This is a genomic window from Pseudobdellovibrionaceae bacterium, assembly GCA_015163855.1.
Classification (GTDB): Bacteria; Bdellovibrionota; Bdellovibrionia; order Bdellovibrionales; family UBA1609; genus JAAOIH01.
The window spans coordinates 1-57,671 of sequence record JAAOIK010000043.1 but is presented as its reverse complement, the minus strand read 5'-3'; the positions used below and the strand labels follow the sequence as shown (position 1 = coordinate 57,671).

The 57,671-nt window shown below is 34.8% G+C and carries 53 protein-coding genes and 2 tRNA genes (1 of these 55 running past the window's edge); 42 read left to right on the top strand and 13 right to left on the bottom strand.

Features of this window, described 5'->3' with window-relative positions; genetic code table 11:
- The 3 genes in view from eno to polA are tightly spaced (at most 8 nt apart) and all read left to right on the top strand, a layout consistent with a single transcriptional unit that may run on beyond the window.
- On the top strand, positions 1-668 hold the 3' portion of the coding sequence (eno, locus tag HAW63_05525; GenBank protein MBE8163428.1) for a phosphopyruvate hydratase. Its footprint begins 601 nt before the window's first position; the window shows 668 of its 1,269 coding nt (coding positions 602-1,269); its start codon lies beyond the left edge, outside the window; the stop codon is at positions 666-668.
- Between the two features lie 8 nt (positions 669-676).
- Positions 677-1,036: a hypothetical protein gene (locus HAW63_05520; GenBank protein MBE8163427.1), complete on the top strand. Its 360-nt coding sequence runs from the start codon at positions 677-679 to the stop codon at positions 1,034-1,036.
- A 3-nt stretch (positions 1,037-1,039) separates the two neighbouring features.
- The gene (gene polA, locus HAW63_05515) at positions 1,040-3,790 is read left to right on the top strand and encodes a DNA polymerase I (protein ID MBE8163426.1); all 2,751 of its coding nucleotides are present in this window, start codon (positions 1,040-1,042) and stop codon (positions 3,788-3,790) included.
- Between the two features lie 176 nt (positions 3,791-3,966).
- Here the strand turns inward: polA and HAW63_05510 are convergent, their stop codons facing one another.
- The 3 genes from HAW63_05510 to HAW63_05500 all read right to left on the bottom strand — a co-directional run bounded on the left by HAW63_05510 (position 3,967) and on the right by HAW63_05500 (position 7,101).
- Positions 3,967-4,869: a hypothetical protein gene (locus HAW63_05510; GenBank protein MBE8163425.1), complete on the bottom strand. Its 903-nt coding sequence runs from the start codon at positions 4,867-4,869 to the stop codon at positions 3,967-3,969.
- An 85-nt stretch (positions 4,870-4,954) separates the two neighbouring features.
- Entirely contained in the window at positions 4,955-6,124 is a 1,170-nt protein-coding gene (locus HAW63_05505) for a 2Fe-2S iron-sulfur cluster binding domain-containing protein (protein MBE8163424.1), read from the bottom strand.
- An 11-nt stretch (positions 6,125-6,135) separates the two neighbouring features.
- Positions 6,136-7,101, bottom strand: coding sequence for a hypothetical protein (locus HAW63_05500; GenBank protein MBE8163423.1), 966 nt, complete (start codon positions 7,099-7,101; stop codon positions 6,136-6,138).
- A 216-nt stretch (positions 7,102-7,317) separates the two neighbouring features.
- On the opposite strand from HAW63_05500, the gene ung reads away from it, so the two are divergent.
- The 4 genes from ung to HAW63_05480 all read left to right on the top strand — a co-directional run bounded on the left by ung (position 7,318) and on the right by HAW63_05480 (position 11,208).
- Positions 7,318-8,013, top strand: a complete 696-nt coding sequence (ung, locus tag HAW63_05495) for a uracil-DNA glycosylase (GenBank protein ID MBE8163422.1) — start codon at positions 7,318-7,320, stop codon at positions 8,011-8,013.
- Positions 8,014-8,034: 21 nt separating this feature from the next.
- Positions 8,035-9,096 (top strand): 3-dehydroquinate synthase, encoded by a 1,062-nt coding sequence (locus HAW63_05490; GenBank protein ID MBE8163421.1) that lies wholly within the window; start codon positions 8,035-8,037, stop codon positions 9,094-9,096.
- A gap of 3 nt (positions 9,097-9,099) precedes the next feature.
- Positions 9,100-10,362 (top strand): hypothetical protein, encoded by a 1,263-nt coding sequence (locus HAW63_05485; protein ID MBE8163420.1) that lies wholly within the window; start codon positions 9,100-9,102, stop codon positions 10,360-10,362.
- Between the two features lie 111 nt (positions 10,363-10,473).
- Positions 10,474-11,208 (top strand): hypothetical protein, encoded by a 735-nt coding sequence (locus HAW63_05480; protein ID MBE8163419.1) that lies wholly within the window; start codon positions 10,474-10,476, stop codon positions 11,206-11,208.
- Here the strand turns inward: HAW63_05480 and HAW63_05475 are convergent, their stop codons facing one another.
- From HAW63_05475 to HAW63_05440, 8 genes are all read right to left on the bottom strand, one after another.
- Positions 11,209-12,060 carry a hypothetical protein gene (locus HAW63_05475; protein MBE8163418.1) on the bottom strand — a complete coding sequence of 284 codons (852 nt, stop codon included), beginning with the start codon at positions 12,058-12,060 and terminating at the stop codon, positions 11,209-11,211.
- 62 nt (positions 12,061-12,122) lie between these two features.
- Positions 12,123-12,602, bottom strand: coding sequence for a signal peptidase II (lspA, locus tag HAW63_05470; protein ID MBE8163417.1), 480 nt, complete (start codon positions 12,600-12,602; stop codon positions 12,123-12,125).
- Positions 12,603-12,608: 6 nt separating this feature from the next.
- Entirely contained in the window at positions 12,609-15,422 is a 2,814-nt protein-coding gene (gene ileS, locus HAW63_05465; GenBank protein MBE8163416.1) for an isoleucine--tRNA ligase, read from the bottom strand.
- Positions 15,423-15,436: 14 nt separating this feature from the next.
- Positions 15,437-15,940, bottom strand: a complete 504-nt coding sequence (locus HAW63_05460; protein MBE8163415.1) for a dihydrofolate reductase — start codon at positions 15,938-15,940, stop codon at positions 15,437-15,439.
- A 20-nt stretch (positions 15,941-15,960) separates the two neighbouring features.
- A tRNA-Glu gene (locus HAW63_05455) sits at positions 15,961-16,036 on the bottom strand.
- Between the two features lie 50 nt (positions 16,037-16,086).
- Positions 16,087-16,162, bottom strand: a tRNA-Lys gene (locus HAW63_05450).
- Between the two features lie 74 nt (positions 16,163-16,236).
- Entirely contained in the window at positions 16,237-17,529 is a 1,293-nt protein-coding gene (locus tag HAW63_05445; protein ID MBE8163414.1) for an adenylosuccinate synthase, read from the bottom strand.
- A 2-nt stretch (positions 17,530-17,531) separates the two neighbouring features.
- Positions 17,532-18,695: an alanine--glyoxylate aminotransferase family protein gene (locus HAW63_05440; GenBank protein MBE8163413.1), complete on the bottom strand. Its 1,164-nt coding sequence runs from the start codon at positions 18,693-18,695 to the stop codon at positions 17,532-17,534.
- A 78-nt stretch (positions 18,696-18,773) separates the two neighbouring features.
- Between HAW63_05440 and HAW63_05435 the strand changes: the two genes are divergently transcribed.
- Both HAW63_05435 and holA read left to right on the top strand, forming a co-directional pair.
- Entirely contained in the window at positions 18,774-19,250 is a 477-nt protein-coding gene (locus HAW63_05435) for a hypothetical protein (protein MBE8163412.1), read from the top strand.
- 2 nt (positions 19,251-19,252) lie between these two features.
- Positions 19,253-20,239, top strand: a complete 987-nt coding sequence (gene holA, locus HAW63_05430) for a DNA polymerase III subunit delta (GenBank protein MBE8163411.1) — start codon at positions 19,253-19,255, stop codon at positions 20,237-20,239.
- 65 nt (positions 20,240-20,304) lie between these two features.
- Here holA and rpsT read toward each other — a convergent pair whose 3' ends face one another.
- Positions 20,305-20,568, bottom strand: coding sequence for a 30S ribosomal protein S20 (gene rpsT / locus HAW63_05425; GenBank protein ID MBE8163410.1), 264 nt, complete (start codon positions 20,566-20,568; stop codon positions 20,305-20,307).
- 60 nt (positions 20,569-20,628) lie between these two features.
- Between rpsT and murJ the strand changes: the two genes are divergently transcribed.
- Positions 20,629-22,179 carry a murein biosynthesis integral membrane protein MurJ gene (gene murJ, locus HAW63_05420; protein MBE8163409.1) on the top strand — a complete coding sequence of 517 codons (1,551 nt, stop codon included), beginning with the start codon at positions 20,629-20,631 and terminating at the stop codon, positions 22,177-22,179.
- A 3-nt stretch (positions 22,180-22,182) separates the two neighbouring features.
- Here the strand turns inward: murJ and mazG are convergent, their stop codons facing one another.
- Positions 22,183-22,974 (bottom strand): nucleoside triphosphate pyrophosphohydrolase, encoded by a 792-nt coding sequence (gene mazG, locus HAW63_05415; protein MBE8163408.1) that lies wholly within the window; start codon positions 22,972-22,974, stop codon positions 22,183-22,185.
- A 61-nt stretch (positions 22,975-23,035) separates the two neighbouring features.
- Between mazG and ybeY the strand changes: the two genes are divergently transcribed.
- The 32 genes from ybeY to HAW63_05255 form a co-directional block, all read left to right on the top strand.
- Complete coding sequence (ybeY, locus tag HAW63_05410; GenBank protein MBE8163407.1) at positions 23,036-23,473, top strand: rRNA maturation RNase YbeY; 438 nt, start codon at positions 23,036-23,038, stop codon at positions 23,471-23,473.
- Positions 23,474-23,547: 74 nt separating this feature from the next.
- The gene (locus tag HAW63_05405; GenBank protein MBE8163406.1) at positions 23,548-24,630 is read left to right on the top strand and encodes a peptide chain release factor 2; all 1,083 of its coding nucleotides are present in this window, start codon (positions 23,548-23,550) and stop codon (positions 24,628-24,630) included.
- Positions 24,631-25,845 carry an ABC transporter permease gene (locus HAW63_05400; protein MBE8163405.1) on the top strand — a complete coding sequence of 405 codons (1,215 nt, stop codon included), beginning with the start codon at positions 24,631-24,633 and terminating at the stop codon, positions 25,843-25,845.
- Positions 25,835-26,575, top strand: a complete 741-nt coding sequence (locus tag HAW63_05395) for an ABC transporter ATP-binding protein (protein ID MBE8163404.1) — start codon at positions 25,835-25,837, stop codon at positions 26,573-26,575. The genes HAW63_05400 and HAW63_05395 overlap by 11 nt, the downstream gene beginning before the upstream one ends.
- Positions 26,576-26,645: 70 nt before the next feature.
- Positions 26,646-28,934: an outer membrane protein assembly factor BamA gene (gene bamA, locus HAW63_05390; GenBank protein ID MBE8163403.1), complete on the top strand. Its 2,289-nt coding sequence runs from the start codon at positions 26,646-26,648 to the stop codon at positions 28,932-28,934.
- 72 nt (positions 28,935-29,006) lie between these two features.
- On the top strand, positions 29,007-29,513 hold the full coding sequence (locus HAW63_05385; GenBank protein ID MBE8163402.1) for an OmpH family outer membrane protein: 507 nt from the start codon (positions 29,007-29,009) through the stop codon (positions 29,511-29,513).
- A 15-nt stretch (positions 29,514-29,528) separates the two neighbouring features.
- Positions 29,529-29,972 carry a 3-hydroxyacyl-ACP dehydratase FabZ gene (fabZ, locus tag HAW63_05380; GenBank protein ID MBE8163401.1) on the top strand — a complete coding sequence of 148 codons (444 nt, stop codon included), beginning with the start codon at positions 29,529-29,531 and terminating at the stop codon, positions 29,970-29,972.
- 28 nt (positions 29,973-30,000) lie between these two features.
- On the top strand, positions 30,001-30,789 hold the full coding sequence (lpxA, locus tag HAW63_05375) for an acyl-ACP--UDP-N-acetylglucosamine O-acyltransferase (GenBank protein ID MBE8163400.1): 789 nt from the start codon (positions 30,001-30,003) through the stop codon (positions 30,787-30,789).
- The gene (lpxB, locus tag HAW63_05370) at positions 30,786-31,934 is read left to right on the top strand and encodes a lipid-A-disaccharide synthase (protein MBE8163399.1); all 1,149 of its coding nucleotides are present in this window, start codon (positions 30,786-30,788) and stop codon (positions 31,932-31,934) included. Before lpxA ends, lpxB begins: the two co-directional genes overlap by 4 nt.
- A gap of 3 nt (positions 31,935-31,937) precedes the next feature.
- Positions 31,938-32,939 carry a tetraacyldisaccharide 4'-kinase gene (gene lpxK / locus HAW63_05365; protein MBE8163398.1) on the top strand — a complete coding sequence of 334 codons (1,002 nt, stop codon included), beginning with the start codon at positions 31,938-31,940 and terminating at the stop codon, positions 32,937-32,939.
- Positions 32,936-33,691 carry a DUF3108 domain-containing protein gene (locus HAW63_05360; protein MBE8163397.1) on the top strand — a complete coding sequence of 252 codons (756 nt, stop codon included), beginning with the start codon at positions 32,936-32,938 and terminating at the stop codon, positions 33,689-33,691. Before lpxK ends, HAW63_05360 begins: the two co-directional genes overlap by 4 nt.
- Positions 33,691-34,311, top strand: a complete 621-nt coding sequence (locus tag HAW63_05355; GenBank protein ID MBE8163396.1) for an L-threonylcarbamoyladenylate synthase — start codon at positions 33,691-33,693, stop codon at positions 34,309-34,311. Before HAW63_05360 ends, HAW63_05355 begins: the two co-directional genes overlap by 1 nt.
- A gap of 4 nt (positions 34,312-34,315) precedes the next feature.
- On the top strand, positions 34,316-34,873 hold the full coding sequence (locus HAW63_05350) for a hypothetical protein (GenBank protein ID MBE8163395.1): 558 nt from the start codon (positions 34,316-34,318) through the stop codon (positions 34,871-34,873).
- A gap of 81 nt (positions 34,874-34,954) precedes the next feature.
- Entirely contained in the window at positions 34,955-36,703 is a 1,749-nt protein-coding gene (gene tadA, locus HAW63_05345) for a Flp pilus assembly complex ATPase component TadA (GenBank protein ID MBE8163394.1), read from the top strand.
- Positions 36,703-37,782, top strand: a complete 1,080-nt coding sequence (locus HAW63_05340) for a PilT/PilU family type 4a pilus ATPase (protein MBE8163393.1) — start codon at positions 36,703-36,705, stop codon at positions 37,780-37,782. Before tadA ends, HAW63_05340 begins: the two co-directional genes overlap by 1 nt.
- Positions 37,783-37,823: 41 nt before the next feature.
- Positions 37,824-38,960 (top strand): type II secretion system F family protein, encoded by a 1,137-nt coding sequence (locus HAW63_05335; protein MBE8163392.1) that lies wholly within the window; start codon positions 37,824-37,826, stop codon positions 38,958-38,960.
- Between the two features lie 5 nt (positions 38,961-38,965).
- Positions 38,966-40,603: a hypothetical protein gene (locus tag HAW63_05330; protein MBE8163391.1), complete on the top strand. Its 1,638-nt coding sequence runs from the start codon at positions 38,966-38,968 to the stop codon at positions 40,601-40,603.
- 32 nt (positions 40,604-40,635) lie between these two features.
- Positions 40,636-42,057: a sigma-54-dependent Fis family transcriptional regulator gene (locus HAW63_05325; protein ID MBE8163390.1), complete on the top strand. Its 1,422-nt coding sequence runs from the start codon at positions 40,636-40,638 to the stop codon at positions 42,055-42,057.
- Positions 42,058-42,073: 16 nt separating this feature from the next.
- Positions 42,074-43,471 (top strand): hypothetical protein, encoded by a 1,398-nt coding sequence (locus HAW63_05320; protein ID MBE8163389.1) that lies wholly within the window; start codon positions 42,074-42,076, stop codon positions 43,469-43,471.
- A gap of 82 nt (positions 43,472-43,553) precedes the next feature.
- Entirely contained in the window at positions 43,554-44,462 is a 909-nt protein-coding gene (locus HAW63_05315; GenBank protein MBE8163388.1) for an ABC transporter ATP-binding protein, read from the top strand.
- Between the two features lie 9 nt (positions 44,463-44,471).
- Positions 44,472-45,248, top strand: coding sequence for an ABC transporter permease subunit (locus tag HAW63_05310; GenBank protein MBE8163387.1), 777 nt, complete (start codon positions 44,472-44,474; stop codon positions 45,246-45,248).
- Between the two features lie 2 nt (positions 45,249-45,250).
- Entirely contained in the window at positions 45,251-46,807 is a 1,557-nt protein-coding gene (locus HAW63_05305) for a hypothetical protein (GenBank protein MBE8163386.1), read from the top strand.
- A gap of 12 nt (positions 46,808-46,819) precedes the next feature.
- Positions 46,820-48,199: a DUF4340 domain-containing protein gene (locus HAW63_05300; GenBank protein MBE8163385.1), complete on the top strand. Its 1,380-nt coding sequence runs from the start codon at positions 46,820-46,822 to the stop codon at positions 48,197-48,199.
- A 108-nt stretch (positions 48,200-48,307) separates the two neighbouring features.
- The gene (locus HAW63_05295; protein MBE8163384.1) at positions 48,308-49,300 is read left to right on the top strand and encodes a hypothetical protein; all 993 of its coding nucleotides are present in this window, start codon (positions 48,308-48,310) and stop codon (positions 49,298-49,300) included.
- Between the two features lie 10 nt (positions 49,301-49,310).
- Entirely contained in the window at positions 49,311-50,624 is a 1,314-nt protein-coding gene (gene rmuC, locus HAW63_05290) for a DNA recombination protein RmuC (GenBank protein ID MBE8163383.1), read from the top strand.
- A gap of 36 nt (positions 50,625-50,660) precedes the next feature.
- Positions 50,661-51,653, top strand: coding sequence for an amino acid ABC transporter substrate-binding protein (locus HAW63_05285; GenBank protein MBE8163382.1), 993 nt, complete (start codon positions 50,661-50,663; stop codon positions 51,651-51,653).
- A gap of 96 nt (positions 51,654-51,749) precedes the next feature.
- The gene (locus tag HAW63_05280; GenBank protein ID MBE8163381.1) at positions 51,750-52,700 is read left to right on the top strand and encodes an ABC transporter permease subunit; all 951 of its coding nucleotides are present in this window, start codon (positions 51,750-51,752) and stop codon (positions 52,698-52,700) included.
- A gap of 1 nt (position 52,701) precedes the next feature.
- On the top strand, positions 52,702-53,742 hold the full coding sequence (locus HAW63_05275) for an amino acid ABC transporter permease (protein ID MBE8163380.1): 1,041 nt from the start codon (positions 52,702-52,704) through the stop codon (positions 53,740-53,742).
- A gap of 112 nt (positions 53,743-53,854) precedes the next feature.
- Positions 53,855-54,589, top strand: coding sequence for an amino acid ABC transporter ATP-binding protein (locus HAW63_05270; protein MBE8163379.1), 735 nt, complete (start codon positions 53,855-53,857; stop codon positions 54,587-54,589).
- Positions 54,590-54,738: 149 nt separating this feature from the next.
- A complete protein-coding gene (locus HAW63_05265) occupies positions 54,739-55,347 on the top strand; it encodes an ATP-dependent Clp protease proteolytic subunit (GenBank protein ID MBE8163378.1) in 609 nt (202 codons plus the stop codon).
- A gap of 81 nt (positions 55,348-55,428) precedes the next feature.
- A complete protein-coding gene (clpX, locus tag HAW63_05260; GenBank protein ID MBE8163377.1) occupies positions 55,429-56,706 on the top strand; it encodes an ATP-dependent Clp protease ATP-binding subunit ClpX in 1,278 nt (425 codons plus the stop codon).
- Positions 56,707-56,889: 183 nt separating this feature from the next.
- On the top strand, positions 56,890-57,671 hold a 782-nt coding region (locus HAW63_05255), incomplete at its 3' end, for an endopeptidase La (protein ID MBE8163376.1).

Genomic DNA, 57,671 nt, shown 5'->3' with positions numbered 1-57,671 from the left:
TGGGTGACGAAGGCGGTTTTGCCCCAGCCCTTCAAAGCAACACAGAAGCTTTAGATTTATTATGCCAGGCAGTGGATCAGTCGGCGTATACATTGGGAGAAGATATTTTTTTAGCCTTAGATGTAGCGGCCAGTGAATTTTATAATAAAAATTCTTTATACAAATGGGAAAATAAAACTTTATGCTCAGAAGAATTAAGCGAAATTTATAAAAGCTGGCTAAAGAAGTACCCTATTATTAGTTTTGAAGACCCTTTTGAAGAAGAAGATTGGTCAGCTTGGTCTGCATTTACTAAAAGCACAGATGTGCAAGTGGTAGGCGATGATTTATTTGTTACTAATTGTCAGCGACTAGAAAGAGGTTTGCAAGAAAACTCGGCCAATGCTTTGTTAGTAAAAATGAACCAAATTGGAAGTATTTCTGAAACCCAAGCCGCTATTTTATTAGCTAAAAAGGGAGGCATGAAAAGTGTTATTTCTCACAGAAGTGGCGAAACAGAAGACAGTAGTATTGCCGACTTATCCATAGCCTTTTCTTGCGAACAAATTAAAACCGGTAGCGTTTGCAGAGGCGAAAGAACGCTTAAATATAACCAACTGTTTAGAATTGAAGAAGAGCTGGCGGAAAGAGCGGAGTTTTTAGGCAAACAAGCATTTGCAAAAAAATAAATAAAAAAATGAAATCTTTTTTCAAAACCATTATTTCTTTTTTTGATCAAGCAATGATGAACCCAAGAAAGGTTTTTATTTTTTTATTTTTATTTTTATTTTTCAGTTTACTTTTTGACGAAAGCTTCTTTAAATTTAGCAGTTTGTATTATCGGCTAAGTTCTTTAAAAAAAGAAGTTAAAGAATTAAAAGTAAGAATTAAAAGCATAGACACTGCAAAGGCTAATTTAAAAGACCCTCAGTATGTAGATTTTTTAGTTAAGGATAAGTTAAATTGGTCTCGAAAAAACGAATTGCTTTTTTTGTTTATTGACCAAAAAACACAAAAAGTGCAAAAAACTCAAAAATATAAAAAGCGCAAGAAATAGCCTATGAAAAATAAAAAAATTCTTTATTTAGTAGATGTTAGCGCTATTGTTTTTAGAGCTTTTTACGCTTTACCTCCTATGCAAAACAAAGAGGGACAGTCGACTAATGCTTTGTTTGGTTTTTTAAAAGTGGTTTTAAAACTATTAAAAACCAAAGCGCCCAGCACGGTGGTTTTTTGCTTAGACACCCCTCACCCCAGCTTTAGAAAAAAAATATATTCAGAGTATAAGGCTAATCGAAAAGATTTAGACCCCGATTTAGCAGAGCAGCTACCTTTTGTTGAGGGCCTAATAAAATCTCTTGGCATATGCGTGGCTAGCAAAAAAGGTTTTGAGGCCGATGATGTTATAGGGTCTCTTGCAAAAGACGGCGAAAAAAAAGGTTACTCTGTGGCTATAGTTAGCGGAGATAAAGACTTTGCTCAATTAATTAATAAAGACATTTGTATGTACGACATCCACCGCGAAATAATTTATGACAACAAGCAAGTGTTAGAAAAGTGGAATGTAAAGCCAGAGCAGATGATTGATTACTTAGCCTTAGTGGGAGACAGCAGTGACAATATTCCAGGAGTAAGGGGGATTGGCCCAAAAGGGGCATCAAAATTATTATTAGAGTTTAAAACCTTAAAAAACATTTATGACAATGTAGAAAAAATAGCCTCAGATACAGTTAAAAAAAAGTTATTAGAAGCAAAAAAAATCGCATTTTTATCGCAAACTTTAGTTAAAATTGACACAAAAGTAAGCCTTCCTATTTCTGAAAGCGACTGGAAGTTAAACCCCATCAACGAAAAAGCTTTTAAAGCCTATACCGAGCAATTTGCTTTTAAAAATACCTATACAGGCTTTATGGAGTGGCAATCAGGGGGCAGCGAACTTAACTTTGAAGAAAAAAATGTTTTAGCCCCAGGGGGCGAGCAAGGCTTTAAGTTAATAAAAGAAAAAAACCATTTGTCAAAAGCCAGTCTTAAAACTTCTGTTAAGACAAAAGTAGATAAATCGTTTTTAGCTTTTACTAAATCTTCTATTACAGACACTATTGTTAAAAAAAAAATAAAAGATATTTTTATTCCTAAAAAGATAAAAAGTATTTCTGTTAAAGAGCTAAAGGAAGTGTTGCCTCCCTACGAAAAGGCATGGGTGTTTTGTTACGAGTCTAGCGTCTTTCTTTTTTTTGGAAAACATTTTTTAAAAATTCCGTTTGCTGATAACTTAAATGAGCAGTTAAACCTTTCTTCTGAAGCCACAGACAGCTTGCGGGATATTGGAGAGGTGTTAGAGAGCAAAAAGATTGGTTTTAAATCCTACGATATTAAAAACCTGTGGACGCAAATGGGTTTTAAAAAAGCAGGTATTACAATATGGGACAATCAATTAGCTGCCCATGTGGGAACATCTAACAATATTAAATCGTGGGAAGGTTTGTGCTTTAAATATTTAGAAAAAGATATTGAAATAAAAAAAGATTTTAAAAATACAATTTCGGCTTTTGATATTTTAAGGCTACACCTTGAGTGTGAAATTGTATTTTCGCATTTTTTAAAACTTTCTGACACAGAATACATTTTTTCTCAAGTAGAACTTCCTTTAATTTCTGTATTGTACGATATGGAAAATAGAGGCATGTTAATGGATAAAAAATTTTTATTAACACAAGAAAAACAACTAAGCGAAGATATTAATAAGTTAACTAAAAGTATTTATGAAGAGGCGGGTGAAGAGTTTAATATTGCAAGCCCTAAGCAGTTGGGCGTTATTTTATTTGAAAAACTAGGTTTTCCTGTGGGGAAAAAAACAAAAACGGCCTATAGCACAGCGTCTTCAGTTTTAGAGCCTTTAAAAAAGCATAAAATAGTAAAATTTATTTTAGAATTTAGAGAGTTAAGTAAGTTGCAATCCACTTATGTGACGGGTTTGTTAAAGCGATTAAATAAGCAGGTTTATTTGCACACGCAGTTTAACCAGTCGGTAACTAGCACGGGGCGGTTATCTAGCTCTAATCCTAATTTGCAAAACATTCCCATTAAAACGGCTCGTGGAAAACTATTAAGAAAGGCTTTTGTTGCGCGCCCCAGTTATGAATTTATTGCAGCAGATTATAGCCAAATAGAATTACGAATATTGGCCCACCTATCAGGAGATAAAAATTTATGCAAAGCATTTATTAACAAAGAAGATGTTCATGCTTTTACTGCTTCTCAAATTTTTAAAACGCCTTTAAAAAAAGTGACCAAAGAACAAAGGGGTAGGGCTAAGGCGGTAAACTTTGGTATTTCTTATGGGCAGGGCGTTTTTGGTTTATCAGAAAGTTTAGGAATTTCTCGGGCCGAGGCCAGCAGTATTATTAAAAACTATCACAGTCGATTTCCTTTAGTGCAAGAGTATATGGAAAGTGTTAAAGAGCAGGCCCATGAGGACATTTATGTTAAAACCCTTTTAGGAAGACGGCGTTACTTGCCAGACTTATTATCTAGCCGTGTAAATGTGCAAAAGTTTGGAGAAAGAGCAGCCACTAATGCCCCCATGCAAGGCACGGCTAGTGACTTGATTAAATTAGCTATGGTAAAAGTGGCCAGCAGTTTAGATGCTTTTTTATTGTTACAAGTACATGACGAATTAATTATAGAAAGTTTAATAGAAAATCGCGAAGATAATATTTTAGAGTTAAAAAATATTATGGAATCGGTAGTTCCATTAAAAGTTCCTTTAGAAGTGAATATTTCTTGCGGGGCTAATTGGTTGGAGTGTTGAGGTAAAAAAGCACAGCTGGCTAAAAACGCCACGTCAAAATGCCACGCCAAAACGCCACGTCAAAATGCAAGAGGCCTTAAAATAATAAGCCCTCTATGACTCTGGCACCCTTTGGGTGAGTCGTCATAGAGGGCTTATTATTTTAAGGCCTCTTGCGTTTTGGCAGATGTGCTCTTTTAGCTTTTAGTTTTTTTTGGTAATAAAAATAGAGCGGTTATCATTAGTAAAATTAACCCGCAAAGAACTCCCCATATTAAGAAGGGTTGATTTTTTATTTTGCTTATAAGTGAAGCTAATTGTCTTTTGTTTGCGGTTTTGTTTTGGTTATAGTAGCTTTGGTCATCAAACACTAAAGTGCCTGTTCCTACGGTGCGGCCACCCTGCTCAATTTTAATTTCAATATCTCTGTCGTAAGTAGAGGTTGAGTCTGTGCGCCAAGTAGTAATTTTTAATTTTCTATTAATAGAGCTAAGACGGAGGTCTCCTTGCGTGTTACCTCTTGCATCTACATCTTGGTTCCATAAAAACGCACTCACACTAGCAGAAGTGGCTGTAGTGTCTTTGCTTTTTTTCTTTAAAATTAGGGGAGGAGTAGAGCCAGAACGAGTTCGTCCTGCTTGGATAAAGCTATTCAGTTTTTCGTAGTAAATATTATTTTGTGGGCCATAACTATAATGCCATGCTGCTTGTGCCACAGGTTCTAGATATAATACCGAATCGCCCTCGGGCAAATAAGGTTGATAAGAATACATAGTTACCAACATTTTTTTCATTCGACCACAGTTTTGAATAAGTCCGCGATTAAATGCGATACCTAAGCCGTCGGAAAGCGTATTTCTCCAGCTTAAGCTGCCCGTTAATAATCGGGCGATGCCTGTACCGATTAGATCTTGCTTCACACGAGCGTTTGTATTTCCACACAAATTATAGCTGGATAAAAAGCTTGTGCTTTGTACTCTTAAATCTCCTGTCCAAGCATTATCATCGCCGCCTTGCCCGCCGTTACTGCCATTGCCCCAGCCGCCGCTACCGCAAGCCATTAAGGTAGTTGTTAATAATCCTAGTATTAATTTTTGCATATTTCTGCTCCTTTACTTCTGATAAGTATTGATGCACAAATTATCGACTTTTTAGTGTAAAAAATAAACAGGCGCAAAGGCTAGTTTAATCAAACCGAACACTAACGCTTTTGGATAAAGGAAAGGCTTGGCACAATAAGCTTTCTTTTTTGTTAATGTTCGAAGCATCTAAAATTCCTAAATCCTGTTGTTTTACACACCCCTCGGTCACGGTAGCCAGGCAAGATAGGCAAGCACCACTAAGACAAGAATAGGGGGCATCGATGCCAGCGTCCAAAATAGTTTCTAAAATACTTTTTTCTTCTTTATAGTCTAAAGTATGGATTTGTTCGTCTATGTCCACCAAAATAGTTTTGGTTTTCTCTTGTTTGGCGCTATTGTCTCCAATTAAAAAACCTGCGTCAGCCGTTTCTTTTTTTTCTGTTATATTTTCGGAGGAAGAATTTAATAAACGCTTAAAGGGATTGTCTTCATCATTAGCTTTACGAATTTTTGATACGAAAGATTCGATATGTAAATGTTTTGTTGGCACACCTAAAAATAATAAATTTTCTATATGTTCGGTCATGTACTCTGTGGGCCCACAGATATAAAATTCTTTTTCCCATAAAGGGGTTAAGTGTTGGCTAAAAACATTTTGCATTAATTTGCGGCTTAAACGACCAGAGTACAAAGCAATATTAGGTTGAGGGCAGGTAGTTTCTTGTTCTCCACTTTGGCTTAAAGTATAAATCAGTTGAAGTCGCTGAGAGTACTTTTCTGCTAATTGGCTTAACAAAGTTTTAAATAAAATTTCTTCTTTATTTTTGTGAGAACAAACAAAAATAACTTTATCCTTTTGATTATTGTGTAATAGAAATTTTACTATAGAAAATAAAGGCGCAACACCACTGCCAGCACCAAATAATATATATTGTTTAGGTGTACTTTGTGGCCAAGCAAAAAAACGACCTTTTGGGGGGCTAATTTTTACCACAGTTCCTTCTGCAATCTGGTCTACTAAAAAAATAGACAAACAGCCTTTGTCCACTTTTTTAATACTCACTTGAATAGAGTCTTCATAAGGGGCAGAAGACAAAGAATAGCTTCTTTTAATTTCCTTACCATTTATGTTTACATAAAGAGAAATAAATTGGCCGGCAACATAGTGAAATTTTTGTTTAGGGTCAGTTAATTTTAACACTAAAGAAACTGTAGTAGGGCTTTCTATAATTTTGCTTTTCACTGTTGCAGAGATTAATACATTGTCACTCATAACACTTAGCCTTATTTTTTATGTTCAAAACACTTTTCTATGGAATTTACACTGAGTATCTGGCATTTTCCACCTAACAGGTACTCTTTTTTTTCTACATTAATTAATAAACTTCCTCCAGGCATGGAAATACTTACTTCTGTTGCACTTTTATATAAAGGCACGAAAGTTTTTAAATAATATGCCAAAGCCGAGGCTCCGGTGCCGCAAGACAAAGTAAAGTTTTCCACCCCTCGTTCAAAACTAATAGCGTGTAAAGTGTTTGGGTTAAACAAAGTAACATTAAAGCCTTTGTCATTTTGGCAGCGAATAGTTTGTATTATTTTTTGCAAATCAGTATTAAGCTGCTGTATTTTATATTGCATTAAGTGCAAAGAGTGTTGCTTTAAATCAGCACCAGCATTAAAAAAACGGATAAATTCCACAGGAAGAGAAAGTTGGTCTGGATAAATGGGCAATAGGGCATGGGGGACACCAAGGTCTATATAAGTAACTGCACTATAAGCTTCAGAAAGAGATTTTAAAAAAGTGGTTGAGTATAACTCTTGCAAGTAAGGTTCGTTAGAAGAAGGTAATTTTTTTCCCTGCGGCATAGAAAGAAAAGGAAGGCTATTTTTAATACAACCGGTTTGCACAGTATTGTTGGGCCCCAACAAAGAAAAGGCGGTTTTTTCGTGAGGAAATTTTTTAGATAAATAGTAAATTAAACCTCGCGCGAGGTTTCCGCACATATTTGCAGGCTTTCCATCGGCATTAAAAAATTGCCATTGCAAATGGTGTTTGTTATTTGCAAACAGTATGGCTAAGCCATCCACTTTGTGCTTATGGCAAGCTTGCTGTATTTTTTCTTCTTCTTTCCAAAAGCTTACCTCTGCTGGAGAAAGTTTTTTTAACAAAGGGGTTTCGTCTACAACAAAAGTATTACCAGTGCTGTTAATATGAAAAAGAGAAGTGGGGGTGTAAGGAAAGTTTGACAAAGGAATTGCTGCCTTGCCTTATTAAGACTTGTTTTTTTCCATACAAACAACCTTATAATCAGCTGTAAACAGAGCGTTTTGTAAATTATTAAGCATAAAAGAGAATTTAAAAGTTTTTTTGTAGATTTTCAAATTAGAAAAGAAAAAATAACGCAAAGCAACAGCGTGTAATAACTGCTTTTCCTTTGCTTTTAATTAGTGGAAAAAGAGAGAGTTATGTTTTTATCCTCTAATTTTCCTTCCAGCTGGCATAAACTTATGAGAGAAGAGCTTTCTAAGGATTATTTTTTACAATTAGAGACTTTTTTATCTCAACAAAGTCAAAAGCCCGAGCCTTTTTACCCCGCAGTGCCACTAATCTTTCGGGCACTATCAGCAGTTTCTCCCCATAAGGTAAAGGTCGTTATTTTAGGGCAAGACCCTTATCACGGGCCCGAGCAAGCAGAAGGTTTAAGTTTTTCTGTGCCCAACAATATACAGCGACCACCGTCTTTAAAAAATATTTTTAAAGAACTGTCCACAGATTTAAACACTTCTTTGCAAAACTTAGAAAAAAATTCTTTATTACCGTGGGCTCATCAAGGAGTGCTTTTATTAAATTCGGTATTAACGGTAAAGAAAGGTTGCCCGGCCTCTCATGCAGATAAAGGGTGGGAGACTTTTACCACGGCTATTATTAATAAACTAAATGATCAATATGATAATCTAGTTTTTATTTTATGGGGTGCTTATGCACAAAAAAAAGCACAATGCATTGATAAAAAAAAGCATTTAGTTTTATGTTCTGCGCACCCATCACCCCTTTCTGCGTATCGCGGTTTTTTTGGTTCAAAAGTATTTTCTAAAACCAGCACCTATTTAGTGCAAAAAAATAAAACTCCTGTTAACTGGTTAAGTGTGAAGGGTGACTAATTTTACAAAAGCTTAAGAACAATGACTAATTCAATTTACACTATCAAACACAAGCAGAAACAAACTAAGGTTTATTATGCGGAGTTGGCCAAAGCGGTTAATTTATCTAAAATCATTAAAACAGATAAAAAAAATATTTTACTAATTTATGATAAACAGTTAGAAGGCTTACGGCCTTTTAAAAAACTAAAGCAACAAGCTGCGCTTAGCTATTGTTTAGAGGCGGGGGAACCTTTAAAAAAATTGTCTCAATTTGTGCATCACTTTTCGGCGTTAAATAAAAAGTATTCTAATCAAGTTACTCGCCAAACGCATATTGTTTCTGTGGGAGGGGGTTCTGTTGGAGACTTTGTTGGATTTTTAGCCAGCGTGTGGAAGCGAGGGTTGGGGCTAACCCATATTCCCAGCACATGGCTGGCCGCTGTGGATTCGGCTCACGGAGGAAAAACGGCATTAAATATAGATTTTGGAAAAAACCAATTAGGAAGTTTTTATTGTGCTAGCCAAATAGTTATTATTAAAAACATATTACAAAGTTCTTCTTTGGAATCGGCCTATGGTGAAATTTTTAAAATGGCTTTTTTACGAAAAGCACTATTTTCTAAATTAAAAAACACACCTTACCCCTCGGCTTCTTTAATTTGGAGGTTATTACCAAAGCTAATACAAGGTAAATATTTTTATATTCAAAAAGACCCTTTAGAAACAACGGGACAAAGAATGTACTTAAACCTAGGGCATACTATAGCTCATATTTTAGAATTACAGTTTTCTATTCCCCATGGAGCTGCAGTAATTTTAGGTTTAGATTTTTCTTTAAATTGGAGTTTGCGTAAAAAACTAATATCTAAGCCAATTTTTCAGCCTTACTCTGAGGCGTTAAAGCCCTTAGTAAAACAGTGGAGAAAAGAAGTTAAAACGCTTTCTAAAACAAAAGCTGTAAAGTTGTTACTTCAAGATAAAAAAATAAATAATAAAAACAGTATTCACTTTGTGTTTTTTACCTCTAAGGGATATGCGATAAAACCCACGCCTTTAAAGTCATTAATTACAGAGTTGCAGCGAGCTAATTATATAAAGTAAATTATGAAATTTTCTTTTGTGGGAGAAGTCCCCTCTTCTAAATCTTTATTTAACAGAGCATTAATTTTAAAAAGCTTTGAGGATAATTTATTAATAAACGGCTTTAGTCAGTGCGACGATGTGGCCTTAATGAAAAAGGCATTAAAAGATTTTTCAGAAGGTAAAACCGAGCTTTACTGTGGTTCTGCGGGAACGGTATTGCGCTTTTTAGCTATTCGTGTTTCTAAAAAACCAGGTAAGTATTACTTAAAAGCAGATGAACAATTATTAAACCGACCACAAAAAGAACTAATTAAGTTATTATCACAGTTATCTTGTCAGGCCGTTTTTGATAAAAAGGGTTTACATATAACTTCTTTGGGGTGGAGTTTAATGGGAGACAGTCTTTCTATTTCTGCCAAACAATCAAGCCAGTTTGTTTCGGCTTTTTTATTGAATGCTTGGAACTTAACTGCTCCTTGCTATATTTCTTTAGGAGATACATTGCTTTCTAAAACCTATTTACAAATGACAATAAAATTATGTCAACAACAGGGAATGAGTATTAACTACAGCAATGAAAAGCCTTATGAAATTTATATTCCTAAACAACAACAAGTAAACGCAACTCCTGTTTTTTTAGAACCAGACATGAGCAGTGTATTTGCATTAGCCGCCATAGCTTCTGTTAGTGGGCACGCACAAATTACCAAATTTCCAGTAAAAAGCCTTCAAGGAGACAGTGTTTTTATCCCCTACTTAAAAGAGGTTGGAGCTAATATTCACACCAAAATGGAGGGGGAAGGGGTGGTTACATTACAAGTTAAAGAAGCCTCTGTATTTAAAACCCCTTTTTGCGGTCACAAAATGACAAAAAAATTAGAAAAAGCTTTCGAGGTTTCTTTAAAAAACACTCCCGATTTATTTCCGGTTTTAGCAGCTTTGGCTTGTTTGTTAACTGGCGAAAGTGTATTTCACGATACGGCACATATTGCTTATAAAGAATCTAATCGCTTAAAAGAAATGAAAACCTTGTTAAATTTATTGGGAAGAGAGGTAGACCTTAAGCAAAACACCTTTGTTGTAAAAAAATGGCAGTCTTTAAAAGCATCGCCAGCGCTGAAAAAAAATATTATTTTTGATACGAAAAAAGACCATCGTTTGGTAATGGCTGCTTATGTATTAAAGACTGCGGGTTTTTCTATTACATGCTCTAACGAAGAGGCTGTTTCTAAAAGTTTTCCTGAATTTTTGCCTTTAACCAAGGGGCCGTTGTCTTATTTTTAGTCACTCGTGTACTTTTTTCTATTTTAAGAGTTTTTATTGTATGTATTTTTTTTAAGACTAAATTGGCTTTTTATAAAGAATTTATAGGGTAAAAATAACTAAGGTGTTGTTATGAAACTTTCTTGCCAATTAGGAATTTTGTTTTTATTTATTATTGCCGGCACAGGCTGTGTGCTGCCACCTCACCCCGTGTTAAATACGGCAAAGCCTTTGGGTAGGGGTAACATAGTGGTTAATGTGTTTCAGCGTGGTTATTATAGCTCTGCTAGAAAAAAAAGTGTAAACCCTGTTGGCTTACAGGGCGTTAAAGGTGTGGGAATAGGTTATGGGCTGGGGCCCGCTTTGGATTTGCACTTTTTTTTAGAAAAGCAAGAAAAAGCAATACCCACCTTGGCAATAAATTATTCTTGGTACAAAGAAGGGTCTTTTTTTAGCTCTGTAACAGGAGCTTACTCGATGAGCCAAAGGCACTTTAGTGATGGCGAACTTTCTGACTATCAATTTATGCAAGTGGGCCTTTTAAATACTTACTATTGGCGTAAGTGGCTTGTGACAGCGCACATTTCTTTAAATAATGCTATGTGGAAAACCAACTATAATGTTCAAGGCTACCTTTTAAAGCCGGCTAAATCAAACTTTAGAATAATAATTCCAGGAGAGGGAAATATCTTATACGAGCAACTAGATTTATCTTTACAGTATAAATTGTGGCGCCAGTTAAGAGTGGGCCCATTTATTAATCTGTTGCTACATCATAAAAGCCATGGCGATGTAGAGATAGAGTTTGTCGATCGAAAAATTCTTAGTTCTTTTTTTTGGGGGATAAGCTTTTCGGCGTATTTTTAGTTACTTAGCTTTTTTAAGTGTTTTTGTGTAAATACTAATTACACGACCTGTTTTATTATCAAAATAGGTTTTTCTTGGTAAAAAATGATTTAAAATTCTTACGGGGTTTTCATAGCGCAACACGGTGTCTGCTTCGGAGTAAATATTTGCTCTTGTTTTAGGTTCGCCAAACTTAGTATGACCAAACTCATGAGAAAGCACGGCCATATGATCGATTTTTTGTTTACTTTGAGAAAATTCTTTTTTAGATAAAAAGTCAGAGGCAATGGCAATAAAGCTACCAGAAGCGTAAGTGCTAGATTGTGTTTCTGTAATATAAAATTTAGAATAGGCTAGTTCAAATAAAAAATCTTCTGTAGGAGTAAAAACTAATTGGTTTTTTTTTACAGAGACACTATAGTAATTTTTTTGTAGTAAATATAAATCCAAGTTAACCACTTTTTGTACCCAAAGTGCGCCGGCAGGGCTCATGGCAAAGTGATATAAAAAAGATTTTAGTTTTTTAGACAAAGGTAGCGAATTACTAAACACCTCTCCTGGCTTAGTGGATAGGTGCAGCTGTTTAAAGACAAGCCAATTTTGATAACGGCTAAGTATTTCTTTGTTTTTGTAACGAGTAACGCAGTGATTTCTTTGCACCAAGATAGAGCCGTTGGGTTTTTTTCTAATTACAATTTGTCCTCCAGACATAGAGTCTTTAGTATTTAACTCTTTATTTAAGTCCATTACGGGAGCACTTTTATAATTTTTAAAATTTTTAAAACAAGAAAAAGATGTTGAGTTGGCCAAAGCAGTGGCGGGCAGGATTAATAAACTAAAAATATAAACAAATAGATAAAAATAGGTTTGCATAGCTTTTTATAAGCAAAATACGTGCTAAAAAGTGTTTTATTTTGAAACAATTTTAGGGCTGATTAGGTCTTGGGCTGTGGAAGAAAGAGTAAAGCGGTCACGCCGATGACAATTACAGCGTCGGCAACATTAAAAACGGGCCAATAGTATAAAGTTTTATAGTGAACATCAAAGAGGTCTATAACATAGCCAAATTGCAAGCGGTCTAAATAGTTACCCACGGTGCCGGAAAAAATAAAAGCTAGGGAAGAGATATAAATCCATGATGCACTTTTTGCTTTTTTAAGTAAAAATAAAATAAACATAGCCGCGCAGGGGGCTAGCAGCAAAAAAAACCAATCTCTTAAAGAAGAATCGCCTTGGCTTAAAATACCAAAGGCAGCTCCTTTGTTTTGTACATAACTTAGGTTAAAAAAACCATTAATGATGGGGTGAGTTTCTCCCAGCCTATAATGAGTATGAATATAAAGTTTGGTAACTTGGTCTAGGGAAATTAAAATTATAGAAAGGAGCCCAAAGTGGATATGTTTTTTTGTTAGCATAAGGTATTAGAGTAAAGCATCTACACATTTTTTGCAAATATTTGTACCCCAAGGTTTGTGTTCGATTAGTTCTAAACTATAAGTCCAGCACCGAGGACATTTATCTCCACTACTAATTAAACTGTTTATTTTTAAAGCTTTGTCTTGTGTGTTTTTTAAAACCACCTTAGAGACAATAAAAAACTCAACTAAAAAACTTTCTGTGTAGTGGGCAAGCTCTTTAGGAAGGTTATATATTTCTAATTCTATTTCTAAACTAGAGCCAATTTTTTTTTGAGCTCTTAAATCTTCAATATCTTTATAAGCTTTTGTTTTTAGCTCGAGTAGTTGGTTTATAGAATCAAATAATTTTGTATTTTCCCATTGGGGGTTGGGTTTTGGAAAAGGCAGTAAGAAAACAGAAAATACCTCATCGTTAGTATTAATATTTTTGTGTATTTCTTCAGAAAGAAAGCTTAAAATAGGGCTCATTAAAGGGCTTAAGTTTTTTAATAATATGTAAAAAACTGTTTGAGCCGATCGCCTAGACGGGCCCGTAGTTTTGGCAGTATAAAGACGATCTTTTAATAAATCTAAATACTGCGAAGACAGTGTAACAAAAAAAGTATTTAATTCGTGGTACACCTTATGAAATTGGTAGTTATCATAATGAACTGTAGTATTTTTAATCAATACATTTAATTTATGCAAAGCAAATTTATCTAAATCACTAAGGTCTTTGTAATTTAGGCTGTCTTTTTCTAGGTTAAAGTCGTGAATATTTCCCAATAAAAAGCGAAGGCTGTTACGAATTTTTCTATAAGTGTCGGTGAGTTGTTTTAAACCTTCTTCTTTAAAGGACAGGTCTTGCGAATAGTCTTCGTGAGCAACCCATAGGCGTAAAATTTCTGCCCCATACTTTTCTACAATTTTCATAGGGCTTTGAACATTACCAAGGCTCTTGCTCATTTTTTTTCCATGTGCATCAGTAACAAAGCCATGGGTAACAAGTTGTTTAAAAGGCGGTTTTTTATTGGCGGCTAAAGAGGCAAATAAGCTGGTTTGAAACCAGCCGCGATGTTGATCACTGCCCTCTAGGTAAAGGTCGGCAGGAAAGTTTTCGGAAGGTTGGTTTACTTGATTAACTCTATGGTAAGCGCCGCTATCAAACCACACATCTAAAATATCACTTCCAATTTTAAAAGAATCGGATTGGCATTTTTCACACTGATAACCTTTGCTAAACTCTTTTACAGGGGTGGAAAAATAAGCTTCCATCCCGTTGGTTTCTTTCATTTTTACAGCAATCTTTCGCATGATTTCGGGCTTGGCTAAACTGTGTCCACACTCTGTACAGTAAAGCACAGGTATGGGAACACCCCATGTTCTTTGTCGACTCACACACCAGTCGGGAGCGTTGGCAGTCATAGCGTTTAAGCGTGCTTTTCCCCAGCCAGGGATAAATGCAATGGCTTTAGAGTCGATTAGTTTTAGTGCTTCTTTTTTTAAATTATAAGATGGCGAAGTTCTGTTAATAAACCATTGTGGGGTAGCTCTAAAAATTAAAGGAGCTTTAGAGCGATCACCATGGGGGTAGCTGTGAGTGATTTCTTTTTCAAAAATTAAGTGTTTAGATTCTTTTAAGTCAGCCACAATTTTCGAATTAGCTTCTGTAATTTTTACTCCCTCATATTTAGGAAAGTCAGAAGTGTAACGACCAGCGGGGTCTACGGGGCTTAACACAGGTAATTGATATTTTGTTCCCACATGGTAATCGTCAAGTCCATGCCCGGGGGCGGTGTGCACACAACCTGTTCCGGCCTCTAAGGTAACATGCTCTCCTAAAATTACTTTAGATTGACGATTTTCTATAAAGGGGTGCTTGGCAAAAAGTAATTCTAACTCGCAAGCTTTAAAAGTGCGTAATTCTTTTAATTGTATGTGGCAATTTTTTTCTACAGAACTTTTTAAATCTTTAGCAATAATAATATGAGTGTCTGAGTGTTCGCCTTCAATGATTTCGTACAACCCATAAACAAATTGAGGGTTAAGGCAAATGCCCACATTGGCAGGAAGAGTCCACGCAGTGGTAGTCCAAATTACAAAAGCCGTTTTTTTGTGAGAAAGTTTTAATTGATTAAGGCTTTCGGGCTCTAAATAAAATTTTACAAAAATAGAAGAGCTAGTGTGATCTTGATATTGCACTTCTGACGAGGCAAGGGCAGTTTGTAATTTACAGCACCAATACACAGGCTTGTAGCCTTGGTAGAGTAAATTATTTTCTAAAATATCAGCTAGTAAATTAACCTCTTCGGCCTCATAGTTTTTATCTGTAGTAAGGCGTGGGTTTTCCCAATCGGCAATCACGCCAAGTCGCATAAATTCTTTTTTTTGTATTTCTACCCAATGCTGCGCTTCTTTTTTACACTCTGCTCGAATTTCACTTTTGCTTTTGTTACGAGCTTCTTTTTTTAATTTTTTATAAACATTTAACTCAATGGGTAAACCATGACAGTCCCAAGTGGGAATAAACTGAGTTTTATGTCCCGATAAATTTTTATACTTTACTGTAATATCTTTTAAAATTTTATTTAATGCGTGGCCAAGATGTAAATGCCCATTAGCGTAAGGTGGGCCATCGCAAAATGAAAACACTTTACTATCTTTATTTTTTTCTAAAATAGCGTGATACAGTTTTTTATCTACCCAATTTTGAATATAACCGGGTTCTTTCTGTGGGAGTTGTGCCCGCATGGGAAAGTCTGTTTGAGGCAAGTTTAAGCTGTTTTTAATTTGTTCAGCTAATTTAATTTGCTCTGGAGTTTTTGTAGTTTTAGACATTTTTTTATATTGGCTTAAAGCCTTTCTAAAGTCAAAAAACTAAAATCAGGATTGCCCCGGTGTTCAATGCTACTAGTTTTCTTAAATTCTTTTTCAGAAATAGAAGGGTAAAAAGCATCGCAATTATAATTATAAGCGATACGGGTAATATAAATGCGATCTACTAAACTTAAGCTCTGTTTGTAAATTTCTGCCCCTCCAATAACAAAAACTTCTTTATCGTATTGGGCAGTGTGTTTTTTTGCCTCTGTTATAGCGTCATTTATGGAAGAAACAAAAAGCACTTGTTTGGAGGGGTGGGTGTGTTTACTGCGGCTAATAACAATATTTAGTCGGTTAGGTAAGGGGTGGTGAATGGAATCAAAAGTTTTGCGCCCCATAATAATGATTTTATTTTGTGTTGTGGTTTTAAAAAACTCCATGTCTTTGGGAATGTTCCAGGGAAGTTCGCCATTTATGCCAATGCCATTATTTTGGTCAACGGCGGTAATGTGAGATAGGGTAATATTGGAGTTCATTATCCATGACCTTTAAAAAATGGCGTCCCCTACGGGACTTGAACCCGTGTCTTCACCGTGAAAGGGTGACATCCTAGACCGCTAGACGAAGGGGACAGCGGAAGTACTTATAGAGTTAGTTATAAAACTGTAAATACTATAATTAATGGTGACCCGCCTTGGGCTCGAACCAAGGACCCTCTCCTTAAAAGGGAGATGCTCTACCAACTGAGCTAGCGGATCATCAAGTAACCAATACTTATGGAAGTATGGAAATTTGTCAATCTAGAAATAGAACACAATATTACTGTGCGGCTTTAAAATAAAGAGTTAATCCAGATGCTCTGACCTCTGTCGGGACCCACAGAAATTACATCAATAGGAATCTTTAAATGTTGCTCTAGAGTGCTAATATAGTTTAGTGCCTTTTTGGGAAGTTCTTTTTTTTGCAGACAGGTTGTTATATCTTCTTTCCAGCCAGGCATTTCTAAGTATATGGGTTTGGCCTTTACAATTTCTCCAGGCGATGAAGGGTAATCTGTGGTTGTGCTTTCGCCCATTTTATAAGCGGTACAAATTTTTATAGTTTCCAGACCGCTAAGCACATCTAGCTTCATTAAAGCGATAGAGCTAATACCGTTAATGCGAATAGCATACTTTAGGGCAGGTATATCTATCCAGCCACAGCGTCGAGTTCGCCCAGTGGTAGCACCAAACTCGTGGCCATTTTTTTGTAAAAAATCACCAACAGTATCATTTAACTCTGTGGGAAAGGGGCCTGCCCCCACCCTTGTAGTATAGGCCTTTGTAATACCTAAAACCTTTTTAATATTTTGTGGTCCAATGCCCGTACCTATGCAGGCCGAACTAGAAATGGTAGACGAGCTAGTTACAAAGGGGTAAGTGCCGTGCAAGAGATCTAGCAAAGAGCCCTGGGCTCCTTCAAACAAAACTTTTTCTTTTTTTGCAATGGCTTTGTAAATTATATGAGAGCTGTTTGTGCAACAATAGTTTTTTAAAATATTAATCGACTCGGTAATTTCTTGCAAAGCCGTTTCGGCAGATATAGGTTTTTGTTTATAAAAATGTTCTAATAAAAAGTTTTTTTCTTTTAAAGATTTTTCTATTTTTTCTTTTAGAACAGAGGTGTTAAATAAGTCGCCAAATAAAATAGCCTTTCTAGAGGCGCGATCTTCATAGGCGGGGCCAATACCCTTTCCAGTAGTGCCTATTTTTTCATTTTTAGAAAAAGCTTCGCGAGCTTGGTCGAGCTGTTTGTGATAAGACAAAAGCACCGTGGCTTTGTCGGATATCATTAGTTGAGAAGGGTCTTTTAAAAAGTTATTTTTTTTTAAGCCGTCAATTTCTTTTGCCAATTGAACAATATCAATTACCACTCCAGAGGCAATTAAACATTTAGTATGAGAGTGTAAGATGCCTGAAGGTATTAGGTGTAACACCGTTTTTTTGCCATCGACTATTAAAGTGTGTCCTGCATTTGCACCCCCTTGGTAGCGCACTACCCAGTCGGCTTGTGCAGAAAACACATCTACTACCTTTCCTTTTCCTTCATCACCCCATTGTGAACCAATAACTACTACAGCGGACATATTTACCTCGGCTTTGTGTTTTGAATAGAAAATACACTGTGTAAAGTATCTATTTTTTCTTTTGCATTTTGTAAGTAATTTTTATTTTCTAAACTAAGAGCTATGGCACGGAAAGTTTGATACAGGTTTAAGGGCCCAATGTCGCCCATATGCCCAATGCGCACAATTTTTCCTTTTAATTTATCTTGTCCGCCCACAAGGTGAATATTGTAGTGTGTTTTTAATTCGGCTAGCCACTGTTGCGCATTTATTTTTTCAGGAATATTAAAAGCGGTTAGGCTAGGGCTGGGGCTTTTTGAAAAAGCAGAAAGTTGCAAAATACTTAGCGCTTTTTTAGACAGCTCGGCCAAATGAGATATGGATTGTATTTGTTTTTCTAGTCCGTCCTTTTGCAAATGATCGGTGGCAGTTTTTAAAGCTAACACTAAATGTACAGCACTACTAAAAAGAGTTTGGTTGTTGTTGTAAGCTTTTAAATGCGGCTGAATATCCCAGTAATATTTAGGGCACTGTGATTGTGAGTACGCAAGCATTGCCTGTTTAGAAAAAGAAATAAAGGCTAGGCCCGCGGGCCCTGCAAAAGCTTTTTGAGAACCTCCAATTAACACATCAATATGCCAATTATCTTGTTCTATGTTTTGTGCAGCTAGTGCCGAAATAGCATCAACTATTAATAGGCTTTGTGGGCTAGCTTGCTTAAGTAACTCGCCGACTTTTTTTACCGGTAAGCTGCTGGCAGTGCTGGTTTCACAAGCTTGCATACATAAGGCCGATAAGTTTGGTAACGACGCAATAGTTTGTTTTAGCTGTGTTAAATTTAGGCTTTCCCCTAGAGGAACTTTTAAAACATGTACAGTAATACCGTAGGCCTTGGCTATTTCTACCCACCGGTTTCCAAATTTTCCAGCATCAATAACAAGAATGTGGTCTTTGGGGCTTAATGTATTAACTAAGGCGGCCTCCATGGCGCCACTGCCCGAGGAGTTTAAAATTAATACAGGTTCTTTAGTTTTAAAAATATACTGCAAATTGCCAAATAAATTTTTAAGAATGACGGTAAATTCAGAGCTTCTGTGATGTAAACTGTCTGAGCCTATAGATTGCAAAACGCTTTTAGCAATTTTTACGGGTCCTGGAGTCATTAATAGAGAGGGTGACTTTTCCATTGGTTGTTATTATAATTTTCTTAGATGAAGTTTTCAATGCTTTTCTCCTTTTTTTTCTTAAACGCATGCTCTTATTCCATGGGGTATAAGCCGACCACTTTGTTGGGAAAGTACGATAAAGTGCGCATTAAGTTGTTTGATAATCAAACTCAATATGTGGGATTAGAGTCGGTTTTTACTAATAATTTGATTACTCGAATAAATTTAGGTAACAAAAAACTAATTCAAGACTTTGCTCCCGTAGAAATACAGGCCGATATTTTATCTGCAAAAGTATCTCCTATTTCACGAGGTAGTGTGGGTTCGGTGGTTTTAGTTACCGAGTATAGAGTAGAAGTAGTATTAAGGGTAAAATTAATGCAAAGGTGGAAGGAAAAAATGTTGTGGTCTAAAACTTTTAAAAGAGAGGTTAGCTACATTCCTCCACAAATTAGTATTTCCGAGCTATCCTCGGTAAGTAGTTTTTATAACAACAGTGCTCTTCAGTTAACTTTTTCTAATATTGCTAAGACGGTGTCTGGGGATATTTATACAGCACTGACAGATAGGTTTTAATCATGATTAGTATTGCGCATTTAAAAAAGCATTTAAAAACTTCTATAAAACCTATTTATGTGTGTGTTGGCGGCGATTTGTATTTAAATAATCTGGCACACAGCTATATAAAGGCAGAAATATTTCCCCAAGAGGCAGATGACTTTAATTATAATGTTTTTGTTGGAGAATCTTGTGCTTTAGAGGTTAAAGACACGGTGGAGTCCTTACCATTTATGAGTGATAAGCGATTGGTAGTTTTTAAAAATTTAGAAAAAATGACAGCCTCTCACTGGGAAAACTTAACAGAGATTTTAGACAGGCCTTGCGAAAGTAGTGTGCTAGTGCTTTTTTTAAAAAAAATAGATAAGCGATTAAAATTGTATAAAAGTTTGTCTAAGTGTGCAGAGTTTATAAACACAAGCCCTCCTTATGATAATCAAATGCCTCAATGGGTTTCTTTTATTGCGGAAACTTATAATTTAAAACTAACTAACGAACAAAATTTTTTAATTAGACAGGTGTTTGGTACAAAGTTAGGTATGATCGATTTAGAATTAAAAAAACTTAGTTCTTTTGTTAAAGACCCCAAGAATGTACAAAGCAAAGAGCTTGCCGAGGTTTTGTCTCACTGCCATTTAGATAATATTTTCGACTTAACTAAGGCCATTGCCAGCCAAGATTGTGGAAAGTCTCTTCGTTTGTTGGTGGATTTATTAGATTTAGGACAAAGCGAAGTGGGGATTATTGGTTTAGTGGCCAGACACTTTCGTCTATTGCGAGAGGTAAAGCTGTTACTGGGGGAAGGTTTAAGCTCCTCTCAAATCAGTAAAGAAGTGGGCATTCCTAGTTTTTTTTTACAAGAGTATTTGTCACAAAATGCTAAGTGGACCTCTGCACAATTAAATAAAACCTTGGAGTTATTGTACGAAACCGACAAAGCCTTAAAAACTAAGCCTGTAGCATCTCACTTGTGGTTAGAAAATTTTATTGTGCAAGTTTGTGGTTAAGATGGGTTCAGACAGCTATCTTAAGCCGTTTTAAAAACTATATTTTACAGAAAAGCAGTTTAAATTTAAGAAAGACTGTTAACTTGTTTAGCTAACCGGCTCACTTTTCTAGCGACTTTATTTTGATGAAATAAGCCTTTTTGAGCAGCGGTATTAATTTTTTTGCTAAATACTTTAAGTAGACTTAGGGCTGTGTCAGAGGCTTTTTCCGAAATGGCTGCTCGTAGTTTTTTTTCAAAAGTGCCCACTTCTTTTTTATGAACATGATTGCGAGCTTGTTTTTTAATAGTCTGACGAGTTCTTTTAACTGATGATTTATGGTTTGCCAATTTATAGCCTCCAATGCTTTACTATATATTTAAGTGAATTTAATAACATATCAGGGAAAAATGTCAATTTTTCGATTATCTATTTTTATGTCTTTGGGCACTTTGTGTAGTCGCTTTTTAGGCTTAGCTCGCGATATAGCCTTTACAGCCCTTTTGGCAGTTCCTGTGCTAGATGCCTTCATTGTGGCGATGAAAATTCCTAATCTATTTCGGGCTTTTTTTGGAGAGGGTAATTTTTCTGTTAGTTTTTTGCCGCTTTATATACAAAAGAGAAACTCTAAAGCAGGGCAAGAATTATTGTCCAATGCCGTTTTTAGTTTTTTAATGCTTTTTTCCAGCTTTGTTGTATTTTTTCTGTCTTTATATATGCCCGAAGTTCTAAATGCTTTATTACAAGAAGGGAAGTTTAATTTGGTAAATTTTCAAAGCATTGTTTATCTTTCGCGCTTTTTTTTACTTTATATTTTCTTTTTACTATCCTATGTGCATTTTTCTGCTTTATTGCAGGTAAAAAATCAATTTTTCTTAGCGGCTTTAGCGCCTGCACTTTTAAATGTTTCTTTAATTGTTTTTAGTATTTTTTATCGCTTACAAGAAAAACAATTAAATTATTTAATCGCAGGGGTGTTGGTAGGAGGAGCTTTACAGTTTGGATTGGTTTTCTTTCCTGTGTGGAAAAATAAATTTTTGCCAAGCTTTACATGGAAGTGGAGGGGTAGTGGATTAAAAACCGTTTTAGTAAAAATGCTTCCAGGTTTTTTAAGCATTTTCTTTTATCAATGCATTTCTTTATTTAATGTTTATTTTGCCTCTTCTTTGCCCAGCGGAAGCTTATCGAGTTTATATTTGTCAGACAGAATTTTTCAACTGCCTTTTTCTTTAATTGCTATTAGCGTTGGCACAGCACTGTTGCCTAGCTTAAGCACCCTGTGGGTAAAAAAAGAGCTGACCCAATTTAACAAAATTTTACAAAAAAACTTACACATTTCATTATATTTACTTTTGCCAAGCGCTGTTGGATTGTTTTTTTTAGCAGAGCCTATTTTAAGTTTCTTTTTTGAAAGAGGAGCTTTTAATAGAGAGCAAATTTTATATACAGTGCAGGTGCTACAGATATTATCTTTTTCCTTAATTTTTTTAGGCTTATATAAAGTTTTAATTTCTGGTTTTTTTGCTTGCGGAAAAACCCACCTTCCTGCAATCTCTAGCGGATTAGCTTTTATGGTCTATTTAGCCTTAGCCTTTTCTTTTAGCCCCCAATACGGAATTACAGGCTTAGCCTTTTCTATGAGTGTATCTACTATAATTAATTTTTTATCAGCCTTTTTGCTATACAGCATGTTTGTGCAAAAATTTCATGCATTAGCTTTATTGAAAAAATTTTTACACTATTTACTGCCTGTTATTGTTATGAGCATTTTTTTAAAATACTTGCCTCCGTGGCTACAAGAAAATTTAGTTTTATCCTCGGTAAAGTTAAAACAAATTATTTTGTTGTTAGTTAGTGTTTTGGGAGGCGCAAGCATTTATTTTTTTATCAGCACTCTTTTAGCTATTCCAGAAGCAACTATTGTAACAAGTCTGCTTAAAAAACAACGAAGACATAAGTAAAAACTACTTTAAAGACTTTACCTGTTGCCAATAGCTTTCTTTTTTATCCAAAGAAAGGCTTTGCCAAGGGTGATTGTCTTTTTGCGCTAAATTTTTTGCCTGAAAGTAACGCTTTTCTATTTTTTTATTAGCTCCTCTAAGTGCCTCGTCAGCTTGAATATTATTATGCCTTGCAAATTGGCAAGTAATAAATAATAAGTCTCCAATTTCTTCTTTAAGATGTGGGTTTGGGTTTGCAGAGGGCTCCTTTAGCGCTTCGGTACATTCTAAAAGTTCTTCTTTTATTTTTTGTATTACCTGTTGGTTATTGTTCCAATCAAAATCTTCTTTACCCATTTTTCTTCCTATTTTTTGAGCAAAGGCTAGCGGGGGCAAGTGTTTAGGTATATTAAAGGCGTCGGTGTTTTTTTTATTTTTATCGGTTTCTAAGGCTTTTGCATCTAACCAAGATTGATGAGCTTCTTCTTCGGTGCGGGCTTGTTTGTCGCCAAAAACATGAGGGTGTCGCCTTACTAATTTTTTGCCCAGCTCCTCCACCACATCATCAATAGAAAAACTTTTATTATCGGCTGCAATTTGAGAGTGCAGCATAACTTGAAGCAAAACATCGCCCAATTCTTCTTTGGTGTTAAGAACATCATCGTTTTCGATGGCATCCACTAGCTCAAAAGACTCCTCAATCAAATTTTTAACTATGCTTTTATGCGTTTGTGCTTTGTCCCAAGGGCAGCCATTAGGAGATCGAAGATGGGCTATAATTTTTATTAACTCAGTAAATTTTCTATATTGAAACAAATTAGGCCTCCGTGTATAGTTTTATTGAACCGATTAAGTCTTTTAGCATACTGAGGTTTTGATGACTATTCATTTTATTAAGCAAGGAAGGTATTATATTCCTAAAGCTTTTTTAAAGCAGGCTTTGCCAAGCATTTTAAAAGAATTAAAAAAAGCAAAGCTGTGCCCGCCCGCAGTTAAAACACAAATACACTTGGTATTTGTATCTAGTCAAAAAATGAAAACTATAAATAAAAAATATAGAAATAAAAATAAAACCACAGACATTCTTAGTTTTTCTTTAGAGCGAGGGAGGTCTTTTGGAGAATTGGTTTTTGATTATAGTTTGGTTAAAAAGCAGGCTTTACAAAACGGGCATGCTATAAAACAAGAGTTGTTATATTTATTTATCCATGGTTTATTACATTTGTTGGGCTTAGACCACGAAAAAAGCCTTAAAGAAGAAAAAAGAATGTACAAAATACAAGACAGTATTTTTGCTAGCTTGCAAAAAAAATAAACTCTTAAAAGAGTTTAAAAGAGAAACAGTGTCACAAACTATAGCCGACTTTCAAGATATATTAGCACAAATGGATAAAGATTCTCAAGAGACTCGGGGGTCTCTTTGATTTAAATCAAAAGGCACAACGCTTACAAGTCATAGAACAAGAGTTACAAGACAAAGAAGTTTGGGAAAACTATAAAAAATCACAAAAATTAAATCAAGAAAAAAGTTTTTTAGAAAAATCTTTAAAACAATGGAAAGAGTTCGATTATAAACTAAGCTCTGTTAAAGAATTACTAAATTGCATTAAAGAAGACCCTCAAGAGGGAGAAAGCTTACTTTTAGATGTTAGTAAAGAGTTAAATAATATTAAAGTATTGTTAGAAAGTTTACACACACAACATTTTTTATCGCAAAAATATGATCAGTGTAATTGCTATATTTCCATTCATGCTGGCGCGGGAGGAACAGAATCTTGCGACTGGGTGGCGATGTTAAGCCGTATGTTAATGCGCTATGCTCAAAAAAATAAATTTAGTACAGAGGTTTTAAATACCAACGACGGAGAAGAGGCAGGTTTTAAATCTATACATTTTTTAGTTAAAGGCTCTAATAGTTTTGGGCTTTTTCAATCAGAAAGCGGCGTGCATCGCTTAGTTAGAATTAGCCCTTTTGACTCGGGTGCACGAAGGCACACTAGTTTTGCGTCGGTATTTGTTTCTCCCGAATTAGAAGATTCTGTGGATATTAGCATAAAAACCGATGAGCTTAGGGTGGACACTTATAGAGCCAGCGGAGCTGGAGGGCAACATGTTAATACTACCGATTCGGCAGTGCGAATTACCCATTTGCCCACGGGGACTGTTGTGCAGTGTCAAAACCAAAGAAGCCAACATGCTAATAAAGATCAAGCGATGAAGATGTTAAGGTCGGCATTGTATCGATTTGCTACTCAAGAAAAGAAAAAAGAACAAGAATTGGCTGCAGAAACAAAAAAATCTAATGAATGGGGTAGTCAAATTCGATCGTATATTTTATGCCCCTACCAATTAGTAAAAGATCACCGCATGGGAGAGGAAAGCGGACAGCCCAACCTTGTATTAGATGGTAATTTAGATAAATTTAGTCGTGCTTTTTTAAAATATCGCTCAGAAAACAAAAACGGAAAATAAATGTTACTTTTTCAGCTGGCTTTTAAATATACCAAATCACAATTACAAAGGCCTTCTTATTGGTTGGCTGTTCTTAGTTTTGCCTTGGCTATTTCTTTAATGGTGGTGTCTTTGTTGGTAATTAGCGCTTACGAAAAAACTTTTGAAAAAAGCATTACTCAGCTTTTGGGGCAAATACAAATTTCTTATTTGTCGCCAAACATATCTTTGCCAAAAGTTCTTAGTTACTTACAAAAAGAAAAAATTAAAGTAGCTAAAGTTACCTCTTTTATACACCAAGAGGCTCTTTTAGTAAAAAACGGAAAAGTTAAGGGGGTTTTGCTTGAAGGCTTGCCAGCTTTTGAAAAAAAAGCCAGTTCGTTTTTTTTAAAAAAAACACTAAACAACACCGCGATTACCAATTTTTCAAAGGATAGGTACGGAGCTTATGTTCCCGTTCTTTTGATGAAAGATATGTCTTTGCAGTTGGGAGACGCTTTTTCTGCAGTAGTGGCTAAAAGCATGGGGAAAAACGATTTTAACAGAAAGGTTTTAAAGTTTTATGTTAAAGGGGTTTTAGATTTTGGTCGATCAGATTACAACCGTCGCTATCTTTTAACTTCTTTTGAGGCTTTGCAAAAACCATTAAAGCTATCGAAAAAAAAAACCAGCGGAGCGCGCCTATGGTTAGCAGACAAAGTTTTTTCTGAAGAGCTATCTTTTAAAATACAAAAGCATTTTTCATCAAAACTAATAGCACAGCACTGGAGACAGTGGGCAAATAATTTACTAGAAGCTACAAAAAGCCAGAAAAAAATGATTTTTTTAGTTCTACTAATCATTTTAATTATTGCAGCATTTAATATTATGAGCGCTTTATTTATTTTGATTGTACAAAAAACTAAAGAGTTAAGTATATTAAGAGTAGCGGGATTAAGCGTTACCTCTATTTATGCGATATTCAGTTTGCAGGCTGTTTTTACAGGCTTGTTATCTTTAACGCTGGGTTTTGCGCTAGGATATTTATGGGCTTACTTATTTTTATTAATACAGTCGCGTTATTTTTCTGTTTTATCACAAATTTATAAACTTAATCACCTTAAGATTGGTCTTCCTTTGTGGGATATGTTAATTATTATAGCAGTGGTTTTATTTTTGGTTTTATTAACAGCTATTATTCCTGTTTACAGGGCAGGAAAAAATAGTTTGCCAGAGGGTCTTTCTCATGAGCTTTAATACTTTTGTTTTAGATAGCGCGACAAATGAATTCGACGCTCCAACGATAATAAAAGCCCAAGGCATTGTAAAAAATTTTCACCAAGCCGGCGAAGAAGTAAAAGTATTGCAGTCCATAGATTTTTCTTTGGCAAAGCAAGAAAGTGTTGCAATTACGGGAGCCTCGGGAGCTGGAAAAAGCACATTGCTGCACATTTTAGCAACTTTGATGGAGCCCAGTTCTGGAAAAATTCAAATTGGTTCTGTGGAGGTGGATTACCATAATAAAGCAGAGCTAGAAAGATTACGCCGAAAAAACCTAGGCATTGTTTTTCAATTTCACTATCTTTTAGAGGATTTTTCCGTTTTAGAAAATGTGCTGCTGCCTTTGCGCATTAAATCTTTTTATGGTTCGCCTCTAGTATTAAAATCGGCCAGAGCAAGGGCCAAGGAGCTTTTAGTTTATTTAGGCTTGGGCCATAGGTTGAACTTTTACCCTAAAGATTTAAGCGGTGGAGAAAAACAAAGGGTGGCTATGGCCAGAGCTTTAATTCATGAGCCAGATATTTTATTTGCAGATGAGCCTACAGGAAACTTAGATGAAGAAAATGGAGAAAAGTTACAGCAGCTATTGTTTAGGCTGCAAAAAGATTTAGGCCTATCTTTGGCAGTGGTGACTCATGATATAAATTTTGCTTTAGAGTGCGACAGAAGCCTGTCTATGAAGGCGGGCCGATGGGAGTCTTTTTAGTTTTTTTCCTTGCTCTTAATAAATTTTGCGTTAAGTTTTAGAAGAGCATTTTATGGAGCGAATTTAATCAATGAGTAAATATATTTTTTTGTTTTTTTTGTTTTTTACAGCATTAAATGCGCAAGCTAGAGTAGTTAGTTCTATTTTAATTAAGGGAAACAAAAGGCTGTCTAGTGCTTTGGTAAAAAGCGTTTTAAACACCAAATTGTCTCACAGGTGCTCTCGAATTAACACAGAACTAGATTTACAAAATTTAGAAAACTTAGAGCAATTTAGTTTTATTCGTATAGATAAGAAAATATTGTCTAAAAAATATTGCAAAATTATTTATAGAGTTAAGGAAAGGTCGATTTTAGAAACGCTATCCTTAAAAGGAGCAGAAACGCCAAAAGACGAACAGGTGCAAAAGGCCTTGGTGTTAAAAGCAGGTGCTGTTTTTAGTCAAGTGAAGCTGCAAGACAGTCTGGCGAATTTAAAAGCTTTGTATGAAGCAGAAGGTTTATTTGCTTCAAAGATTACTTACAAACTGCGGCAGTTAAAAAACAAAAATTACCAGCTACGCATCAAGGTAGTAGAAAAAAAATCAGCAAAAATTAAAAACATACAAATTTTTGGAAACAAGCACCTATCTACAGGAAAAATAAAAAAGTTTATGCAAACTTCTGAAAAAGGTTTTTTAAGTTTTATTTCTGATTCGGGAGTATATAGAAAAGAAGTTTTAAGCAGAGATATTCAGTTGATCCGTTATTTGTATTTACAAGCAGGCTATTACGGAGTGGAAGTTAAAGCTCCGAAGGTATATTTAGACAGTCTTACCAATAACATAAATATAGTTATTCACATTGTTGAAGGGAAAAAATATTTTATTAGAAAAATAGAAGCGGAATCTGACTCTTTTTCTCAAGAAGAGTTAAAAGAACAAATGCCATTAAAAGAGGGCGACGCCTTTTCTTACGCTCAGTTTCAAAGCAGTATTAAAGTTTTAGAGCGTTTGTATGGCGATAAATCTTATGCTTTTGTTCAAGTATTACCCGACATAAGAATTAACGAAGAAAAAGGTTTGTTGGATATTTATTTTAAATTTAATTTAGGCCCAAGTGTAAGCATTGGAAAAGTCATCGTTAGTGGTAATAGCCGAACTCATGACCATGTTATTCGCAGAGAGCTGTTACTGTCGGGTGGAGAAAATTATAGCAATAGCAAAAAAGAAGAAAGCATTAATAAAGTGCGATATTTAGGTTTTTTTGAATCTGTAGATTTCATAACAAAATCCTCTTTGGACAGGCCTGACGAGGTAGACTTAAACTTAATAGTAAAGCCTAAGCGAGTGGGAGCTATTAATTTATCAGCAGGTTATAGCGAGTATTTGGGCTTTTCTTTTAAGGCGGGGGTCAATCAACCTAATTTTTTAGGCTTAGGGCATACTTTGGTAAGCTCTGTGGATATAAGTAAAAAAAGTTTCTTATTGAGTATTAGTTATATCTATCCACGCTTATTAAATACGGACTGGAGTCTTTCGGGAAGTCTTTTTAACAGTCAATCCGACAGAGAAGAGTATAAAGATAAAAAAACTGGGTTTTCTATTCGAGGGAGTAAGCCTTTAAATAAACAGTGGTCTACTTCTTATAGCTATTCTTTAAAGAATACAAAAATCCAACTAGAGGCAAGTGGAGACCCAGACTTATTTCCAGTGAATACAGTTAACGGAATTGCTAGCACTATTGGCACGAGCATAACTTATGACTCTAGGGACAACAGAATAAATCCTACTAAGGGTAAATATTTTAATCTTGGCTATGACTATACTGGAGCAGGGGGAGATTTGCAGTTTTCTGTTCTTTCTTCTCAGTTTCGTTTTTATAAAACGCTGTCTAAATCTTTTGGCCTGGTTTGGAAAAATAATTTAGACTATGCTCAGCTATTTGCCCCGGGAGGCTCTTATCCTTTCAACGAGTTATTTCTATTAGGAGGGCCTTTAAGTTTAAGAGGTTATAATTGGTTTTCTGTGGGGCCTTATAAGTTTTCTCAAAAAGCCTATGATAGATCTAAAGAAACCGACGAAACTCGTCGTCGGTTTTTGTCAGAGAAGGCTTTTGGTGGAACCAAAAAAGTATTATTGCAAACGGAGTTAGAGTTTCCCTTACTTTCAGAGGCGCAAATTAGAGGGGCAGTATTTTTTGATGCAGGCTTGTCTGGCAATAGTTTTAACACTAACAATATCGAGAGTGATGTTGGGCTAGGCATTCGGTGGTTCTCCCCCCTTGGCCCTTTGCGCTTTGAATTTGGTTGGCCAATAAATCCAAGTGTGCACCATAGCCCCACCTATAAATTTCAATTTTATATTGGAAATTCTTTTTAATTTTTTATTTGGCAAGTTTTCAAAAGTACTATAGGCTACTATATAGGCATTACAGAGTCATTGGAGGCACATATGTTTACTGGTTTTAAATGGAGTTTAGCAGTTTTAATTTACGGATTTTCTATTTCTGTTTCGGCAAAAACAGTATTTGTAAATATGCAATATGTTTTACAAACAGTAAAGGCAGGAAAAAATGCTAAAGCTGTTTTATCTAAAGAGTTTAATAAAAAAAGAAAATTTTTATCAAAGCAAGAAAAGGTTTTAAAACAACTAGGTAAGGATTTAGAAAAAAAGCGTAGCGTTTTATCTGATGTAGTTTTTTTACAAAAACAAAAAAACTTACAAGAAAAAGTTTTAAAATATAGAGAAAGTGTTTCTAAATCTCAGGCAGACATTCAAAAAAGAGAAAGAAAATTAACCGTACCCATTTTAAAAAATGTACAAGCTTTAATTAAGTCATTGGCAAAAAAAAATAAATACTCTTTGGTTTTAGATAGACAAAGTATTGTTTGGGCCTCTAAGAATATAGACATTACAGAAACCGTTGTTAAGGCGTATAATAAAAAACACCGCAGGTAGGTAAGGGCTTTTTGCATGCCTTCTGTTTTATCTGTTGAAGAAATAAAAAAGCGTATCCCTCACAGGTTTCCCTTTCTGCTGGTTGACGAAGTAACGCAGGTGGATTATCTACCCGAGGTAGTGGGTTCTAAAATTTTAGCTTTAAAAAATATTTCGGCAGAAGACCCAGTTTTTAAAGGACACTTTCCAGGAAAACCCATTTTTCCAGGAGTCTTAATTATTGAGGCTCTGGCTCAGAGCATGGGTGTTTTAATGAGCTTTGACAAAAAACCACACTCTGTTCCTTTGCTGGGGCGTATTAAAAACGCAAAATTTAAGTCGCTAGTTTTGCCAGGCGATCAGTTGGTGTTGTCTAGCGTAATTATAAAGTATAGAAAGCCTAATGTTTTAGGCTTAACTAAAGCTTTTGTAAATGATAAATTGGTGGCCGAGGCCGAGTTACTTTGCCACTTAAAATAATTGGTAGTATTTAAACAGGTGTTAGCTTATGTCTACAAAAATTCACTTAACGGCTCAGGTTTCTTCAACTGCACAACTAGATGAAGGCGTAATAATAGGGCCTTATAGCATTATACACGACAATGTTTGCATTGGAAAAAACACTATAATAGATAGTCATGTTTGTGTTGGCTCCCCCTCTACAGAGGTAAGTATTGGAAAAAATAATCATATTTTTAGTAGCTCTATGATAGGGCTGCCTCCACAAGATTTAAGTTATAAACAAGAAAAAACCAAATTATCTATAGGGGACAATAATACTATTCGATCTTTTGTAACAATGGATGCGGGAACTGCAAAAGACCAAGGGCTTACTAGTGTTGGTAATCACAATTTAATTATGGCCTATGTGCACATAGCTCATGACTGTCACATTAAAGACAAGGTGGTGTTGGCAAATTTAGTTCAGCTAGCAGGTCATGTTAAAGTAGATAGCCAAGTGGTTATTGGGGGAGGAGTTTTAGTTGCTCAAAAGGTGCGCTTAGGAAACTTAGCCTATGTGGCAGGAGACAGTTCTGTGAACAAAGATATTGCGCCTTTTAGTATTGCCGCAGGAAGGTGGGCGAGTCTTAGAGCAGTAAACAAAATAGGCTTAGAAAGAGCAAACTTTAAACAAAAAGACATTTTAGAATTGCGCAGCGCCTTTCGTTCTTTGTTAAGTGGCAAGCAAACTCAAGAAGAGTGGCTTTGCCAATTAGAAGAAAAAAAAGATTTATCAGACAGTGCAAAAACTTTAATACAATTTGTAAAATCTTCTGCCTTGGGTTTAGCTCGATGAGTTTTACGCTTTTTATTTCTGCAGCCGAAGACTCTGCTCATTTATATGCCGAGCAACTGTTAGATTACTTATTAATCAAAGAACCAGGGCTAAAAACTTTTGGTTTGGGCAGCGTAGAAATGGAAAAAAAAGGTTTTTGTTCTGTGTTTCCTGCCAAGCGATTTTCTATTATGGGCATTACCGATATATTTAAACAGTATTTTTTTTTAAAAAAGGCTTTTGCTAAATTAGTAAAAGAAATAGAATTACAAAAACCAAAAGTAGTTTTGTTAATAGATTACCCAGGGTTTAATTTAAGGCTTGCTAAGGCTTGTAAAAAAAGAAATATACCAGTGGTTTACTTTATTCCTCCTAAAATTTGGGCTTCACGAAAAAATAGAATTAAAGATTTAAAGGCAACTTGCGATAAAATTTTGTCTATTTTTGAGTTTGAAAAACCTTTTTACAAACACTTTAAAGAAAAATTTGTATATGTAGGAAATCCTTTGGTAAATACTATTCCAAAAAATTATTTAGACAAAGATACCAATCAAGCTATTCGACAAAAATATGGATTTTCTTCTAATGCCAAAGTTGTTGGGCTGTTACCAGGCAGTAGAAAGAGCGAAATTCAATATATTTTACCTACTCAAATACAAGTTGTAGAGCAATTATATAAAAAGGACCCTAAATTAGAATTTAGTATTTTTTTAGCACCGTCTATAGAAAAAGAAAGTGTGCAAGAATATTTAAAAAACACAAGCGCCCCGGTTTCTATTGTAAAAGCCCCCTCTGCAACAGTTTTGCGAATTCCCGATTTTATCTTATGTGCTTCGGGCACAGCCACTCTTTATGCGGCTTTATTTTTAAAACCCTGTGTAGTTATGTATAAAGTACATAGTTTGACTATGTTTATAGCGCAACTTATTTTAAATAAAAAGTTAAAATTTTTCAGCCTTCCCAACTTAATTTTAAATAAACCGGTGTTTCCTGAATTTATACAAAAAAAAATGAAAACAAAAGAAATTGTACAATATGTAGAAAACTATCTACACTCGACAGCTTTACAAAAGCAAACAAAGGAAGATTTAAAGCACTTAAAAGAAATTTTAAAAGAAAAGCAACCCATTGAAGAGGTGGGCAACATTTTATTAAACTACAAGTAAATTATGCTATATTTTTTATCAATTATATTTAAGTTTTTTGTTTGTATAAAAAATTATTTATATGACAACAAATATTTAAAAACTTTAAAATTACCCGTACCAGTAATTAGCGTTGGAAATTTATCTATGGGAGGTGCGGGAAAAACCCCACTGGTGGATTACTTAGTAAAATACTTATTAAAAAATAAAAAAGCACCAGCCATTTTATCTAGAGGTTATGGCAGAATATCCAAGGGCATACAATTGGTAAACAGTAGCAAAAAAAATGCTGCGGCATTTTTTGGCGACGAAGCCTACATGTTATATTCTAAACATAATATTCACTATGCTGTGGGAAAAAATCGATGGAAGGCGGGCAAGCACTTATTGAATAAAGAAAGGGCGGATTGTTTTGTTTTAGACGACGCCTTTCAGCACAGAAAAATATTTAGAGACATTAATATTGTTTTACTAGATGTTAGTCAGCCTAAAAATTTTTATCAAGCATTTCCAAAAGGGCGATTAAGAGAAAGTTATTCTTCTTTAAAGCGAGCAGATATTATTTTGTTCACAAAAGTAAATTTAATATCACAAGAAAGGCTAAGCCAGTTTAAAAAAAACCTGAGCCAAAAATTTTGTTTTAAAAATATATTATCTTGCGATGTTGGTTATTACCTTACAGATGTTGTTTCGGGCAACGGCAAAAAAATAGACAAAAGCAAGCCCACAGTTTTACTGTCAGGAATTGCCAACCCTTCTGTGTTTGAAAAAAGTGTAGTAAAACAAAATTTTTTAATACAAAAACATTTTATGTACAAAGACCACTTTCTTTATACAGAAAAGGAGGTTAACTCTGTGCTTGCTTATTGCCTAGAGCACGGTATTAACCAAGTGCTCTGTACCGAAAAAGACTGGCATAAGTTAAAAGAATTTTTAAAATGGAAAGATTTTTTATTTTATATAAAATTAGAAGTCCAATTTGTAAACAATGAAGATTTATTTTTAAGCAAAGTTAACGGGTTATGAAAAGTTATTTTTTATTTTTTATTTTTTTATATATAAACTTACCTGGAGTTTGCAAGGCAAAGAGTAAAAATTTTTTTTACAAAGAAAAATATGTTTATAGTGTAAAATATTTTAATATCAGCGTGGGCGAAATCCACCTTAATATTACTAAAAAAAGCAAAAAAGAAATTCGCTTTAACATGAGACTGGGTACAAAAAAACAACTAGCTTGGATCTACAGCCTAAACCAATCTCTTTTTGCCGTAATTAGCGGCCAATTTTTACAACTTAGGGAATGGAAAAATACTAAAGTAGTAAAGAAAAAAAGCACTTACGAGCATATACGATTGCTGCCACCTACAAGATTTTTTAAAAAAACACAGCTAGTTAATTTTAATAAAAAAAAAGTAGCCATTAATAAAAAATTGTTGTCCTTGAAGGCCAGCAAAAGCGTTCACAGTTTATGGACAGCCCCCTGGTATATTGCCGCCAAACCTTGGAAAAAGAAAAAAACCGAAAGCATATACCTTTTATATAAAAAAAAAATAGTTGCAGCTAAAATTAAGGCATTAAGCGTAAAAGAAGTTTTAGTTATAAATAAAAAAATAAAAGTACAAAAATTTTCTGTTTATTCAGACAAAGAAAAAGCAATATCTTTAAAGGTATGGGTTGGCCGATATAAAAAAAATAATATAGTTAGTAGATTTAGCTTTAAGTTAAAGCGCGGGCATTTACAGGCAAAATTAAAATCTTATAAAAAAGAGCAATTATAATGCAGGCGTGTATAACTAGTTACATTCAATTTTTAAAACAGGGAAAAGTTATTGCTTTTCCCACAGATACTGTTTGGGGGTTAAGCGTCGATGCCTGTAACACGCAGGCTGTGGACAACTTAGTTCGTATAAAAAACAGACCTGCAGATAAAAGGTTTAGCGTACTAATTCCCTCTGTAAAAAGCCTTAGTGAACATGCTACTTTGTCGAACTTTGAAAAAAATGTAGTTAAAGAAGTTTGGCCAGGTTCGTTTAGCATAGTATGCAAGGCTAAAAATTTTGGTTGGGCTAGTCGATTAGGTTCTTTAGATGGCACTGTTGCTTTTCGCTGTATTAATAATGACTTTGTTGAAAAATTATTAAATCAATGGGAGGGTGTGCTGATTACCACAAGCGCTAATGTTAGTGGGTCTTCAATTTGTAATGAAGCAAGCAGCATAAGAAAATTAAATGCAGACATTAAAATTTGTTCGCATTTTAATAATTTTTTGCAAAAACTACATATTCCAAGTACTGTGATTAAAGTGAAAGAGGATAAAATTAAAGTTTTAAGAAAATCTTATCAATATAAATTACTCGCTAATATTGCTTTTCAAAACCAGTGGGTTTTAGAGGCTTAGTAAAATGAAAATTTTCTCTAATTATGACAATATAGATTTTACCTCTTGTGTAGTAAGTGTTGGTAATTTTGATGGCGTCCACATTGCGCACCAAGCGTTATTAAAAACTTTATTAAACAGACAAAAACAGTATAAAGTTCCCAGCGTAGTTATAAGCTTTGACCCTCACCCTGTAAATTTTTTTACAAAAAAAGAAGTCCGTTTATTCTCAACGCAAGATTTAGCCAAGCAGTTAAAAAAATTAGGCATCGATTATTTAATTCTGTTAAAATTTGATCAGCTATTAGCTTCTTTAAGCGCAAAAGATTTTTTAAACATAAAACTACTACCTCTTAGACCAAAGGCTATAGTAGTTGGTGAAGATTTTTGTTTTGGCCACAAAGCCTTGGGAACAACCTCCACATTAAAAACTTGGTGTTTGTCTAGGGGTATTGAGTTAGAGATTTTTTCTGATGTTTATTGGGATGGCAGCAAAGTTTCTAGCTCAAGATTGCGCGCTTGTTATAAGGCAAAGCAATGGAAAGAGTTAGAGGCATTATTAGGTCGCCCTATGCCTAAATAGAAAGAGGTAAAATAGGCCTTAGTCTGGGGAAAGTTACTTTAGTTTTTATCTTGTACCTCCGTTTATATAACAGAGGTACTTATGTCATCTAATAAAAACATAGCATTACAATTAGGCGAGGAAATTAGCTCGGATAATAATGCCAAACAAGGTAGTTTAAAAACTACTAAGCCTCAGGGTTTTAGGTTTGAAAACTTGGTGGGGCTAGGTATTCTTTCTGGCTTTATTAAAAAAAAGCCAAAAGCTCTTGAACAAATAAAACTTTTTTTAAAAAAATACCATAACATTAATTTTGTTAAACTTACCGCTTTTGCTATTAAACCAGAGTTAATAAAACTTATTCCCGAAGCTACTTATATTAAATACCAAGTGGTACCTGTGGAAAAAATAGGAAGTATGTTAGTGGTAGCCGCTGTGGATTTATTACCAGAGAAAATAAAATCTTCGATAGCATACACATCAGGGATGAAGGTAAGTATAATTTTATGCGAAGGGGCAGAGCTTACTTCTTATGGGCAAAAGTTATACGGATCGACCATTGTTAACAAATCTTCTACAGCCACATTAGAAGCAGAGGGAAAGAGTTTGGCTTTAGACAATGCCGAATCTATAGAGCTGGACTTAAAAGTAGATAGTAACGCTAGCGAAAGTGCGGTTATTAAATTTATTAGTGACATAATACAAGTAGCAATCATGGAAAATGTTTCAGATATTCATTTCGAAGTATATGAAAAAATTTTTAGAGTTCGTTACCGCAAAGATGGAGTGCTTTTAGAGAAAGTACGGCCACCTAAAAGTATTGCTTTGGCTGCGGTAAGCAGGCTTAAAATTATTTCTGGTATGGATATTTCTGAAAAGCGAAAACCGCAAGATGGTCGTCTAAAAGCAAAAAGTGAAAATGGCAAAGTGGTGGATTTTAGGGTTAGTGCATTGCCTACGCTTTTTGGTGAAAAAATTGTGTTGCGTTTATTAGACAAAACTAATTTGCAAGTAGATATGACTAAATTGGGGTTCATTCCAAGCCAGTTAGAACAATTTCAAAAGGCTGTTGCAAAGCCACAAGGGATTGTTTTGGTAACAGGTCCCACAGGAAGTGGTAAAACTACAACGCTATACTCTGCTGTGCAGACCTTAAACACAGAAGAAAAAAATATTTCCACAGCGGAAAACCCAGTGGAATTTAATTTTGAAGGAATTAATCAGGTACAGGTTAACCCAGCCATTGGGTTTAATTTTTCTGATGCACTAAGGGCTTTTTTAAGACAAGATCCAGAAATTATTATGATAGGGGAGATTCGTGATTTAGAAACAGCAGAAATTGCTTATAAAGCTTCTTCCACAGGACATTTAGTTTTGTCCACCTTGCACACTAACGATGCCCCTTCTTCGGTTAGCAGATTGTTAGACATGGGTATTCCTGGTTATATCGTTGCAGATTCTACTTCTGTAATTGTTGCCCAAAGGTTAGTAAGAACTAACTGCAAATTTTGCTTAGTTGCGGAAGAAGTTAATGAGCAAGTGCTATTAAGCGTTGGCGTAAAAGAAAAAAATTTAAATCAATTTAAAAATTTAAAAAAAGGCAGAGGTTGTGTTCGCTGTAATCAAACGGGTTTTTCAGGAAGAAGTGCCGTTTTTGAAGTTTTAGAATTTACCAGTGTTTTAAAAAAAGCTTTAATTGAAGGGGTTAAAGGGGATGCATTTAAAAAAATAGCTTTAGCAGAGGGTTTTATAAGTCTTAGGCAACATGCTTTAGAAAAGCTAGCTAAGGGAATTACTACGGTGAGGGAAGTGCTTAGAGTTACTATTGGGGATGACGAGGAGAGTATGTAGTGGGTACAGAATTAGCTTTAAAAGATTTATTGTTAAAAGTATTAGAAACAGGTGCTTCGGATTTGCATTTATCTGCAGGAGAAAAGCCGAGCGTTCGCATAGAAGGTCAAATCTCTTCTTTAGGCCAAATGCCTGTTTTGAGTTCTGATGAAATTAGAGCTTTATGTTACTCACTATTGTCAGAAAAGCAGCAAGCTCTTTTTGAAGAAAACAAAAATTTAGATTTTAGTTTTGGTGTTAAAAACTTGGCTCGCTTTCGTGTTAATCTTTTTTTTCAAAAAGCTCAGGTGGGAGCAGTGATGAGGACAATTCCTCATGTTATTCCTGATCAAAGTTTGTTAGGCTTACCACTGTCTATAAATAGTTTGGTGAACATACCTAGCGGATTAGTTTTAATATCTGGCCCCACGGGAAGTGGAAAAAGCACTACCATTGCTACTTTAATTGATAAAATTAATAAAGAACAGGCAAAGCATATTGTTACGGTAGAAGACCCCATTGAGTTTTACCATTTTTCTCAACAAAGCATTGTCACTCAAAGAGAGGTGGGTTCGGATGTTGATGATTTTTCTTCTGCCTTAAAATATGCTTTAAGACAAGACCCCGATGTATGCTTAATTGGAGAGTTAAGAGATTTAGAAACTGTAGAAATGGGGCTAAGACTTGCGGAAACTGGACATTTAGTATTTTCCACTATTCATGCAGGTAGTGCTGTAGATAGCCTTATTAGACTTATTGATTCTTTTCCGAGTAATGCACAAAATAAAGTGCGCACACAGCTAAGTTTTGTTTTAAAGGCTGTAGTTAATCAGCAGCTGGTTATAGATGTTTCGGGAAAAAATACAATGGCCACAGAAATGTTATTTATGAACGATGGTATTAAAAATTTGCTTCGAGAAAATAAGTTACATCAAATTTACTCTTTAATGCAGTTGGGCCAGACAGAAACCAAAATGCATACTATGAATCAGTCACTATTGCGCTTAGTTCAAAGAGGAAAATTAGACATGCAACGAGCGCTATACTACTCCCCTAATAAAAAAGAATTACAAAGTTTATTATTAAAAGCTGTGGCTTAAGGCGTGTGCTGTATAAAGCTATATAACAAGGAAGTAAAAGTATGAACTTCAATCAAGGTAGAAAAAACTCAGCAAAGACGAACTTTGTGCAAAGCAAAGAGCGGGGCAAAAACAAAAAAGGGTTAAACTTTAATATAGGTTTAGACATAAAGCCCAAAGATTTGCAAATTATTGTTCGTCAGTTATCTATTTTAATTGATGCGGGAGTTCCCTTATCAGAAGGTTTAGGAACGCTTTCTCGCTCTGGGCGTAGCCAAGATTTATCCGATATAATTAAAAAAGTAAAATTGTCTATTGATAGAGGAAAAACTTTTTCAGCATCTTTGGCAGAGCACCCAAAAGTTTTTGATTCTATTTTTGTAAATTTGATAAAGGCTGGTGAAGAAGGTGGAGTTTTAGCTAAAGTTCTACGCAACCACGCAGTGTTTTTAGAAAAATCTCTTAAAATGCAGTCTGCGGTAAAGGGGGCAATGGTATATCCTATTGCCATTTTGTGTGTAGCCGGAATAGCTATTACGGCTATTTTAATTTTTGTGATTCCCACCTTTGCTAGTATGTTTGCTGGTATGGGGAAAGATTTGCCAGCCCTTACTCAGATGGTATTAGATTTTAGTGGGCTTATACGCACAAAAGGACATCTGCTTATTTTGGGGATGGTTGCCATTGGTATAATGATAAAAAGCTTAATGAATAACCAGTCATCTAAAAAACAAATAGATGCGATTGTTTTAGAGATACCTGTTTTAGGAAATTTTTTAACCAAGGCTATTGTTGCTAAAAGTTTTCGTATATTGTCGGTTTTATTAGAGGCAGGTGTGGATATTCTTAGAGGGTTAGAGATAGCTTCAAGCCTAGTAAACAATAGTATAATTAAAAAAATTTTTACAGATGCCCAAAAAAACATTACAGCCGGAAAGCCGCTTTATTCTGCATTTGAAAACAGCCCTTATTTAGACATTATGGTAGTAGACATGATGAAAACCGGTGAAGGTACAGGCCGGCTAGATTATATGTTAGGAAAGATTTGTGATTTTTATGATGACGAATTAGAAATTGCATCCGAAACAATGTTAAAAATGATTGAACCAATTTTGCTAGTTGTGCTGGGTGGAATTGTAGGTTTCTTGGTAGTGGCTATGTATCTGCCGATTTTTGGTATGGCAGGGGGAGCTGGGTAAATATTATGAAGCTTGTGTCGTCAGAGATCACATTTAAAAACCGCCACTTAAATTTACAAAATTTATCTACTACATCGTTATTTATTTTAGATATCGTTATTTTTCTTTCTTTGCAGTTTTATCGTTTTGTTCACCCTCTTTATTTAAATGAGAGTGCCAATGCATTGATTTATTACAGTTTAATTGGTTCGGCCACACTGCACTTGCTTTACTTGTTTTTAGAAAAAAAATCATTTTTTCCAGTTTTGCTGGTAGGAAAGTTTTTAGCTATATTTTTATGTTTTTATAGCGGACTATTGCCAAATAGCATTTTTTTAGTATCAGCAAGTTTATATATTTCTTGTGTGGGAATATTATATGGCTTTTCTTCTGCCGTATTATTTGGAACTTTGGTTTCTTTTCTGTTAGGAGCAAACATTGCGCTAAAAAATATTGCAGAGCCCGCTGTGCTGTGGGGACAATTTGTATTTAGCCATATTTTATTTTTTGTAACTGCTTATTTATCTCCTTTTGTTATTAAAAAAATTCAAAAAACTCAAGAAAAATTAGAAAAAAGAACAAAAGATGTTTTAGCATTAAAAAATTTAAACGAGCTAATAGTTGATAATATTCAAGCAGGCCTGCTAACTATTAATTCCGCTTTGGTTATTCAAGCAGCTAATAAACAGGCTAAAAAACTTTTAAATTGCCAGTCCTTAGAAGCTCGCGACCTATTGGCATTTTTTCCAGAGATTACACGCAAAATAAATTTGCTTTTTGTTACGCCACCTTTGGGTAAAAAAATGTTTTCTTGTGTTTTTGAAGAAAAGCATAATGAAAGGAGTTTTGAAGTTTTAATTTCAACTATGGCTGACGACCTTCTTAAAACCAAAATATACACTTTGTTGATACAGGACATAACAGAAAAAAAACAAAAAGAGGTGTTAGATCGCCAAAAAGAAAAGTTAGCAATAGTTGGTAGTTTGGCAGCGAGTATTGCGCATGAAATTCGTAACCCTTTAGCCGGAATTAGTGGCAGCGTACAAATGCTGCAGGTCTCTAAAAATTTAGAATCTACCGAGTCTAAAGAATTATTTTCCATTATTTCTAAAGAGGTTGGACGATTAAATAATTTAATCACAGAGTTTTTAGATTATAGCGTAGAAAAACCCTTAGTAGTTTCTTCTATTAATGTATCAGAGCTCATTAAAGAAATTTTACAACTATTAACTTTTGATAAAAATTATAGTTCTAAAATTGAACAAAAGCTAAGTTTGTCGTCCTCTATATTTATAGAAGGTGATGTGCAAAGGATTAAGCAGTCTTTGCTAAACTTTTTTATTAATGCTTATCAGGCTATGCAAGAAACAGCTAACCCGCGGTTATCTGTAAAAACATATTTTGAAAATTCTTATGCAGTTATAGATATTGAAGATAATGGTTGTGGCATGCAAGAAAAGGATCGGCTAAAAATTTTCGAACCCTTCTTTACTAAAAAACCTAATGGAACAGGCCTGGGGCTAGCTACAAGCTATAATATTTTGCGACAACATAATTGTGATGTACTTGTAGAAACAGAAGTAAATAAAGGAACACGCTTTAGTTTAAAATTTCCAATATTTAAATATTCATCACCTCAACACGAGCGTATGAAGGTAGCATAATTGTAAAAAACTAAGCAATGGAGAGCGAAGGTATGAAAAAAAGAAAAATTTTAGTTGTAGATGACGAATCTTCCATAAGAGATTTTTTAAACATTATGCTAACTAAAGAGGGCTATGATGTTGTTTGTGCAGAAGATGGTGCGCAAGCTCTATCGGTGTATAGAAAGCAATCTTTTGATATGGTAATTTCTGATTTACAAATGCCTAACATGACGGGGTTAGAATTATTAAAGCAATTGGTTAAAGAAAATAGTTCTGTGTTATTTATGGTAATTACCGCTTTTGGAAGTATGGAAACGGCTATTGAGGCTATGAAGCTTGGAGCCTACGATTATTTAACCAAGCCTTTTAATATTGAAGAGGTTCAGATAAATTTAAAAAAAGCCTTTAGTGCGAAAGATTTAGAAGTAGAAAATCGTTTTTTAAGAAGGGAAGTTCAGCAAGAGTATAGTTTTGATAATTGCATTGGTGACTCAGAGCCTATGCATCAGGTTTTTGACTTAATAAAAAAAGTATCTCCTTCGCAATCTAATATTTTAATTATAGGAGAAAGTGGAACAGGTAAAGAGGTAGTTGCTAGAGCAATTCACAACAATAGCCTTGTTAGTAGGGCCGCATTTGTTCCTGTAAACTGCGGAGCTATCCCTTCAGAGTTAATAGAGTCAGAGTTTTTTGGTCATAGAAAAGGCGCTTTTACAGGTGCAGTTTCTGATAAAGAGGGGTTGTTTGAGGCAGCCTCTGGAGGAACGCTGTTTTTAGATGAGGTGGGCGAATTACCCCTAGAAATGCAGGCGAAATTATTAAGAGTGCTGCAAGAAAAAGAAATTCGCAAAGTAGGGTCTACAGAAAATATAAAGGTAGATGTCAGAATTTTATCTGCTACGAATAGAGATTTGCTAGAAATGGTAAAGACAGGAGCTTTTCGTGAAGATTTATTTTATAGAATTAATGTGATTGAAGTATCGCTTCCTCCTCTGCGTAGCCGAGGTGATGATGTTATTTTATTGGCAAACTATGCGTTAAAAAAGTTTGCAAAGAAATTTGATAAGTCAGTGTCACAGCTAAGTGCCGAGGCAGCGGAAAAATTAAAAAAGTACCGCTATCCGGGAAATGTAAGAGAATTAGAAAATATTATTGAACGCATTATTGCAATAGAATCAGAGCCCATTATTTTGCCAGAGCACTTACCACCTTTATTATTAGAATTAAGCCAACCAGAGCAACTAAACGTTTTAAAAAATTTCCAATTTACTAGTAAAGGAATTTTTTTAGATAAAGTTTTAGATGAACTAGAAAAGGAACTTTTAGTTAAAGCATTACATTTGTCTAATGGAGTAAAAAAAGTAGCGGCCAAGCTATTAAACATTACCTTTCGCTCGATGCGCTATAGATTAGAGAAGCATCTTTTAGAAAAAGACGAAAAAGACGAAAAAGAATTAGGCACTGCTAGCTAATAAAAAGTAATTACCAGTGAGGGCATTATCTTTATTAGAGGTTGGCCAGTTATTAAAAAAACTTAACTCACTAAAAGGCTCTAGAGTTCAAAATCTTTCTTATCAAGGCAACCAACTTTTGTTAGAGCTATGGAGTTCGGCCTTAAAAAAACAATACCTTTTTTTTGACATTAACAAGATTAGTCCACTGTGTTTTGATTTTGCTGATAAACCAAGGCTGGACAGCAATGTGTTTAAAAGCCCTGTGGGATTATTTTGCAAGAGTCATTTAAAAGGAAAAAAATTAAGTGCTATTGCTATGCCTTTTAGTTCTAGGCGTATTTTGCAATTTAATTTTGAATCTTTTTTGTTAGAGTTTTGCATGATTCCCCATTTTGCAAATATAGAAGTTAGCTATGACGATAAATCTTTGTGTTGGTACAAAGTAAAGAAAGAAGGCGAAGATAGTTGCTCGACAGATATAACAAGCTCTAGAGGTCTGTTGAATATAAAAAAAGAGTGGTTAGATAGTCGGCAGGTGCAGCGTGACAGCAAAGAAAAGAGTAAAAATAAACAAAATGCATTGATCCATTTTTTTTCTAATAAAACAAAGCGAACTCAGCGCGCCTTGCTAAAAAATGAAAAAGACATTGAAGGTAGATTAAGAGCTGGGGCTATGGCCAAAGAAATAGCCTTTAAGCTTCGCACCACTAGCAGTTTAACAAATTTAAGCAGCGATCAAATTATCCATATTAAAGAAAAGCAATCTTGGGCATGGAATATGGACGATCAATTTAGTAAATATAAAAAAATAACACACAAATTAAAGCAAACGCAAAAGCGACAAAAAGATTTACAAAAAGATTTAGATACTTTAGTCACTTTAATAGAAACGCCTTTTTTAAAAAATTTAAATATAGTCATCGATATTTCGTTACTTAAAAAGTGTAAGGTCGAAAAAATCCCTCAACTATTATTAGGGGGAGAGCCTTCTTATGAGCTTGCTTTTAAAAAAGGAGTTTTTAAAAAGTTTATACCAGCGCAGGGGCAAAAACCTTCTTTGGAAAAAACCGTTTTATTTCCAGGTGTAGCGAAACGAAGTTTGTTGCTAGATTCGGGGGTTGCCGTAGTTGCGGGTAAAAATGCAAAAGCCAATGTGGACTTATTAAGACAGGCTAGACCATGGCATATATGGGTTCATTTAAGGGATTATCCTTCTAGCCATGCTATTATTTTAACCACAAAGGCTCAAAAAATCACAGATAAAGAAATTATAATGGTCGGGAGATGGCTTGCAGAGTTTAGCTTAAAAAAGGGTCATTTGGCTGAAATTAAATTAGATGCAATGTATACGCAATGCCGTTTTGTAAAAAGCATTAAGGGCGACTCTTTAGGCAGAGTGTCATATAAAAATGAAAAAACTATTTTACTTTGATATTGTTCGAATATTGTGAGATTTTTCCTTCACCCTTTTAGAAGGAGGGTGATTTTACACAATAAAGCAAAGGAGTTTTTTTATGTTAGAGGTGAAAGGCTTAAATAAAAAATACGGCTCTGTTCATGCGGTTAAAGATTTATCTTTTAAATTAGAAAAAGGAGAGCGATTAGGCTTTTTAGGGTCTAATGGAGCTGGAAAAACCACAACCATGCAAATTATTGCAGGGGCATTGGCGCCGAGCTCTGGCGTGGTAACTGTGGGAGGCTATGATGTTTTTGAAAACCCACAAGAAGTAAAAAAGCAAATAGGCTACTTGCCCGAAATTCCTCCCGTGTATGAAGATATGCGTGTTTTGGATTACTTAAAATATGTTGCGCAGTTAAAGGGAATTACAAAAGCCAGCCTAGCTTTAGAGACCGAGGAAGTTATTGGAAAAACACACTTAGAGTCTGTTGCTGGCCGCTATATTCAACATTTATCAAAAGGATTTCGACAAAGGGTGGGCTTGGCTCAAGCTTTATTGGGCAACCCCCCGTTGTTAATTTTAGACGAGCCTACGGTAGGCTTAGACCCTCAGCAAATTATAGAAATCCGCGAATTGATTCAAAACTTAAAGGGGCATAGTGTTTTATTGTCTTCTCATATTTTAAGTGAAGTTCAAAATATTTGTACTAAAGCAATTATCATTAAAGAGGGGCAAATTGTTTTAGAAGATAACATTCAAGATTTAATTCATAAAGGTAGTTCTAGCGTTGTGTCTTTGCGTTTGTCGGGATTTACTGCACAAATAGAAACACAACTATTAAATTTACCTTATGTAAATCATTGTTCGCACAAAAATAATAAAACCGAAGTTCATTTAAAAAATGCTAGTAACGAGTTGTTAATAGAGCTTTCTAAATTTTTGGTTAACTCGAAAGTAGGGCTTATCGAACAAAGTTTGCAAGACTTAAAGTTAGAAAATATTTTTATAGAATTAACAAAGTAGGAGAAGAAAATGAAAAAAATTTTAGTTATAGCTAAAAAAGATTTTAAGTCTTTGGTTTGCTCTGCCCCTATGTGGATAATAGTCACTTTATGCTCGGCTATATGGAGTTATTTATATTTAAGAGAGCTAAGTACTTTTGTGCAGCGAAGTGCTTTTACAAGTGGAGGACCTATGGGAGGTGCGGGCTCTTTAAATATTTATTACGAAGTGTTTGCAAAGCACATCTCGTTATCTAATATAATTTTTTTATTTTTAATTCCTGCAATAACTATGAAATTGTTATCGGAAGAAAGAAAGCAGAAAACTTATAATTTACTTTTAACAGTTCCTGTTAGCTCGCTAGCTATTGCTGTCGGTAAGTTTTTAGCAGGCTTTGGGGCGGCTTTAGTTTTGGTTTTTGTTTCTGCATTATACCCTTTGGGAACAGGTTTGGTTGCCGACTTTAGTTATTCTATTTTGTTTTCCGCTTACTTAGGATTATCTCTTATTGTGGGCGCCTATGTAGCGGTGGGTTTACTGGCCTCTTCATTAACACAGTCACCATTGTTGAGTGTAATGATGGGGGTAATTTTAAATTTAAGCATCCTAATTGTTTTAGGTCAGGCCGACTTTTTATCTAACTACCCCGTGCTGCAGTCTATGGTAGAGTATTTATCTATCGGAAACCACTTTATCACATTTATGAAGGGTTTATTACAAATTAAGGCGATAGTATATTTTTTAAGCTTCATTAGTTTTTTTATTTTTTTAACAAACAGGGTGATTGAATCATCTCGCTGGAGGTAGTTATGAGTCGCTTAGGAAAAGTATTACTTATTGTCGCTGGTTTATCTGTTTTATTGTTAGCTATTACTCGCTTTATCTTGGGAGGTTGGCTAAATTTTATGTTTTTCCCCTTGGGTATTTTTTTAGTTAGTTCTACCGTTGGTTTTTTGGTAGATGTAAAATTTTATTTTGAATTTTTAACAACGAAAACCACAAAAAACGGACTTAATATGTTCAGTGCTGTTTTGCTGTTCTTTGTTAGTTTGTCTTTTGTAAATTACCTGGCGGTACAATACTCAACATCGTGGGATTTAACTCAAGGAAAAATTAACTCTGTTTCAAAAGAAACAGTGGCTGTATTAAATTCTTTAAAAAAGCCTATTCGATTTAAAATTTTTTATCGAGGAGAAAAAGACAAGCCTAGTAAGGTAGAAATTATTAATCAATTAAATATGTATAAGCAGGCGAGCACAAACATTTCCGTTGAATCTATCGATGCTTATGTAGATAATATTTCGGCCAAAGAATATTTAAAAGACATTGCACAAATGAAGACGGCAGTAGTGTTTGCAGAATATTTAAAAAAGAAAGTAAAAATAAAAGCTCCCTTAGATGAAGAAAAAATCACGAAAGCTATTGTAAAATTAACGCGTAATAAAACATCTACCATCTACTTTATTACTGGTCATAGCGAGCGATCTTTGTCAGGAACAGGCTTAAACGGTCTTAGTAATTTTAAATTAGCTTTAGAAGACTTTTCCTTTAAAGCAAAAGAATTAAACTTAATAAAAAGTTTAGCCATTCCCGATGACGCCGATGCCATAGCCATTATAGGTTCTCGAGGAGCATTTTTAGCTCAAGAGCTAGACTTGTTATTAGGTTTTCTTAAAAAAGGGGGAAGTCTTTTTCTTGCTATAGACCCAGGGACTAAGCATAACTTAGCCTTACTTACTAAAAGCTTAGGGGTGGAGTTTAAAAATAATTATACTATGAACAACAGGCTGCAGGTTAAAGGAAGAGGTAGGGCAGGAGCTTTGGGGCTAATTTTTTCTAAGACGAGTTCTATTACTAAAGATTTTGAAGGCCAGCAGTTTATGCTTTTAGATTTAGCTAGTGAGTTGGTGCCAGCACCTTTAAGGGAAGAGCACCTAAAAGTAAAATTTTTGGTACAAAGCGCGCCCAACAGCTATTCTGTTAATGAATTGTCAGAAAAAGCTATTAAAGAAGCCTCTTTAAAAGAGCGAGGAATTATTCTTGGAGTCAGTGTGGAAGGAAGCATTTTGCCTATAAAAAAAGCAAAAACAAAGGCTAAGAAATTTTTAGGGGTAATTTTTGGGGATAGTGACTTTCTTTCTAATAAGGATTGGGGTATTAATTTAAACAGCAGAGTGGCTTTAAACAGTTTAGAATTTTTATTAAAAGAAGACAGCTTAATTAATATTAAGCCCAAAAAACCAAAGGGAACTAAGGTGACTTTAACTAGTTCTGACTCGAAAATATTAATAGTTTTTGGTATTTTTATACCTCTTTTATCCTTAATTTTAGCAACAGTGCTTTGGTTTCGTCGCAGAAATGCTTAAAGGTGATAGCTTATGAAGTGGTTTAAAAAAAATGGCATTTTATTAAGTGTATTTTTAATTTTAGGCTTGTTTAGTTTTTTTGAATTTCAAAAAACTAAAACCATTGCGAATAAAAAACAAAAATCTGGAAAACTGTTTTCTAACATTAGTAAAAGATCTATTTCGGGCATAAACTTTTATTTACAATCACAATTAGACTACAAGTTAACAAGAAAAAAAAAGAAGTGGTTTGTTACAAAGGCCAATGTTCAGGATAAAGCAGACCCTGTGGTTACCAGTATCTTTTTAAGACAGCTTTTTACTACTCAAAAAGAAAAAATTACTAGCCCTAAAAATCTAGTTAATTATCAATTGGACTCTCCAAAAAGAAAAATAGTTTTTTATGATGCTAATAATAAAAAAATACAGCAGCTATTTTTAGGGGCAAAGTCTTTTGACAAAAGACGCTTTGTTTTGCTTGGCGAAAAAAAAGATTTATTTTTAGCTAGCTCGCATTTAAATTTTATTACAGAAAAAACTTTTTCTTTATTTAGACTTAAAAAATTATTTTTCTTAAAAGGAAGTTTTGACAAAATAATTATTAAAAAGAAAGGCCGCAGGATTGTTTTATATAAAAAAAACAATTTGTGGAAGGGGGCGTTAAATTCTTTTAAAAATAATTTGATAAATTTAGATGAAAAAAAAGTAGATGAATTTATTTCTACCATTAAGCATTTAGAGGCAAAAACATTTATCAAAGAAAACAGCAAAAAATCTAAAAAACTTTTACAACAATACAAATTATTAAACCCAGAACTTGTTTTGTCTGTTTTTTTAAAAGCTAAGAAAATTTGGACCATCGCAATAGCGCAAGATAGAAAAAAGTCACTTACCTATGCTAAAACCTCTGAAAGAAGCACTATTTATAGTCTTTTTAAAAAGGACTACAAGTCTTTGTCAGTATCTTTAGACAATATAAGAGACCGATCTTCTGTTTTTAAAATAAACACAAATAGTGTAGATGCTATTTTTTATCAAAGGGGTAAGCGAAAAAGAAGCGCTTGGCATTTGTTAAAAGGGCAGTGGTTTTTTTCAAAACAAAAGCCGTGGGAAAAGAAAAAAGTGGAGCATTTATTTTCCTCTATTGCGCAGTTAAAAGTAGTTAAGTTTATACCTAAAAAAACTATAAAAAAGCCAATGGTTTTAGAGAGCTTATCTTTTACTAGTAAAAATAAGCCTGTAGCAAGCATACAGGTGCGTGGTTACATAAGCTCGCAAAAGAAAAATAATTTAAAAGATTTAGTGCTTTTAGATTTAAAAAATTCGCAAGAATATTTTACTGTCTCGTCTTTAAAGTGGAAGGCTTTAACAAAAGCTTTTTTATTAAAGTCTAAAAAGCAGAAAAAAAAATAAGGTTGTAACTTGGCACTTTTTAACTCTTGTAAGGCAAAATCTCCCTCAAGGGTAGATCTATCTGGTGGCACTTTGGACTGTTGGCCATTGTATTTATATTTTTTACCAGTGAGCACTATAAATATATCGATTGATATTTACACAAAGGTAGAGTTGGTTTTACAAAAAAAGGGCATCAGTATCGAGTTGCCCGACTTAAATAAAGCCTATTGTTTTTCCTCTTTAGCCGAGTGTTTAGAAAGCAAAGAAGAGCACCTATCTTTGGTACAAGCTCAGTTAATGTTTTGGAAACCAAAGCCCAGCACTTGCTTTAAACTCATTGTTCAATCCGAAAGCCCTATTGGGGCAGGGCTTGGGGCTAGCTCTAGTTTGTGCATTAGTTTAATAAAAGTATTTAAAGAGTTAGCTAAGCATAATTTTTGTACTCAGCCACTAGAAGATATTTTAGAAAAAAATGAAGGTGTGCTTTTTAAAAACCAAATAGTAAACCTTGCGGCTAACTTAGAGGCTAAAGTTTTAAAAATGCCAACAGGAACACAAGATTATTTTCCAGCCCTTACGGAGGGTTTGCACATTGTTGATTACGGCCCAAAAGGCTTTGTGGACAATCTTTTAACTGCCCCCTATTTAAATAGCTTAGCCAAGCATTTAGTGTTAGTTTATACAGGTCAACCTCACCATTCGGGAATTAGTAACTGGAAAATTATTAGAGATTATTTAGATGGATCTAAATCGGTAAGTTTGGCACTGCAGGGTTTGGCAGAAGTCTCCCAAGAAATGAAAAAATGTTTTTGTCAGCTAGAAGAAAATTTTTCAAAAAACGAGGATTTTGCTAAAAAGTGGTTTTCTAATATACCAAAATTATTTATTAAAGAGTTGGGCTTAAGAAAGCAATTGAACTCTGGGTTTGTTACTAAAGAAATAGAAAGCTTACGCAGCGTTGCTTTGCAATGGGGCGGTGTAGAAATTAAAGTTTGTGGAGCGGGAGCTGGGGGTTGTGTATTGGTTTGGGTTGATGCAGAGAAAAAAATTTCGTTACAAAAAAAATTAAAAGAACATAAATACAAAGTTTTAGACTTTAATTTTGTTAGTAAATCATAGGAGGTTATAAATGGTATTAGGGTTTATTGTGCTAGCAGGGTTAAGTGTAATAATAATTTTGAGTTTATATTTTCTTTGGAAGAGTAATGTAGAATTAAAAAATAAGTGGAATTTAGATTCTAGTTCGCCGTTTTATAAAGATTTTGTATCTAATATTGATGGGCGCATGAAAGAAGAATTTGTTACTTTAAAGACAGATAACAGAAGCATAGGGTCAGAGAGCCGCAAAGAGTTAAGAGAAATTTTTAAATCCTTTCAAGACTCGTTAGTAAAAATATTATCAGAATCCAGACAAGAATCTAATAAAATGCTGTTAGATAATCGGCAAGATGTTCGAGAGGCAGTAAAAGATCTTAGGATGGTGGTCGACGAGCAGTTAAAAAATATTCGAGAAGATAACAACAAACAAATTACAGAAATGCGAAAAACAGTGGATGAAAAATTACAAAGCACTTTAGAAAAGCGTTTAGGAGAATCTTTTAAACAAGTTAGCGAAAGGTTAGAGCTAGTGCACAAAGGTTTGGGCGAAATGCAAAATATTGCAGTGGGGGTTGGAGATTTAAAAAAAGTTTTATCTAATGTTAAAACTCGAGGTATTTTAGGAGAATATCAGTTGGGTAATATTTTAGAACAAATTTTATCACCGCAACAATACTCTCACAATGTGGCCACTAAAAAAGGTAGCCAAGCTAATGTGGAGTATGCGGTAAAACTACCAGGCCATGAAAAAGGTGCCGAACTTTGGATACCCATTGATTCTAAGTTTCCATTAGAAAGTTATAACAGATTATTATCTGCATATGATGTTGGAGATAAGGCAGCGTTAGAGATAGCAGAAAAAAAACTATTAAAATCCATAGAGCTATTTGCTAAAGAAATTTCAGAAAAATACTTAGACCCACCTCATACTACTAATTTTGCAGTAATGTTTTTGCCAGTGGAGGGTTTGTATGCCGAAGTGCTAAGGCACCCTGGCTTATTTGAAACACTACAAAGAAAACATAATATTACCATAGTGGGGCCCACCACTTTGTCGGCCTTTTTAAACAGTTTGCAAATGGGATACAGAACTTTAGCCTTGCAAAAGCGAAGTAGTGAAGTTTGGAAAGTTTTAGCTTCTGTTAAGGGCGAGTTTGAAAAGTTTAGCGCTCAATTAGCTAAGGTAAATAAACAATTACGCACAGTCAGCGGCTCATTAGAAGAGCTAGAGCATAAAAGAACCAACGCCATGTCTAGGCGTCTTCAGTCGGTAGAAGTATTAGACTCTTTAGATAGTAAAGAGCCATTAGAGATTGCAGTTACGCCTCTTGCTAAAAATACTTAATTGAGTTAGCTTAACTTAAGTAAAAAAGGATTTTAAATGAAGATTTTTTTGGTAACCTTGTTGTTATTACCCCTATCTGTTCAGGCTAATACCTTGTCTAGCGTAAAAAAAAATAAAGTAATTAAGTGTGGAGTTAGTACGGGCTTAACAGGCTTTTCTGCCCCCAACAGTAAGGGCAAGTGGTCTGGGTTGGATGTAGATTTTTGTAAAGCTTTGTCTTCGGCCATTTTTGGCTCTCCTAATAAAGTAAAGTTTGTTCCTTTAAGCGCTCAACAAAGGTTTACCGCTCTTCAGTCGGGAGAAGTTGATGTCTTGTCTAGAAACACCACTAGAAATTTAAGCAGAGAAACTAATTTAGGGTTTAACTTTGCTCCAGTTATGTATTATGACGGGCAAGCCTTTATTGTTAAGAAAAAATCTAAGGCTAAATCTGTTAAAGATTTAAGTGGAGCAACCATTTGTACTCAACAGGGCACTAGTACTGAGCAAAATTTATCGGCATATTTTAGAAAGCATAAATTAAAATTAAAGGTAAAGGTGTTTGAGTCCTTTGAAGAATCTACTAAAACTTTTGTGCAAGGAGCTTGCGACGCTTATACAGCAGATAAATCTAGCCTTGCTACTTTTAGTGTTAAATTTAAATCGGGATTTAAAATTTTGCCAGAAATTATTTCTAAAGAACCCTTAGCTCCAGCGGTTCGCCATGGTGATGATCAGTGGTTAGATATTGTTTCGTGGACGGTTTATGCTTTAATTACTGCAGAGGAGTTGGGTTTAAATTCTAAAAACATTCACAAACACCTAAAATCTAGAGATTTAAATGTTAGAAAATTTGTAGGCGCTACTAAGGGTAACGGAAAAGCTTTGGGCTTAAGCTCTCGTTGGTCTTATAATATTATTAAACAAGTGGGTAATTATAAAGAAATTTTTTCTAGAAATGTTGGGGCAAAATCGATTTTAAAAATTAAAAGAGGCTTAAATAATCTTTGGACAAAGTCTGGCTTAATGTATGCTCCGCCAATGAAATAAGTATTTAGCCCCTGCGTATTAGTTAAAAACAAAAAAAGTATTGTTACAAAATACAGGGACTATAGGTTAAATTTTAGTTTTTAGTTGGGCATAGATATGAAACAAAAAAATATTATTCAAATTATTATTTTGCTGTTTGTCATTGGCACATTAGGTTTTATAGCTTACAGCACACAACAAAAAATTGCCGCTCAAAATATTTCTTCAGGCTTTGGCTTTTTGCAAGAAGAGTCTGGTTTTGAAATTAGCGAAAGCTTAATAGAGTACTCCTCTTTTGACACTTATAAAAAGGCCTTAACCGCAGGTGTGTTAAACACTTTAAAGGTATCTGTCTTAGGTAATTTTTTAGCTCTTATATTAGGGATATTAGTGGGAATTAGCCTTTTAAGTTCCAACATATTGGTAGAAAAAATTTGTCGTAGCTATGTAGAAGTAATGCGAAACACACCGTTGTTGCTGCAATTATTTTTTTGGTACACTCTTATGAGCAGTTTATTACCAGCTCCTCAAGAGGCTTTTTCTTTTGCGGGAGCCTTTTTTTCTAACCGGGGAGTTGCCATTCCTTGGTTTGAGTGGAGTAGTTTTAGTTGGTCTTATCCGCAATTAAAAGCATTTAATTTTGAAGGAGGCCGCACCTTATCCATAGAATTTTCTGCCTTACTTTTTGGTTTAGTAACTTACACTGCAGCTTTTATTGCAGAAATTATTCGTGCGGGCTTGTTAAGTGTTTCTAAAGGGCAATGGGAGGCGGGAAGCACTTTAGGTTTATCGTCTTGGCAAACCATTAAATTAATTATTTTTCCACAAGCCTTGCGAGTGGCTATCCCCCCTTTAACGAGTCAAATATTAAATTTAACAAAAAATAGTTCTTTAGCGGTGGCTATTGCTTATCCCGACTTTGTTTCGGTGGCCAACACCATTATGAATCAAACGGGGCAAGCTTTAGAAGTTATTTTATTAATTCTATTAGTGTATTTAACCTTCTCGTTATTAACTGCTGTTTTTATGAATTGGTATAATAAAAAAATCGCCTTGGTAGAACGGTAATATGGATTTTAAAAATATTAAAAATAATTTATTTAAAGGCTATTTTAATTCTACTGTTAGCGTGTTGCTAATTACTGGGCTACTGTATGTTTTTTATCATTTATTTTTATACTTTATAGTTAATGGAGTTTGGCAAGGAGACGCTGACACTTGTCGGGCGAGTTCTGGGTTTTGTTGGTCGTTTATTAGGGCAAAATTTCAATATATTTTAGTAGGTTTGTATCCCGACGATAAATTGTGGAGACCAGCATTAGCCTTTTTATTATTTGCAGGATTTATTTCTTACATTAAACATCCAAAACATTGGCATGTTAAAAATTTTTCTTACTTTGGAGTAATACTATTACTTTGTGCTTTTTTAATTCGAGGTGGCTTTTTTGGTTTAGCATTAGTCGATAGCGAACAATGGGGAGGCTTACTGTTAACTATTATTGTTTCTGTGTGCGGAGTAGTAGTAGCTTACCCCTTAGGAGTGTTACTGGCCTTAGCTAGAAGAAGCTCTTTGCCTTTATTAAAATACTTATCCATTTTATATATTGAATTTATTCGAGGTATTCCCTTAATCAGTTTATTATTTATGTCTGCAGTGTTGCTTCCATTATTTTTGCCAGAGGGTGTAGAAATTGGAAAACTATTTCGCGCCCAAGTAGCCATGATTATGTTTTTCTCCGCCTACATGGCAGAAATTGTTAGGGGAGGGTTGCAGTCTATTCCCAACGGTCAATACGAAGGTGCCGAAAGTTTAGGCTTAAACTATTACCAAAAAATGCGAAAAGTTGTTTTACCTCAAGCCTTAAAAGTAGTAATCCCTCCCACAGTAAATACTATTATTGGTTTTTTTAAAGACACATCACTATTAGTAATCATCGCTTTATTTGATTTAATGTACACGGCAAAAGCAGCGGTGACTGACCCTAGCTGGGTAGGCTTCAGCGTAGAAGCTTACTTATTTATCGCCGCTATTTATTTTATATTATGTTTTATGATGGGAAAGTACGCTCAATATTTAGAAACTTATTTACAAAGGGAGAGTCTTAGTTAATTCAAGCCCTCGGGCTCTGGCACCCCTTTGGGCTGAGTCGCCAGAGGGTTTGAATTAACTAAGACTCTCCCTTTGTAAATAAAGTTAAGTGGTAAAAAGGAAGGAGTTTTTTATGAGTGATAATATTATTAGTTTAACCGATGTTAATAAGTGGTATGGGGATTTTCATGTTTTAAAGGATGTGAATTTAACCGTTAATGAGGGGGAAATTTTAGTGGTTTGTGGGCCTTCGGGTTCGGGAAAATCGACTATGATTAGATGTCTTAATCGGTTAGAGGAGCATCAAAAGGGAAAAATTGTAGTTTCGGGGACGGAGCTAAATAGTAATGCTAAAAATATTCATCAGATTAGAGAAGAAGTGGGCATGGTGTTTCAGCACTTTAATTTATTTCCGCATTTAACTATTTTGGAAAATTTAACTTTAGGGCCCATTTGGGTAAAGAAAGTTTCTAAGCAAGAAGCAGAAGAAAGGGCGTTGTTTTATTTAGACCGGGTAAAAATAAAAGAGCAAGCCTACAAGTATCCTGGGCAAATTTCTGGAGGACAAAAACAAAGGGTCGCTATTGCTAGGTCGCTGTGTATGCAACCAAAAATTTTATTGTTCGACGAACCTACTTCGGCCCTAGACCCCGAAATGGTAAAAGAAGTTTTAGATATTATGATAGAGCTAACTAAAGAAAATATTACTATGGTTGTAGTAACCCACGAAATGGGCTTTGCAAAAGAGGTGGCAGATCGTGTTATTTTTATGGCTGATGGTAAAATTTTAGAAATGGCAAAGCCCGATGAGTTTTTTAATCACCCCAAACACGAGCAGTTGCAAACCTTTTTGTCTCAAGTTTTATGATTTTAAAAACTTAGTAAACACCTCCGATTAAAAAACCCCTTGCCCCAAAACCAATCGCCCTCTCCCAAAGTCCAGCCAGTTTTAACTTTCTCGCTCTCTACCCGATAAGCCCTCTGAACAGTTAAACAACATAGCAGTGGAGCCCCATCATGGCATTAGTCCCCATAGTCATAGAGCAAACCCCCAAAGGGGAGCGCAGTTATGACATTTATTCTCGCCTTCTTAAAGATAGAATTATTATTTTAGGAAGCCCCGTAACCGACGATGTGGCCAACAGTATTATGGCTCAGTTTTTTTTCCTCGAAATGGACAGTCCCGATAAAGATATTCACTTATACATTAATTCCCCCGGAGGAAGTGTTTCGGCGGGTCTTGGAATTTACGATTTAATGCAATTTATTAAATGCGATGTGGCCACCTATTGCATAGGCCAAGCTGCAAGCATGGGGTCTTTGTTGTTATCTGCAGGAACCAAAGGCAAGCGCCATATTTTGCCTCACTCGCGAGTAATGATACACCAACCCTTAACTGGAGGGGGAGGTATTTCGGGCCAAGCTAGTGATATTGAAATTCAAGCCAAAGAAATGTTAAAAATGAAAAGTACATTAACAGAAATTTATTCTCGTCACACAGGCCAAAGTGTAAAGGTCTTAGAAAAAGCTATGGATCGCGATAATTTTTTATCCGCAAAAGAAGCCTGTGAGTTTGGTTTAGCCGATCATGTTGTGGCTAGCCGAAAATTAGTAAAGGCTGTTTAAAAATATGTTTTATTGTGATACAAAAGTCGGCACGGTATGTGAAGTTATAGCAATAATAGAAAAATTAAAAAAGGCAGATTAATGAGTAATAAATATTCTTGTAGCTTTTGTAATAAATCACAATCCGAAGTTAAAAAGTTAATTCAAGGTAATGGTGTTTATATTTGCGACTCCTGTGTCGATTTATGCAGTGACATTATCGTAGAAGAAGCTTTTGCTAAGGGTGAAAATGGTGAAAAAAAAGCAGAAGAGTTACATGTTCCTAACCCTACGGAAATTAAAGCTCACTTAGATGAATATATTATTGGGCAAGCTCAAGCAAAAAAAATATTATCTGTAGCTATTCACAATCATTACAAAAGAATTATGCAACCCAGCCTTGCAAAGTTATCAGATGTAAATAAAGAAGTGGAACTTGAAAAAAGTAATGTGCTTTTGGTTGGCCCCACAGGTAGTGGTAAAACCCTACTTGCAAAAAGTATTGCCAAAATGCTTAATGTTCCTTTTGCCATTGCCGATGCCACGGTTTTAACCGAAGCCGGATATGTGGGTGAAGATGTGGAAAACATTATTTTATCTTTACTTCAAGAGGCCAACTATGATGTTGAAAAAGCTCAACAAGGTATTATTTATATTGACGAAATAGATAAAATTACTCGCAAGGCAGAAAATGTTTCTGTTACTAGAGATGTTAGTGGTGAAGGAGTGCAGCAGTCTTTATTAAAAATTATAGAAGGAACAGTGGCAAATGTTCCTCCCAAGGGAGGCCGTAAGCACCCTCAGCAAGATTTAATTGCCGTAGACACTTCTAATATTTTATTTATTGTTGGAGGGGCATTTGTAGGATTAGAACAACTTATTGCTCGCCGTGTAAGTAGTCATTCTTTAGGTATTGCAGCAGAGATAAAAACTAAGGCAGATAAAGCTAAAGCAGACGCAGAAATTTTTAATCACTTAGAGCCTAGAGATTTAATTCAATATGGTTTAATTCCCGAATTTATTAGTAGATTGCCAGCCATTACTTATTTAGAACCTTTAAGCGAAGAGGCACTGGTGCGCGTTTTAACAGAGCCAAAAAATGCTTTGGTAAAACAATACAAACACTTATTTGCCTTAGACAATATAAAGCTAGAATTTACCGAAGAGGCTTTGTTGTCCATTGCAAAATTAGCATCTACTAGAAAAACAGGTGCCCGAGGTTTAAGAGGAGTTTTAGAAAATAAAATGTTAGACATCATGTACAAAGCTCCTTCAGAAAAAGATTTAGAAGGTTGTGTAATAACCAAAGAAGTTATTACAGAAGGTTCTGAGCCAAAACTATCTTACAAGAAAAAAAACTTACTAAAGAAAAAAGCCTAAATGCACTTTTCTTTTTAGATAAAAGTCCGTATTTATATTAACAATTAATTTCTTTTATCAAAGGCGCGCTCTTTTATTAAAAGAAGCCGTCTTAATAAATAAAATTTTGTTTTGGCTAGACAAAGGTGCGAAGTTAGTTGCATAAAAAATCTTAGCTTTTATCCTTAAGAAAAGGGAGAAAGCATGAGTGATAAAAAAAACACAAAGCAGTTAGAGGGACAAGAACCTAAGGGCAAAAAAAATGCTCTTAAAAAAGTTCAGGCATTACCTTTAGTTCCCTTGCGTGATTTAATTATTTTTCCCAACATGATGGTGCAGCTTTTTGTAAGCCGTGAAAAAAGTATTGCCGCTTTAGAAGAGGCAGTAAAAGTTTCTTCAGAAATTATTTTAGTTACACAAAAAGAGGCAACCTCTAATAACATTTCTTTAGATAATATTTATTCTGCGGGAGTGGTGGCTTCGTTAGTTCAGTTATTAAGAATGCCCGACGGTATTGTAAAAGTATTAGTAGAGGGAAAAAGGCGTGTTATTCTTTCTGACATTCACGATGGAGAAGATTTTTTTACAGCAGATTTTTCTGAGAATAAAGAATTTTCTAGTAACGAAAAAGAGTTAGATGCTTTATGTAGAGCAGCTAAAACCGCTTTTGAAGCTTATGCAAGGTTACATAAGCAAGTTTCTCCAGCGAGTTTAATGAGAGTGTCTTCTATTGAAGACCCAGCAAAGTTGTCGGATGTGATAGCGGGTCAGGTAAATTTAAAATTAGACTTTAAACAAGAGCTTCTATCTTTATTTGATATTAACAAGCGCTTAGAATATTTAGTAGAGCGAGTGCAGGGCGAAATTGATGTGCTAGAGGCAGAAAAGCGTATTCGCGCAAGAGTAAAAAACCAAGTTAAAAAATCACAAAAAGAATATTACCTAAATGAACAAATGCAAGCCATTCAAAAAGAATTAAATGACGG

What these genes read in the sequence shown, in the direction of transcription:
- HAW63_05285 (MBE8163382.1), top strand. Translation starts at nt 50,661, where the DNA reads ATGAAGATTTTTTTGGTAACCTTGTTGTTATTACCCCTATCTGTTCAG.
- tadA (MBE8163394.1), top strand. Translation starts at nt 34,955, where the DNA reads ATGTCATCTAATAAAAACATAGCATTACAATTAGGCGAGGAAATTAGC.
- HAW63_05360 (MBE8163397.1), top strand. Translation starts at nt 32,936, where the DNA reads ATGAAAAGTTATTTTTTATTTTTTATTTTTTTATATATAAACTTACCT.
- HAW63_05460 (MBE8163415.1), bottom strand. Translation starts at nt 15,940, where the DNA reads ATGAACTCCAATATTACCCTATCTCACATTACCGCCGTTGACCAAAAT.
- lpxB (MBE8163399.1), top strand. Translation starts at nt 30,786, where the DNA reads ATGAGTTTTACGCTTTTTATTTCTGCAGCCGAAGACTCTGCTCATTTA.
- lspA (MBE8163417.1), bottom strand. Translation starts at nt 12,602, where the DNA reads ATGCTAACAAAAAAACATATCCACTTTGGGCTCCTTTCTATAATTTTA.
- HAW63_05385 (MBE8163402.1), top strand. Translation starts at nt 29,007, where the DNA reads ATGTTTACTGGTTTTAAATGGAGTTTAGCAGTTTTAATTTACGGATTT.
- HAW63_05490 (MBE8163421.1), top strand. Translation starts at nt 8,035, where the DNA reads ATGACTAATTCAATTTACACTATCAAACACAAGCAGAAACAAACTAAG.
- HAW63_05395 (MBE8163404.1), top strand. Translation starts at nt 25,835, where the DNA reads ATGAGCTTTAATACTTTTGTTTTAGATAGCGCGACAAATGAATTCGAC.
- HAW63_05505 (MBE8163424.1), bottom strand. Translation starts at nt 6,124, where the DNA reads ATGAGTGACAATGTATTAATCTCTGCAACAGTGAAAAGCAAAATTATA.
- HAW63_05270 (MBE8163379.1), top strand. Translation starts at nt 53,855, where the DNA reads ATGAGTGATAATATTATTAGTTTAACCGATGTTAATAAGTGGTATGGG.
- HAW63_05300 (MBE8163385.1), top strand. Translation starts at nt 46,820, where the DNA reads ATGAAGTGGTTTAAAAAAAATGGCATTTTATTAAGTGTATTTTTAATT.
- HAW63_05400 (MBE8163405.1), top strand. Translation starts at nt 24,631, where the DNA reads ATGTTACTTTTTCAGCTGGCTTTTAAATATACCAAATCACAATTACAA.
- HAW63_05485 (MBE8163420.1), top strand. Translation starts at nt 9,100, where the DNA reads ATGAAATTTTCTTTTGTGGGAGAAGTCCCCTCTTCTAAATCTTTATTT.
- ung (MBE8163422.1), top strand. Translation starts at nt 7,318, where the DNA reads ATGTTTTTATCCTCTAATTTTCCTTCCAGCTGGCATAAACTTATGAGA.
- HAW63_05305 (MBE8163386.1), top strand. Translation starts at nt 45,251, where the DNA reads ATGAGTCGCTTAGGAAAAGTATTACTTATTGTCGCTGGTTTATCTGTT.
- holA (MBE8163411.1), top strand. Translation starts at nt 19,253, where the DNA reads ATGATTAGTATTGCGCATTTAAAAAAGCATTTAAAAACTTCTATAAAA.
- ybeY (MBE8163407.1), top strand. Translation starts at nt 23,036, where the DNA reads ATGACTATTCATTTTATTAAGCAAGGAAGGTATTATATTCCTAAAGCT.
- HAW63_05440 (MBE8163413.1), bottom strand. Translation starts at nt 18,695, where the DNA reads ATGGAAAAGTCACCCTCTCTATTAATGACTCCAGGACCCGTAAAAATT.
- bamA (MBE8163403.1), top strand. Translation starts at nt 26,646, where the DNA reads ATGAGTAAATATATTTTTTTGTTTTTTTTGTTTTTTACAGCATTAAAT.
- rmuC (MBE8163383.1), top strand. Translation starts at nt 49,311, where the DNA reads ATGGTATTAGGGTTTATTGTGCTAGCAGGGTTAAGTGTAATAATAATT.
- fabZ (MBE8163401.1), top strand. Translation starts at nt 29,529, where the DNA reads ATGCCTTCTGTTTTATCTGTTGAAGAAATAAAAAAGCGTATCCCTCAC.
- HAW63_05520 (MBE8163427.1), top strand. Translation starts at nt 677, where the DNA reads ATGAAATCTTTTTTCAAAACCATTATTTCTTTTTTTGATCAAGCAATG.
- HAW63_05265 (MBE8163378.1), top strand. Translation starts at nt 54,739, where the DNA reads ATGGCATTAGTCCCCATAGTCATAGAGCAAACCCCCAAAGGGGAGCGC.
- HAW63_05435 (MBE8163412.1), top strand. Translation starts at nt 18,774, where the DNA reads ATGGGGTATAAGCCGACCACTTTGTTGGGAAAGTACGATAAAGTGCGC.
- polA (MBE8163426.1), top strand. Translation starts at nt 1,040, where the DNA reads ATGAAAAATAAAAAAATTCTTTATTTAGTAGATGTTAGCGCTATTGTT.
- HAW63_05510 (MBE8163425.1), bottom strand. Translation starts at nt 4,869, where the DNA reads ATGCAAAAATTAATACTAGGATTATTAACAACTACCTTAATGGCTTGC.
- HAW63_05310 (MBE8163387.1), top strand. Translation starts at nt 44,472, where the DNA reads ATGAAAAAAATTTTAGTTATAGCTAAAAAAGATTTTAAGTCTTTGGTT.
- HAW63_05325 (MBE8163390.1), top strand. Translation starts at nt 40,636, where the DNA reads ATGAAAAAAAGAAAAATTTTAGTTGTAGATGACGAATCTTCCATAAGA.
- clpX (MBE8163377.1), top strand. Translation starts at nt 55,429, where the DNA reads ATGAGTAATAAATATTCTTGTAGCTTTTGTAATAAATCACAATCCGAA.
- lpxA (MBE8163400.1), top strand. Translation starts at nt 30,001, where the DNA reads ATGTCTACAAAAATTCACTTAACGGCTCAGGTTTCTTCAACTGCACAA.
- ileS (MBE8163416.1), bottom strand. Translation starts at nt 15,422, where the DNA reads ATGTCTAAAACTACAAAAACTCCAGAGCAAATTAAATTAGCTGAACAA.
- HAW63_05350 (MBE8163395.1), top strand. Translation starts at nt 34,316, where the DNA reads ATGAAAATTTTCTCTAATTATGACAATATAGATTTTACCTCTTGTGTA.
- murJ (MBE8163409.1), top strand. Translation starts at nt 20,629, where the DNA reads ATGTCAATTTTTCGATTATCTATTTTTATGTCTTTGGGCACTTTGTGT.
- HAW63_05275 (MBE8163380.1), top strand. Translation starts at nt 52,702, where the DNA reads ATGGATTTTAAAAATATTAAAAATAATTTATTTAAAGGCTATTTTAAT.
- HAW63_05280 (MBE8163381.1), top strand. Translation starts at nt 51,750, where the DNA reads ATGAAACAAAAAAATATTATTCAAATTATTATTTTGCTGTTTGTCATT.
- HAW63_05475 (MBE8163418.1), bottom strand. Translation starts at nt 12,060, where the DNA reads ATGCAAACCTATTTTTATCTATTTGTTTATATTTTTAGTTTATTAATC.
- lpxK (MBE8163398.1), top strand. Translation starts at nt 31,938, where the DNA reads ATGCTATATTTTTTATCAATTATATTTAAGTTTTTTGTTTGTATAAAA.
- HAW63_05480 (MBE8163419.1), top strand. Translation starts at nt 10,474, where the DNA reads ATGAAACTTTCTTGCCAATTAGGAATTTTGTTTTTATTTATTATTGCC.
- HAW63_05315 (MBE8163388.1), top strand. Translation starts at nt 43,554, where the DNA reads ATGTTAGAGGTGAAAGGCTTAAATAAAAAATACGGCTCTGTTCATGCG.
- HAW63_05445 (MBE8163414.1), bottom strand. Translation starts at nt 17,529, where the DNA reads ATGTCCGCTGTAGTAGTTATTGGTTCACAATGGGGTGATGAAGGAAAA.
- HAW63_05335 (MBE8163392.1), top strand. Translation starts at nt 37,824, where the DNA reads ATGAACTTCAATCAAGGTAGAAAAAACTCAGCAAAGACGAACTTTGTG.
- HAW63_05355 (MBE8163396.1), top strand. Translation starts at nt 33,691, where the DNA reads ATGCAGGCGTGTATAACTAGTTACATTCAATTTTTAAAACAGGGAAAA.
- HAW63_05330 (MBE8163391.1), top strand. Translation starts at nt 38,966, where the DNA reads ATGAAGCTTGTGTCGTCAGAGATCACATTTAAAAACCGCCACTTAAAT.